Annotated in this window: 48 protein-coding genes, 2 tRNA genes and 1 pseudogene (1 of these 51 cut by a window edge); 20 read left to right on the plus strand and 31 right to left on the minus strand. The window is 66.4% G+C overall.

Features of this window, described 5'->3' with window-relative positions; genetic code table 11:
* Positions 1-135: 135 nt before the first annotated feature.
* Positions 136-1044, minus strand: coding sequence for a diacylglycerol/lipid kinase family protein (locus tag Q8Z05_RS00515; protein ID WP_305941602.1), 909 nt, complete (start codon positions 1042-1044; stop codon positions 136-138).
* Positions 1045-1168: 124 nt separating this feature from the next.
* Between Q8Z05_RS00515 and Q8Z05_RS00520 the strand changes: the two genes are divergently transcribed.
* The 7 genes and pseudogenes from Q8Z05_RS00520 (at position 1169) to Q8Z05_RS00550 (ending at position 5099) form a co-directional block, all read left to right on the plus strand.
* On the plus strand, positions 1169-2116 hold the full coding sequence (locus tag Q8Z05_RS00520; RefSeq protein WP_305941603.1) for a J domain-containing protein: 948 nt from the start codon (positions 1169-1171) through the stop codon (positions 2114-2116).
* Positions 2117-2141: 25 nt separating this feature from the next.
* Complete coding sequence (locus Q8Z05_RS00525; RefSeq protein ID WP_305941604.1) at positions 2142-2609, plus strand: tRNA (cytidine(34)-2'-O)-methyltransferase; 468 nt, start codon at positions 2142-2144, stop codon at positions 2607-2609.
* A gap of 216 nt (positions 2610-2825) precedes the next feature.
* The gene (gene sigK / locus Q8Z05_RS00530; RefSeq protein ID WP_305941605.1) at positions 2826-3431 is read left to right on the plus strand and encodes an ECF RNA polymerase sigma factor SigK; all 606 of its coding nucleotides are present in this window, start codon (positions 2826-2828) and stop codon (positions 3429-3431) included.
* 1 nt (position 3432) lies between these two features.
* A complete protein-coding gene (locus Q8Z05_RS00535; RefSeq protein ID WP_305941606.1) occupies positions 3433-4293 on the plus strand; it encodes an anti-sigma factor in 861 nt (286 codons plus the stop codon).
* 44 nt (positions 4294-4337) lie between these two features.
* Positions 4338-4508 (plus strand): annotated as a pseudogene (locus Q8Z05_RS00540) (MerR family DNA-binding transcriptional regulator); the annotation flags it as partial.
* Between the two features lie 155 nt (positions 4509-4663).
* Complete coding sequence (locus Q8Z05_RS00545; protein ID WP_305943663.1) at positions 4664-4852, plus strand: TipAS antibiotic-recognition domain-containing protein; 189 nt, start codon at positions 4664-4666, stop codon at positions 4850-4852.
* The gene (locus Q8Z05_RS00550; RefSeq protein ID WP_305941607.1) at positions 4830-5099 is read left to right on the plus strand and encodes a TipAS antibiotic-recognition domain-containing protein; all 270 of its coding nucleotides are present in this window, start codon (positions 4830-4832) and stop codon (positions 5097-5099) included. Before Q8Z05_RS00545 ends, Q8Z05_RS00550 begins: the two co-directional genes overlap by 23 nt.
* 18 nt (positions 5100-5117) lie before the next feature.
* Here the strand turns inward: Q8Z05_RS00550 and Q8Z05_RS00555 are convergent, their stop codons facing one another.
* The 4 genes from Q8Z05_RS00555 to Q8Z05_RS00570 form a co-directional block, all read right to left on the minus strand.
* Entirely contained in the window at positions 5118-5894 is a 777-nt protein-coding gene (locus tag Q8Z05_RS00555) for a PIG-L deacetylase family protein (protein ID WP_305941608.1), read from the minus strand.
* 4 nt (positions 5895-5898) lie between these two features.
* Positions 5899-6852 carry an electron transfer flavoprotein subunit alpha/FixB family protein gene (locus Q8Z05_RS00560; RefSeq protein WP_305941609.1) on the minus strand — a complete coding sequence of 318 codons (954 nt, stop codon included), beginning with the start codon at positions 6850-6852 and terminating at the stop codon, positions 5899-5901.
* 13 nt (positions 6853-6865) lie between these two features.
* The gene (locus Q8Z05_RS00565) at positions 6866-7666 is read right to left on the minus strand and encodes an electron transfer flavoprotein subunit beta/FixA family protein (RefSeq protein WP_305941610.1); all 801 of its coding nucleotides are present in this window, start codon (positions 7664-7666) and stop codon (positions 6866-6868) included.
* A gap of 262 nt (positions 7667-7928) precedes the next feature.
* Entirely contained in the window at positions 7929-9590 is a 1662-nt protein-coding gene (locus Q8Z05_RS00570; RefSeq protein ID WP_305941611.1) for a trypsin-like peptidase domain-containing protein, read from the minus strand.
* A gap of 300 nt (positions 9591-9890) precedes the next feature.
* On the opposite strand from Q8Z05_RS00570, the gene Q8Z05_RS00575 reads away from it, so the two are divergent.
* Together Q8Z05_RS00575 and Q8Z05_RS00580 are read left to right on the plus strand one after the other, a co-directional pair.
* A complete protein-coding gene (locus Q8Z05_RS00575) occupies positions 9891-11933 on the plus strand; it encodes a TPM domain-containing protein (protein WP_305941612.1) in 2043 nt (680 codons plus the stop codon).
* A 111-nt stretch (positions 11934-12044) separates the two neighbouring features.
* Entirely contained in the window at positions 12045-12836 is a 792-nt protein-coding gene (locus Q8Z05_RS00580; protein WP_305941613.1) for a PspA/IM30 family protein, read from the plus strand.
* Between the two features lie 110 nt (positions 12837-12946).
* On the opposite strand, the gene Q8Z05_RS00585 is transcribed toward Q8Z05_RS00580, so the two are convergent.
* Complete coding sequence (locus Q8Z05_RS00585; protein WP_305941614.1) at positions 12947-14188, minus strand: hypothetical protein; 1242 nt, start codon at positions 14186-14188, stop codon at positions 12947-12949.
* Positions 14189-14396: 208 nt separating this feature from the next.
* Here Q8Z05_RS00585 and Q8Z05_RS00590 point away from each other — a divergent pair, with 208 nt between their 5' ends.
* Complete coding sequence (locus Q8Z05_RS00590; protein WP_305941615.1) at positions 14397-15821, plus strand: cryptochrome/photolyase family protein; 1425 nt, start codon at positions 14397-14399, stop codon at positions 15819-15821.
* A gap of 36 nt (positions 15822-15857) precedes the next feature.
* On the opposite strand, the gene Q8Z05_RS00595 is transcribed toward Q8Z05_RS00590, so the two are convergent.
* The 5 genes from Q8Z05_RS00595 to Q8Z05_RS00615 all read right to left on the minus strand — a co-directional run bounded on the left by Q8Z05_RS00595 (position 15858) and on the right by Q8Z05_RS00615 (position 21970).
* Positions 15858-16796 (minus strand): cytochrome b/b6 domain-containing protein, encoded by a 939-nt coding sequence (locus Q8Z05_RS00595; protein ID WP_305941616.1) that lies wholly within the window; start codon positions 16794-16796, stop codon positions 15858-15860.
* 345 nt (positions 16797-17141) lie between these two features.
* Positions 17142-17218: transfer RNA gene (locus tag Q8Z05_RS00600), tRNA-Met, on the minus strand.
* A 124-nt stretch (positions 17219-17342) separates the two neighbouring features.
* Positions 17343-17416, minus strand: a tRNA-Met gene (locus tag Q8Z05_RS00605).
* A gap of 215 nt (positions 17417-17631) precedes the next feature.
* Complete coding sequence (locus tag Q8Z05_RS00610) at positions 17632-20649, minus strand: UPF0182 family membrane protein (protein WP_305941617.1); 3018 nt, start codon at positions 20647-20649, stop codon at positions 17632-17634.
* Positions 20650-20806: 157 nt separating this feature from the next.
* On the minus strand, positions 20807-21970 hold the full coding sequence (locus Q8Z05_RS00615; protein WP_305941618.1) for a YlbL family protein: 1164 nt from the start codon (positions 21968-21970) through the stop codon (positions 20807-20809).
* A gap of 220 nt (positions 21971-22190) precedes the next feature.
* Here Q8Z05_RS00615 and Q8Z05_RS00620 point away from each other — a divergent pair, with 220 nt between their 5' ends.
* Positions 22191-23621, plus strand: coding sequence for a zinc-dependent metalloprotease (locus Q8Z05_RS00620; RefSeq protein WP_305941619.1), 1431 nt, complete (start codon positions 22191-22193; stop codon positions 23619-23621).
* Between the two features lie 20 nt (positions 23622-23641).
* Here the strand turns inward: Q8Z05_RS00620 and Q8Z05_RS21430 are convergent, their stop codons facing one another.
* The 3 genes from Q8Z05_RS21430 to nudC form a co-directional block, all read right to left on the minus strand.
* A complete protein-coding gene (locus Q8Z05_RS21430; RefSeq protein ID WP_371745901.1) occupies positions 23642-24277 on the minus strand; it encodes a M48 metallopeptidase family protein in 636 nt (211 codons plus the stop codon).
* A complete protein-coding gene (locus Q8Z05_RS00635; protein WP_371745902.1) occupies positions 24277-26454 on the minus strand; it encodes an ATP-dependent DNA helicase UvrD2 in 2178 nt (725 codons plus the stop codon). Before Q8Z05_RS00635 ends, Q8Z05_RS21430 begins: the two co-directional genes overlap by 1 nt.
* Before the next feature lie 79 nt (positions 26455-26533).
* Positions 26534-27610, minus strand: coding sequence for an NAD(+) diphosphatase (gene nudC / locus Q8Z05_RS00640; protein WP_305941620.1), 1077 nt, complete (start codon positions 27608-27610; stop codon positions 26534-26536).
* 211 nt (positions 27611-27821) lie between these two features.
* Between nudC and Q8Z05_RS00645 the strand changes: the two genes are divergently transcribed.
* On the plus strand, positions 27822-29033 hold the full coding sequence (locus Q8Z05_RS00645) for a macrolide 2'-phosphotransferase (RefSeq protein WP_305941621.1): 1212 nt from the start codon (positions 27822-27824) through the stop codon (positions 29031-29033).
* On the opposite strand, the gene Q8Z05_RS00650 is transcribed toward Q8Z05_RS00645, so the two are convergent.
* The 3 genes from Q8Z05_RS00650 to Q8Z05_RS00660 all read right to left on the minus strand — a co-directional run bounded on the left by Q8Z05_RS00650 (position 29005) and on the right by Q8Z05_RS00660 (position 36484).
* The gene (locus Q8Z05_RS00650; RefSeq protein WP_305941622.1) at positions 29005-32565 is read right to left on the minus strand and encodes an ATP-dependent helicase; all 3561 of its coding nucleotides are present in this window, start codon (positions 32563-32565) and stop codon (positions 29005-29007) included. The genes Q8Z05_RS00645 and Q8Z05_RS00650 overlap by 29 nt on opposite strands.
* Positions 32562-35957 (minus strand): ATP-dependent helicase, encoded by a 3396-nt coding sequence (locus tag Q8Z05_RS00655; protein ID WP_305943443.1) that lies wholly within the window; start codon positions 35955-35957, stop codon positions 32562-32564. The genes Q8Z05_RS00650 and Q8Z05_RS00655 overlap by 4 nt, the downstream gene beginning before the upstream one ends.
* A gap of 110 nt (positions 35958-36067) precedes the next feature.
* Positions 36068-36484 carry an MGMT family protein gene (locus Q8Z05_RS00660; RefSeq protein WP_305941623.1) on the minus strand — a complete coding sequence of 139 codons (417 nt, stop codon included), beginning with the start codon at positions 36482-36484 and terminating at the stop codon, positions 36068-36070.
* A 114-nt stretch (positions 36485-36598) separates the two neighbouring features.
* On the opposite strand from Q8Z05_RS00660, the gene Q8Z05_RS00665 reads away from it, so the two are divergent.
* The 4 genes from Q8Z05_RS00665 to Q8Z05_RS00680 all read left to right on the plus strand — a co-directional run bounded on the left by Q8Z05_RS00665 (position 36599) and on the right by Q8Z05_RS00680 (position 40441).
* Complete coding sequence (locus tag Q8Z05_RS00665) at positions 36599-37351, plus strand: 3'-5' exonuclease (RefSeq protein ID WP_305941624.1); 753 nt, start codon at positions 36599-36601, stop codon at positions 37349-37351.
* Positions 37352-37676: 325 nt separating this feature from the next.
* A complete protein-coding gene (locus Q8Z05_RS00670; protein ID WP_305941625.1) occupies positions 37677-38756 on the plus strand; it encodes a methionine ABC transporter ATP-binding protein in 1080 nt (359 codons plus the stop codon).
* The gene (locus tag Q8Z05_RS00675; protein WP_305941626.1) at positions 38753-39424 is read left to right on the plus strand and encodes a methionine ABC transporter permease; all 672 of its coding nucleotides are present in this window, start codon (positions 38753-38755) and stop codon (positions 39422-39424) included. The genes Q8Z05_RS00670 and Q8Z05_RS00675 overlap by 4 nt, the downstream gene beginning before the upstream one ends.
* 174 nt (positions 39425-39598) lie before the next feature.
* Positions 39599-40441, plus strand: a complete 843-nt coding sequence (locus Q8Z05_RS00680) for a MetQ/NlpA family ABC transporter substrate-binding protein (protein WP_305941627.1) — start codon at positions 39599-39601, stop codon at positions 40439-40441.
* Between the two features lie 107 nt (positions 40442-40548).
* Here Q8Z05_RS00680 and hemL read toward each other — a convergent pair whose 3' ends face one another.
* From hemL to hemE, 10 genes are all read right to left on the minus strand, one after another.
* Positions 40549-41892: a glutamate-1-semialdehyde 2,1-aminomutase gene (hemL, locus tag Q8Z05_RS00685; protein WP_305941628.1), complete on the minus strand. Its 1344-nt coding sequence runs from the start codon at positions 41890-41892 to the stop codon at positions 40549-40551.
* A gap of 12 nt (positions 41893-41904) precedes the next feature.
* Positions 41905-42999 (minus strand): LLM class flavin-dependent oxidoreductase, encoded by a 1095-nt coding sequence (locus Q8Z05_RS00690; RefSeq protein ID WP_305941629.1) that lies wholly within the window; start codon positions 42997-42999, stop codon positions 41905-41907.
* Positions 42996-43979, minus strand: a complete 984-nt coding sequence (gene hemB / locus Q8Z05_RS00695; RefSeq protein WP_305941630.1) for a porphobilinogen synthase — start codon at positions 43977-43979, stop codon at positions 42996-42998. Before hemB ends, Q8Z05_RS00690 begins: the two co-directional genes overlap by 4 nt.
* Entirely contained in the window at positions 43976-44947 is a 972-nt protein-coding gene (locus Q8Z05_RS00700; protein WP_305941631.1) for a uroporphyrinogen-III synthase, read from the minus strand. Before Q8Z05_RS00700 ends, hemB begins: the two co-directional genes overlap by 4 nt.
* Positions 44948-44965: 18 nt before the next feature.
* On the minus strand, positions 44966-45964 hold the full coding sequence (gene hemC, locus Q8Z05_RS00705) for a hydroxymethylbilane synthase (RefSeq protein ID WP_305941632.1): 999 nt from the start codon (positions 45962-45964) through the stop codon (positions 44966-44968).
* A complete protein-coding gene (locus tag Q8Z05_RS00710) occupies positions 45961-47241 on the minus strand; it encodes a ferrochelatase (protein ID WP_305941633.1) in 1281 nt (426 codons plus the stop codon). The genes hemC and Q8Z05_RS00710 overlap by 4 nt, the downstream gene beginning before the upstream one ends.
* Positions 47238-47963: a hydrogen peroxide-dependent heme synthase gene (hemQ, locus tag Q8Z05_RS00715; RefSeq protein ID WP_305941634.1), complete on the minus strand. Its 726-nt coding sequence runs from the start codon at positions 47961-47963 to the stop codon at positions 47238-47240. Before hemQ ends, Q8Z05_RS00710 begins: the two co-directional genes overlap by 4 nt.
* A 145-nt stretch (positions 47964-48108) precedes the next feature.
* The gene (locus Q8Z05_RS00720; protein ID WP_305941635.1) at positions 48109-48906 is read right to left on the minus strand and encodes a hypothetical protein; all 798 of its coding nucleotides are present in this window, start codon (positions 48904-48906) and stop codon (positions 48109-48111) included.
* Positions 48907-49089: 183 nt separating this feature from the next.
* Positions 49090-50568, minus strand: a complete 1479-nt coding sequence (gene hemG, locus Q8Z05_RS00725; RefSeq protein WP_305941636.1) for a protoporphyrinogen oxidase — start codon at positions 50566-50568, stop codon at positions 49090-49092.
* Between the two features lie 3 nt (positions 50569-50571).
* Positions 50572-51693: a uroporphyrinogen decarboxylase gene (gene hemE, locus Q8Z05_RS00730; protein ID WP_305941637.1), complete on the minus strand. Its 1122-nt coding sequence runs from the start codon at positions 51691-51693 to the stop codon at positions 50572-50574.
* Positions 51694-51851: 158 nt separating this feature from the next.
* Between hemE and Q8Z05_RS00735 the strand changes: the two genes are divergently transcribed.
* Positions 51852-53183 carry a glutamyl-tRNA reductase gene (locus Q8Z05_RS00735; RefSeq protein WP_305941638.1) on the plus strand — a complete coding sequence of 444 codons (1332 nt, stop codon included), beginning with the start codon at positions 51852-51854 and terminating at the stop codon, positions 53181-53183.
* Positions 53184-53249: 66 nt separating this feature from the next.
* On the opposite strand, the gene moeB is transcribed toward Q8Z05_RS00735, so the two are convergent.
* The gene (gene moeB / locus Q8Z05_RS00740) at positions 53250-54449 is read right to left on the minus strand and encodes a molybdopterin-synthase adenylyltransferase MoeB (protein ID WP_305941639.1); all 1200 of its coding nucleotides are present in this window, start codon (positions 54447-54449) and stop codon (positions 53250-53252) included.
* A gap of 66 nt (positions 54450-54515) precedes the next feature.
* On the opposite strand from moeB, the gene Q8Z05_RS00745 reads away from it, so the two are divergent.
* The 3 genes from Q8Z05_RS00745 (at position 54516) to Q8Z05_RS00755 (ending at position 55844) form a co-directional block, all read left to right on the plus strand.
* On the plus strand, positions 54516-55202 hold the full coding sequence (locus Q8Z05_RS00745; RefSeq protein WP_371745903.1) for a TetR/AcrR family transcriptional regulator: 687 nt from the start codon (positions 54516-54518) through the stop codon (positions 55200-55202).
* A 51-nt stretch (positions 55203-55253) separates the two neighbouring features.
* Complete coding sequence (locus tag Q8Z05_RS00750) at positions 55254-55478, plus strand: DUF3107 domain-containing protein (RefSeq protein ID WP_305941641.1); 225 nt, start codon at positions 55254-55256, stop codon at positions 55476-55478.
* 63 nt (positions 55479-55541) lie between these two features.
* Positions 55542-55844, plus strand: a complete 303-nt coding sequence (locus Q8Z05_RS00755) for a hypothetical protein (RefSeq protein WP_305941642.1) — start codon at positions 55542-55544, stop codon at positions 55842-55844.
* A 36-nt stretch (positions 55845-55880) separates the two neighbouring features.
* Here Q8Z05_RS00755 and Q8Z05_RS00760 read toward each other — a convergent pair whose 3' ends face one another.
* The 3 genes in view from Q8Z05_RS00760 to thiS are tightly spaced (at most 37 nt apart) and all read right to left on the minus strand, a layout consistent with a single transcriptional unit that may run on beyond the window.
* Entirely contained in the window at positions 55881-56249 is a 369-nt protein-coding gene (locus Q8Z05_RS00760; RefSeq protein WP_305941643.1) for a 4a-hydroxytetrahydrobiopterin dehydratase, read from the minus strand.
* Between the two features lie 37 nt (positions 56250-56286).
* Positions 56287-57108 carry a thiazole synthase gene (locus Q8Z05_RS00765; protein WP_371745904.1) on the minus strand — a complete coding sequence of 274 codons (822 nt, stop codon included), beginning with the start codon at positions 57106-57108 and terminating at the stop codon, positions 56287-56289.
* A gap of 5 nt (positions 57109-57113) precedes the next feature.
* Positions 57114-57149, minus strand: partial view of a sulfur carrier protein ThiS gene (gene thiS, locus Q8Z05_RS00770; protein WP_055796656.1) — the 3' end only. The gene runs 201 nt beyond the window's last position; only the last 36 of its 237 coding nucleotides appear in the window; its start codon lies beyond the right edge, outside the window — the gene reads right to left on this strand; its stop codon occupies positions 57114-57116.

The raw sequence follows: 57149 nt of genomic DNA on the forward strand, positions 1-57149 counted from the left end.
CCGATACGAATCCTGCACCGCCCGCAACGGGTCCCCTGCCTGTCGACTGCACATTGCCCCCAAAAATACCTTCTGCCGGCGGCACTGCTCCGGCCGGTCCTCCGCAAGAGTTTAGACGCTTCGGCGGTCGCGCCGTCAGGGCACCGCCAGAACCCTGATCGCGCCAGGCACCACCTCCACAATCAGCGGCAGCGGGCCTATCCTCTCGCCGTCGGCATAGGCAACAACGCTCACGGCAGAGAGCTCAACCCGGCGCACCTGCCTGATGTGCACTGCCTGGTGCCCGGTATGGCGGCCGGAAAAAACCTTCGGGAAGACGGCGAGGAACCGCGCGCGGGTGAGGGGCCCGACGATGAACAGATCCAGGAATCCGTCGTCGAGCAGGGCGTCGGGGGTGACCTTCATGCCACCCCCAATGGACTGGCCGTTCGCCACGGAGATGAGCATGGCCCCCTGATGCCAGGTCTCGCCGTCGGCCGTCACGGTGTAGTCGATGGGCTTGAAAGTGGCCAGTTCACGGAGCATGGCCAGGTTGTACCTGCTCTTTCCGCGGGGCCAGCGCCAGGCGTTGGCCCGTTCATTGACGGCGGCATCAAAACCGGCGGAAACTACTCCGGCAAACCAGCGGGTGGTGCCGTTACCCGTGACCCGTCCCGCGTCAATGAGGCGCCCGCCGGTCTTCAATGCCTCTTGGATCCGTTCACAGGCGGCAACCGCATCGTTCAACGGAAGCCCGAGCGCACGGGCCATGTCGTTCCCCGTGCCGCTGGGAACGATCCCCAGCGGCACCGCTCCGTAGGGGGCACCTGGTCCGGCGAGCGCATTGATGCCCAGGTGGACCATGCCGTCACCGCCCACCACAACCAAAGCATCGCAGCCTGCGGCCAGCGCCTCACGCACTGCGGTTTCAAGCCGGTCATAGCTGGCCTTCCTCAGCACCACGACACGCGCCCCGGCGGCGCGGAAAAAGGCCACCACCGTGTCGCCCATGTGCCGGGTACCGCCGAACGAAGCCCGGGGGTTGATGGCAACAGCGATGATCATGCGCTGAATTATGCCAGTGGCAGGGAACCAGAGCCGCAGGCGCGGACGTTGAGCCTGTACACGGTTAAACTGGGCGGACCGGACTGCCTGAGTGGACTGGAACCGACAAGATAAGGATCAGTGCTTGACCCAGGGCAGCAGCTCCCATTACCAGGTCCTTCGCCTTCCCGTCACGGCGACAGACAAAGAAATCAAAGTGGCTTACCGCAAGGCCGCGAGGCGGGCGCATCCCGACCACGGCGGGGACGCCGCCGTCTTCCGGCAGGTGACCCTGGCCTACGAGACACTGATAGATCCGAAGCGTCGGGCTGCCTACGACCGCTCCTACGCCCACGGCGCCACAGGCACGGCAACGGCGGAAGGCGCCCACTTCGACGCACCCGCCGCAGGCAGCCGCGCGTCCGCAACCGTCCATCGGCCCAACACCCCGCGCAACACCGCAGGGGACCCGCCGGTTTATGTGCCGCCATTCGAGCCCCCGGAGTCCGGCGCCGTCCCGCTGATTCCGGAAGTGCTCGCCGCCAGGCAGGTCCACGGCATGCCGCGGAAGCGGGGCATCTTCGGAGCCGAAGCCCGGATCCAGCGGGAGATGCGGACCGTCCAGCTGATCACCAGGCAGATCCTGCCCGCCATTCCCGCGGCCAGGTTGATCAACGGGCTGCAGTCCCCCGCAGACAACAGCCACATCGACCACGCGGTATTGTCCGGCTACCGGCTGGCGCTCATCGGCTCCATGCTTTTGCCGAAGGGCGCCTACGCCTGGAACGGCAGCACCCTGACGCACGGCGGCCGTGCCATTGCACCGCCGCAGCTGGCTCATATAGTCCGGCGCATGCAGGACATCTTTCCGGAGCTCAACGTGACCGGCTGGACCGTCATTCACAGTCCCGACGGCAACCTGCATGAACCTGTCATTGACCACCACCGGCGTTCACAGCGCGGCCATGAAACCGTCCAGGTGGTCAACGGGGCGGGGCTGGTCCGCGGCCTCAAGGAGTTCCTGAGCTCCGGCCCCGCCCCGAATACTGTCAACGTCCCCGCGCTGGCCAGGCTGCTGCGAGGAATGCACTAGGTTCCGGGGTGGCTAGGATGGAACGGTGTTCCGCATCCTCTTCCACACCCCTGAAATCCCCGGCAATACGGGCAACGCCATCCGGCTGGCTGCCATCACCGGCGCCGAACTGCACCTGGTGGAGCCGCTGGGCTTTGATTTTTCCGACGCCAAGCTTCGCCGTGCCGGGCTGGACTACCACGACCTCGCCGTCGTGACGGTGCATAAAACCATTGAGGCCGCCTGGGAAGCGTTGCAGCCCGAGCACGTTTACGCGTTCACGTCCGACGGCGAGGCCTCCTATACGGACATCAGTTACGTCCCCGGCGATGTCCTCCTTTTCGGTCCGGAGTCCGTGGGCCTTCCGGAAGCGCTCAAGCACGACCCGCATGTGACATCCCGGGTACGGCTGCCGATGCTGCCGTCCCTGCGGTCCCTGAACCTTGCGAATGCGGCGTCTATTGCCGTCTTTGAAGCCTGGCGCCAGAACGGCTTCGCCGGCGCAATGCTCTAGGGGGCACCCATCCCTCCGGACATCCGCTCCGAATCACCTGTGAAGGCCAACCCGGGCCAATGACAGGATCGCGAGGAGCGGCAGGTGACTACATTGCAGGCCCGCAGGTCCCCGGTCCGGAAAAGTGATGCCCACGGGGACATTCCGGGCGCTTCTGCTGCCGCGGGACGCGCTGCTGCTAAAAGTACGGCCCGAGTCGACTTATGCTTGGGAGTGATGGAAACTCCCAACGCCCCGAACCCGGAGGCCACTGCTTCTCCTGGCACTTCAGCCGACGTAAACCGGCGGCTCGGTGACCTGCTGGCGCGCATCGCCAACGGAGACCAGGGGGCCTTCGCGGAGTTCTACGAACTGACGTCCCGGCGCGTCTTCGGCATGGCCCGCCGCGTCCTGATCGATCCCGAACTCAGCGAGGACACCACGCAGGAAGTCTTCCTCCAGGTCTGGCAGAACGCTGCAAAGTTCAACGCCGAGGCCGGCAGTCCCCTGGCGTGGCTGATGACCATTTCCCATCGCCGGGCAGTGGACAAGGTCCGGTCCTCCCAGTCGTCCACCGACAGGGAGGCCAAGTACGGGGCCAGCAGCCAGGAAATCGACCACGACTCCGTCTCGGACGAGGTGGGGAGCAGGCTGGAAGCCGAGGCTGTCGTCAGATGCCTGGACACCCTTACCGAGACGCAGCAGCAATCCGTCCGGCTGGCGTACTACGGCGGCCTGACGTACCGCGAAGTCGCCGAGAAGCTGAACGCCGCCGTGCCCACTATCAAGTCCCGCATCCGCGACGGACTGATCCGCTTGAAGACCTGTCTGGGGGTGAGTTGAGATGACCGACATGAACCAGCCGAACAGCAGCAGTTCCTTCGGGACGTTTGCCCACGATATCGCTGCGGACCTGGCCGCCGGCCGAGCCGTGGAGCTGGCGGAAGTGTACGCCCTCGACGCCGTGAGCCCAGCCGAGCGGACTGCCATAGAAGATTACATCCTGTCCGCGCCCCAGCCGGAACGCGATGCTTTCGATGAGCGCGTCCGGCAGGCACGCGAAACGCTCGCCGTTATCTTTACCGCGGAGGAGGAACCGCCCGCCGGGCTCTTCGACCGCATTGTGGCCCAGCTCCCGGCGCAGCCTGGCACGCTGCCCCTTGCCGCTCCCCCGGTCCACGGACATGCCTCGGAGCCGGGCGGAGCTGCCGGCACCGACGACCTGGCCGCAGCCCGCCTGCGCCGTGAAGAACGACGCCGGGCCCCCGGGTTCCGCAACTGGCTGGTGGGCGTGGCCGCCGCAGCTGTCATCGCCCTGGGCGGAGTTGGAGTGGGTGCTTATGTGGCCAACCAGAACGATCCGCTTAATCAGGTGATGCAGGCGCAGGATGTCAGGCAGGCGACTGTCGACGTCAGCGGCGGAGGTACGGCTACCGTCTCCATTTCGTCGTCCAAGGACGCAGTCGTCGTCAAGATGAACGGCGTCCCGGCTCCCCCTGCCGGCAAGGTGTACCAGATGTGGCTTATTCCCAAGGACGGCTCTGCTCCGGTGTCGCAGGGACTCATGGATGCCGAGGCGCTGTCCAAACCGGCAGTGGTGAAGGGAATTCATTCGGCGGCATCGCTGGGTATCACCGTTGAGCCGGTGGGCGGTTCCGCTTCGCCCACTCTGCCAACGGTTGCGGCCGCCCCTCTCGGAGCCTAGCCGCCCGTTGACTTTGACGTTGCGTCAACTTCTACGATGAAGGCATGAAGCAGGAGCCGCCCCGCAGCTGGTCCATTGCCGAAGTGTCCCGGGAGAGCAATGTCTCCTCCCGGACCCTTCGGCACTACCACCAGAAGGGCCTCCTCGCTCCTGCCTACACGGGGCACAACGGCTACCGGTACTACGGCCAGGCGGAACTGCTCAAACTCCAGCGGATCCTGCTGCTGCGGGAACTGGGCCTCGGGCTCGAGGCCATCGCCGAGGTACTGCCGGGCAAACCAGCCAGCTGGAGGCCCTCGGCGAGCACCGCAGGTGGCTGCTGGCTGAACGTGACCGCCTCGACCGGATGGCCGCCACCGTGGACGCCACCATGTCAGCGCTCACAAAAGGAGACACCATGTCCGCCGAGGACATCTTCAAGGATTTCGATAACAACCTGTATGAGCAGGAGGCCCGGCAACGGTGGGGCAACCAGGCAGTTGACGAGAGCAAGGAACGCCACGCGGCCATGACGGACGCCGCCAAAAAGGGCGTTCATGCAGGAAGCCCAGGACATTAACCAGGAGCTGGCCCGCTGCCTCGACGCCGGCCTCAGGGCTGATGCGCCGGAGGTACAGGACGCCGTCGACCGCCATTACAAGTGGGTATGTGCCAGCTGGACTCCGGACGCAGGCAGCTACGTCGGCCTCGGCCGGATGTACGTGGAGGACGCGCGCTTCACAGCCTTCTACGACAAGAACCGCGCGGGCCTGGCCCGCTTCCTGTTCGAAGGGATCCAGGCTTACGCGGCATATCGGCTCACGTGAACGGGGGCAGCGCGGCCCCTAGAAACCGGCAATCGTCGTTGGACCGTTCACCGCAACCACGTGGAAGGCCTCGGCACTGTGCCCCTGGGGCAACCCGGCCCGTTCGCCCGTGGTGAGCATAAGGCTGCGGACTGTCCGGTCCATGGCTTCAAGGTCCGGATGCTGGCTGACATGCACGTGGATGGCCTCGAGTTTGGTGTCCACATGGCCGGTGACATCCACAAAGTGGTTTTCCCGTTCCTCGGGCCCGGCAAACAACCACAGCCACGGGAGCTTGTACGCTGCCAGGCCCGCCTCGGCCAGGTCCGGGTAGGCGAAAGGGTTCTCCAGCGCCGGATATACCGCCCGGGTCACGGCTTCCCCCACGGCCAGGTGGTCCGGGTGGCTCTTCTGCAGACGCTTCCAGTTGCGTTCCGGATGCATGGAAAGAACGACGTCGGGGCGGAGCTCCCGGATCAGCTTCACCACTCCCCGCATCACCTCGTGGGTGGGTTCCAGATAGCCGTCACGCTCGTGCAGGTAGTGGATGTCCGTGACGCCCACCATCGCAGCGGCCCGGCGCTGCTCTTCCGCCCTCATGGCCACAATCTCCGCGCGCTGCGCGGGATCGAAACCGCCGGCATCGCCGTCGGTCATTATGCAGTAGCTGACCTGGACCCCTGCCTCGGTCCAGGCGGCGATGGTGCCGGCGGCTCCGAAGTCGATGTCGTCCGGATGGGCGGTAAAACAAAGGACCCGCTCAACCCGGTGATGGTCCGGGTTGAACGGGCTTTGCGCCGTAGCGTTGCTGCTCAATTCATCAGCCCTTGCGCTTTTTGATCTCTTCGGTCGCCTGCGGGAGGACCTCGAAGAGGTCCCCGATGATCCCGAAATCGGCGATTTCGAAGACCGGCGATTCGGCATCCTTGTTGACGGCAACGATGACCTTGGCGGTCTGCATGCCGGCCTTCTGCTGGATGGCTCCGGAAATGCCGGCGGAAATGTACAGCTGCGGGGAAACCGTCTTGCCTGTTTGCCCGACCTGCGCATCGTGGCCGATCCAGCCGGCGTCCGTCGCTGCACGTGACGCACCGACAGCGGCACCGAGGGCGTCTGCGAGTTCCTCGACCGGGCCGAAGTCGCCGTCGACGCCGCGGCCGCCGGCCACCACGATCCTGGCCTCGGTGAGGTCCGGACGGCCGCTGGCAGGCTTATCCGTGCGGCCAGTGATGCGGGCCGCGCCGGCCGTGGCCGATGCCGGAACGTCAACAGTGACGATTTCCGGGTTCACTGCAGCCGCTGCGGGTTCCGGGGTGACGCTGTTCGGCTTGACCGTCAGCACGGACACCGCCGTGGTGGCCCTGGCCGTGGTGGTGTAGGACCCTGCCAGCACGGATTTGTGGGCGGTGCCGTCTGCTTCCACGCCGACGACGTCCGTGATCACGCCCGCGCCGAGCTTGATGCCCAGGCGGGCTGCGATCTCCTTGCCGTCGAACGAGTTCTCCAGGAGCACGGTGGTGGCACCCGAAGCCGCAACGGCCTCGGCAAGGAAAGCCGCCTTGGGACCGACCAGGTACGCGTCCAGGTCGTCGGACGAGGCCCGGAAGATGGCCGTGGCTCCGTTGGCGCCGAGGGCGCCGGCGGCGTCGTCGGTCAAGGGGCCGTTGACGGCCGCGACCGTTTCGCCCAGCGAGCGGGCGATCGTCAGCAGCTCCAGGCTGCTCTTCTTGAGCGCAGCGCCGGGGTTGTCAATGAATACAAGTACTTTTGCCATGTCGGGGATCCTCTTAGAGCAGCTTCTGGGCGGCCAGGAAGTCCACCAGCTTGATGCCGGCGTCGCCTTCGTCGGTGATGATGGTGCCGGCGGTGCGCGGCGGACGGGCCGCTGCCGTCTGGACTTCAGTCCAGGAACCGGCTTTGCCCACCTGCGCAGGGTCTACGCCGATCTCCGCGAGGCTAAGGGTGGTGATGGTCTTTCGTTTGGCCGCGATGATTCCCTTGAAGTTGGGGAACCGGGGCTCGTTGATCTGGTCCGTCACGGACACGACGGCGGGCAGCGCCGCCTCCACCGTGTCGTAGTGGGTGTCGCTGTCGCGGCGGGCGATGACGCGGCCGCCGTCGACCTCAAGTTCGGAGGCGAACGTGACCTGCGGGAGACCGAGCCGCTCTGCAAGCTGCGCGGGAACCAGGGAGGTCTCGCCGTCGGTGGACGCCATGCCGGTCAGGACCAGGTCCACGGGGCTGTCCGCCCCGAGGTGGCGAACGGCTGCTGCCAGCGCCAGGGAGGTGGCGGCGGCGTCGGATCCGGCCAGGGCGTCGTCCCGGAGGTGGACGCCCTCGGTGGCGCCGATCTGCAGGGACTTCTTGATGGCATTGACGGCGCCGGCGGGACCCATGCTCAGGGCGATGACCTGGTTGCCGGCTTTCGCTCCGCCGCGGGCCTCGATCAGCTGCAGCGCAGCCTCCAGGGCGTACTCGTCCAGCTCGGACAGGATGCTATCGGCGCGGTCCGTGGTGTTGTCCTCGCCGCTGAGGTGACGGTCCAATTGCGCGTCTGGTACATGCTTGACCAGAACGATGATCTTCAATGTCTCTTCCACTTTCTGTACAGCAGCCTTCCATGCTTGTGGATAGCCAGCCGGGTGAGGTTATGGCCGCGGATCTCCCCGGGGTGCGGGTAGATCCAAGCTAACCATATAGCGGGGTGCCCGCGCCGTCCCGTTAACGCCTGTGTCAGGCCGTGCGATGAGGCGGGGCGCGGCGCCCCGGTTAACGCCGCGGAGGCGGGCCCACCGTCCGGTGGTCCCGCCTCCGCTGCCTGATGTGCCGATGGTACCGGGGGCAGCCCGTTTACTGTTCGGCCGCGGCGCCGAGCGTCACGTCCACCTGCTGTTCCTGGCCGTTGCGAAGAATGGTGACCTTCACGGAGGCACCCGCCGGCTGTTCCCGGACCGCTGCGGTCAGCTGGTTGGGATCACTGATGGCAAGGTCGTTGAACCTGGTGACGACGTCACCCACTTTGATTCCGGCCTTGGCGGCGGCCGACCCGGACTCCACTGTGGCCACTTCGGCACCTACCGAGAAGGACGAGTTCGACGACGTGGATGACTTGGCCTTGACGCTAACGCCGAACTGGCCGTGCGTAGCCTTGCCGGTATCGATGATCTCCTGTGCCACCCGCTTGGCATGGTTGATGGGAACGCTGAAGCCCACGCCGATGTTGCCGCTGGTGCTGGAGCTCGAATCGCCGCCGGCGGAGGCGATGGCCACGTTCACGCCGATGATCTCACCCTTGCTGTTAACCAGGGCGCCACCGGAGTTGCCGGGGTTGATGGCGGCATCGGTCTGGATCACGTTGATGGCGATGGAGCCCTGGTTCGACGTGCTCTGGCTCTGGCCGCCGTCCGGCGGTGCAAACTGGAAGCCGCCCTCGTCGTCGCTCTGGGAATCATCCGCACCTTCCTTCGGCGCCGCCGAAGAAGCAACGCTGATGGTCCGGTTCAGGGTGGAGACAATGCCGTCGGTGACGGTGCCCGTCAGGCCCAGGGGCGAACCGATGGCAATGGCGGTGTCGCCCACGTTGAGTTTGCTGGAGTCGCCGAGCGTTGCCGGCGTCAGCCCGGAAGCGTTGTCCACCTTGATGACGGCCAGGTCGCTCAGCGGGTCGGTGCCGACGATTTTGGCGGTGAGCACCCTGCCGTCACTGGTCCGTACTTCGATGACGGCGTTGGCCGTTTTACCGTCAAGGGTCACCACATGGGTGTTTGTGAGGATGTGGCCGTCGTCGTCCAGGATGATTCCCGATCCGGTGCCGCCGTCGCTTCCGCTGGTCGCCTTGATGGTCACAACACTCGGCGAGGCTTTCACCGACGCGGCGGTGATGACGTTTACGTCGTCCTTGTTGTTGACGATGACGGTGCTCGGCTGGCTGCCGGTACTGCTGACGGATGAGGTGGAGCCGTCGTTGAGGAAGGCGTCACTGGCGGCCACAACGCCCCCGCCGACCAGGCCGGCGGCGAGGATGCTGGCCACGAGGGTACCCACGCCGAAGGCCGCTTTCCGCTTCGGCGTGCTTGCAGGGTCCGAGGCGTACATGCTTCCGGGGTGCTGGCCGCCTTGACCTGCATAGGGAGCGGTCCCCTGGTAGCCGCCGTGGGGCTGGGCTGCGTATGACTGGGCTGAAGTGGACTGGGGTGCGCCGGCACCGGAGTAGCTGCTGTCCCCCGGGTGGGTGCCGGCCTGGCCGTGCGGACCTGCCTGCTGGCCGTAGAAAGGCTGGTGCTGGGGGTAAACGGGTCGGGGGGCATCGTTTTCGCCGGCCCGCTGCTGTTCGGCTCCGGAGGGGCCCTGCGCGTCTCCGGAGGGGGTCTGGTCGAGCCGGATGGTCGGGTTGTCCTGAACTGTCGGTTCCTGATGGGCTGAGTCTCCGGGAGGCTGCGCCTGCCAGCCTTCCCGGGGCTTTTCAGGACCCGTATTCTCAGGCGATCCACCCTGTGCTGGGTTCTCAGTCATTAGACTTCCTTTCATCCTTGTCTGCCTTTAACTATGGACCCTCAGACTGAAGCTAAAGCGAACGTTGACTGGGAGGTTCCTGAACGCCGTCGGAATCGGTTTTTGGGGCGCCCCGTTCCGTGCGGGAAGCGCTTTTCGCTGGTGGCATATTCCCCGTTGTGGACGGGCAAATTGGTGCACCATAGAATCAATTGGAATTGCCACAGCGACCTGCGGCTTTACACATGCGTGGGGGCGCTGCTGCATTCTGTGACGACTGGCTCGGCCCGAATCAGTCGCAGAAGTGCTGAAGGGTTGCACATGCGGTCTAAGTTCAAACGTCTCCTCGCCGTGATCGGCCTTGCCGGGTTGCTGGCGGTTCCCGCCACCTCAGCCTGGGCCGAGCCACCGGTGACCATTCCGTCCGGCACGAACATCGTGGATAATGCCAAGGTCCTGGGCGGCCGCACACCTGAAGTCCAGGAAGCCATTCGGACGCTCCTGAAGGATCATAAGTACAACCTGTACGTGGTTACCGTGAAGTCGTTTGAGAACCCGACAGATCCCGCGGAATGGGGCCAAGCAGTTGCGAAACAAAAGGGTATGGGCCCGGCAGACGTCATCCTGACGATAGCCACCGATGACGGCAAGTACTACTTCTCACCGAACAGCTCGAGTTCCATCTATCCCAAGCGCACAGCCATCACCCAGAATGCCATTGCCGCCAACCTCGGCGCAGGCAAAAAGGACTACGCACAGGCAGCTATCGACACCGCGGGGGCCATCGGAAACGCCGCAGGCGGAGGCAGCGGCACCGTCCCGTCGGGTGACGGCGCCGGCGCTGCTGTTCTGGTCGGCACGGGCGTCGTCGTAGCCGGTGGTGCGGGCGCGTACCTTTACTTCCGCAACAAGCGCAAGAAAGCAGCGCTGGCATCGAGCGCCAGCTATGGACCACAAGGCGCAGAACTCGACCCGCTTGCCTCCCTCAGCGTGGACGAGCTGCGGAAGAAGAGCGGTTCACTGCTCATCGAAGCGGATAACGCCATCAACTCGAGCGAGCAGGAACTCGGCTTCGCGCAGGCCCAGTACGGCGATGCCGCCGTCGGAAACTTCACGAAAGCCCTGCAGGAAGCCAAGGGACACATGTCCGAGTCGTTCAAACTGCAGCAGCAGCTTGACGACCATATCCCCGACACTGAGGAACAGCAGCGCAGCTGGCTCGGTGAGATCATCCGCCGCTCGGAAGCCGCCATGGCGTCCCTCCAGGAACAAAAGGCCGACTTCGATTCACTCCGTGAACTGGAGAAGAACGCGCCCCAGGCCCTCGCCGCGGTGAACGCGGGCGCCCAGGAAGCCGACTCCCGGATCGCCACTGCGGAGCAGACCCTTGCTTCGCTTCGGGCCAAGTACGCCGACAGCGCCCTGGTCCAGGTCTCGGACAACATCGGCCAGGCCAAGGAGCGGCTGGCCTTCGTGCAGAATGCCACCGCAACGGCCCAGGACAAGCTCGCATCCGGCGAGGGAAGCCTGGCCGCCGTCGCCGTTCGCGCCGCGGAAGAAAGCCTGCACCAGACCAAGGTGTTGCTCGACGCCATCACCAAAGTCTCCGGAAGCCTGGACGAAGCACGCAACAGCCTTGAGGCGGCAGTTGTTGACACGTCCCAGGACCTGGCGCAGGCCAAGGCGATGATCCAGTCCGGAGCCCACCCCGAATTGGCCGGACCGGTGGCCAAGGTGGAGGCTGCCCTGGCGCAGGTCAAGACCGAGATCCAGGGCGGCAAGATCGATCCGATTGCCACCCTAGAGCGGGTGGAGACAGCCCATCAGGCGCTGGACCAGTCCCTGACCGGCATCCGGGACCAGCAGGAACAGGCCCGCCGGGCGCAGGCGTCACTGCAGCAGACCATCATGTCGGCCCAGGCGCAGATCAGCGCCACCTCGGACTACATCACGGCACGCCGTGGCGGAGTGGGGACTGAAGCGCGTACCCGTTTGGCCGAAGCCCAGCGGAACCTGGATTATGCCTTGTCCATCTCCCGCAATGATCCGGTCACTGCGTTGACCTATGCCCAGCAGGCGCACGCCCTTGCAGCCCAGGCTGCGCAGCTCGCCCAGGGGGACGTGGACAGCTTCGGTTACGCCAACCAGGGCTACGGCCGCGGCGGCATGTTCGGCGGCGGCGGTGGCGGCGGCCTTGGCGGCGCCATCCTGGGCGGCATCCTCATCAACTCCATCCTCAACGGCGGAAGCGGCGGCGGCTGGGGCGGCGGCCACAGTGACGGCGGCGGCTGGGGCGGCGGAGATTTCGGCGGCGGGGACTTTGGCGGCGGCGATTTCGGCGGCGGAGACTCCGGCAGCTTCTAGCCGAACCACAGACTAGGCGGCGGCCGGCCCGGCCGGCCGCCGGATAGAAGCGGTACATCAACTGTTCACTGAATTCAGTGGCGACCACTGAGCAGGATGAAAGGCAACACCATGGTTAAGCAGTCCATTTTCGGCCGTATGGCGCAGCTGGCAAAGGCGAATATCAACTCCCTGCTGGACCAGGCCGAAGACCCGCAGAAGATGCTGGACCAGATGGTCCGGGATTACACCAACAACATTGCCGAAGCTGAATCTGCTGTGGCGCAGACCATCGGCAATCTGCGGATGCTCCAGGACGACTACAACGAGGACATCAAGAACGCCCAGGACTGGGGCAACAAGGCCCTCGCGGCCTCCCGCAAGGCCGACGAGTACCGTAGCAGCGGCGACGCAGTGGACGCCCAGAAGTTCGACAACCTGGCCAAGGTGGCCATCCAGCGCCAGATGGCAGCCGAGAACGAAGCCAAGGCAGCCGAGCCCAGCATCGCCTCGCAGACCGAGGTTGTGGACAAGCTCAAGACCGGCCTGGACCAGATGAAGGGCAAGCTGAATGAGCTGACCAGCAAGCGCAACGAACTGGTGGCCCGGTCCAAGACGGCCGCGGCGCAGTCGCAGGTCCACGATGCCCTCAAGAGCATCGACTTCATGGACCCCACCAGCGAGGTGGGCCGTTTCGAAGAGAAGATCCGCCGCGAAGAGGCCAAAGTCCGCGGCCAGCAGGAGCTCGCTGCTTCCAGCCTGGACGCGCAGTTCAACCAACTCGAAGACCTCGGCGAGCAGACCGAGATCGAAGCACGGCTCGCAGCACTGAAGTCCGGCGGCGCGAAGCCGGCCCTTGGCGCCTCGACGAACTCATCGGACGCCGGCTCCACTGTCGAAGAGGCAGATTTCGACAAGCTCTAGGCAGCGCTCCGGTTTCCGGACCGGGCGACAGAATGGCCGGGGTCCCCTCAGGGGACCCCGGCCTTTTCGTTTCTTGGACTATCGCGGGTCTAGGACTGTCGCTGGCCCGGCTAGGCCAGGCTCACCGCCGGCTCCCCCGCTGACGTCAGCCCGGCCCCTGCCGTGCAACTCCCGGAACGAACCTCGCCGTCGTTATAGACCTGGCGCAGGCAGTTACGGAGGGCCAACTGGCCCCAGTAGTTGGGGTGCAGCGATTCCTGGATGTAGTAATCGCTGAAGGCCGTGCTGGCAGTCCGGACCTCGTTGATCCATTCGCTGATGTCCGCGGCGCCGGGGCTCCTCCAGTCCGCCAGTGCGGTGTTGTTCAGCTTCTGTGTAGTGTCCGCGCACAGATCATGCCCGCTGAACAGTGAGGCCACATTGAGCGTGTGAACACCGGCCACCCCGGAAGCAGCGATTCCGGCTGAAATAGTGGAGTTGATTGCGGGAACGGCGGTGCCGGTAGCCCAGTCCAGGTCCGCGTTCCAGAAACCGCAGCCGTAAGTGCTCTGCCTGCTGAATCCGGCTTCGGAGTATGAAATATCCGAACTCCGCGGCAGGGGCGAGACGTAGTTCTGCACCACCAGGCTGTACTGCCCGGGCGCATACCCGGCCCCTCCCATGGCCTTGGCCACGTTTGCGAGGGAGGCACCTATCCGGGAGGCCACCGCCGCGCGGTTGGAGGCCGAGAAGTTCGTGGCCACCGTGGCGGAGTCCTTGCAGTAACTCGGCGCCCACGACGGACTGGTCATGAACTTCGAGACGCACGTGGCGATGATGCCGGCAAACCCCAGGTCGTTGCCGCCGACCGAGACCACCACCATGCTGACCCGGTGGGTTGATGCGAAGTTCTGCAGCGCCAGCGACTGGCCCGTGTTGCCGGCCGCGTCCTTGTAGAAGTCCAGCCCCGGTTTGAACTCACCGGACGAGTTCCAGGACGTGCCCGTCTTGGCGCCGGAACATGCCAGGTTGAGTGCCTGCGCCTGCCCGATCCTGATCTCCGCCGAGGAGGAACGGTGGCAGCCCGCCGTACTTTCCGATTGCCCGGCGTCAATGTAGGCGGCGTCGCCCAGTGCATCGGTCTGGGCGGGGTCGCTCGAGTTGCCCGCCCAGCGCCCCGCTTCCCCTGAAATGTACGAATCGCCCACGCTGACCACCCACTCATCGCCACCAATGGGCCCGGCGTGGGCGGTCGGGGCAATCACCGCGGACACTGAGACGGCTGTGGCGAGTCCGGCCAGGAGCGCCCGCGTGACCGGCACGCTGCGGCGTTCTGTTCGCGGCCGTTGGTTCGATGGAAGGAATAGCTTCATTGGTCATCCTTTTTCTGCACGCGGCAGCATCGCGGCGGGCAGGTGGACGGCATCCGGCCGCCTCCAGCCGTGTGCCGTTGTCGACAGGAAAGGCCTGATCCGAACGGAACCGCCGCTGCGGAAGAGTGCGAGCAACGGACGGCTGGAGCGAGTCTACGGCTAAGTTACCGGCCGGTAAACAGCAGAGGCTGCCGTGTACCGTGGAACCATGCCTTCCACCATTGTCTGGCTCCGTGATGACCTCCGCCTGGATGACAATCCGGCCCTTGCCGAAGCCGCAACCCTGGGCCACCCCGTGACCGTCGTCTACATCCTGGACGAAGAGTCGCCAGGAGTGCGCGGGCTGGGCGGTGCGGCCAAGTGGTGGCTGCACCATTCGCTGGCGTCCCTGGCCGCCGGATTGGAGTCCGCGGGCTCCCGGTTGGTCCTTCGACGGGGAAGCGCGGCAGGAATCATCCAGGAACTCGCGGCCGAAACAGAGGCCACGCACCTGAGGTGGAACCGCAGGTACGGCGGCCCCGAACGTCACATCGACGCCGGCATCAAGGCCTGGGCCGGGGACCATGACCTTGACGCCGCAAGTTTCCAAGCGAGCCTCATGTTTGAGCCCTGGACCGTGCGGACCGGAGCAGGCGGACCGTACAAGGTGTTCACCCCCTTCTGGCGCGCGTGCCTGGAAAGCGGTGAGCCGCGGATGCCCTCAGATGCACCCCACAAGCTGCCCTCTCCTGCCAAGGGCGCCCACGGCGCGGTGCCACACAGCGATGAACTGGACAGTTGGGAGCTGCTCCCCCGCACTCCGGACTGGAGCGCCGGGCTTGCGGAAGAGTGGACGCCCGGCGAGGCCGGCGCCCACAGCCGCCTGCAGGACTTCCTGGACGGCCCTGTCGAGGACTATGGAACCGGCCGGGACCGGCCGGGGGTCGAGGGCACCAGCCGCCTCTCCCCCCACCTTCGCTTCGGCGAAATCAGTCCCTTCCGTGTCTGGCACGCGCTCCGGGAGCGCTTCCCGCAGAAGGCGCCCGCCGACGTCGGGATCTTCCGTTCAGAACTGGGCTGGCGCGAGTTCTGCTGGCAGCTGCTGTATGAGAACCCTGAGCTGGCCACCCGGAACTACCGCCCGGACTTCGACCGCTTCGAGTGGCAAACGCCGTCGAACGCTGAACTGGAAGCCTGGCAGCAGGGCCGGACGGGATATCCGCTGGTGGACGCCGGAATGCGTCAGCTGTGGCAGACAGGCTGGATGCACAACCGCGTCCGCATGGCGGCAGCGTCATTCCTGGTGAAGAACCTGCTGGCTGACTGGAGGCTGGGCGAGGCCTGGTTCTGGGACACCCTGGTGGACGCCGATTCAGCCAGCAATCCGGCAAACTGGCAGTGGGTGGCCGGATCCGGAGCGGACGCTTCCCCCTATTTCCGGATCTTCAACCCTGTGACGCAAAGCAAGAAGTTCGACGCCGCGGGCCGCTACCTGCGGCAGTACATCCCGGAAATCGCCGGCATGGATGACAAGAGCATCCACGAACCATGGAAAGCGCTGCAGGACGCTGGCGGATACCCGGAACCGGTGGTGGGCCTGCCGGAGTCGCGTGAGCGGGCCCTGGAGACCTACCAGAAGCTCAAGGACAGCTGAACCGGGGCCCCGCCGGGCAGCGGCCGCCGCCCGCGGTCAGCGGCTGCTGACCTTGCCCATCAAAGAGGCAAGGGGACTGAGGAAGACCGGCCGTGCCAGGAACCACGCGGCGACCATCACGGCGACGGACGCAGCGAAGATGCCGAACCCAACCCAGCTGACTTCGTCACTGCCGCCGTACATATGGTTCAGGTTGCGGAGCGCGCCGGTGGCCAGGACCAGGAACACGTGGACCACGATGAAGGCAACGAAGTAGATCATCACCGGGAAGTGCACGGCGCGGGCGGCCTCGATCGGGTAAGCCTTGTTCAGGGCCTTGGCGTTCTTGGGCCACGCCGAGGACATCCTCAGACCCGTGATGAACGCCAGCGGCGCTGCGATGAAGACGGTGATGAAGTAGGTCAGCAACTGGAGGGCGTTGTAGTTCACCCAGCCGTTCTCCGTGGGCCAGTTCAGTGAGGCGTACTGCAGCGCAGCCGAGAGCGCGTTGGGGAAGACATCCCAGCTGGTGGGTACGATCCGCGCCCATTGGCCGGTGGCAAAAATCAGGACAGCAAATACGATGCCGTTGAGGATCCAGAGTGCGTCCAGCACCAGGTGGAACCACAGTGCCAGGCTGATCTTGGTCGGAGCATTCCGGGTGCGGATCAGGCCCTTGTTGTTCCGGGTCCAGTAGGCGGCCGGACGGGTCTGCGTGCGCACCTGCCAGCCGGAACGGATGATCAGCAGCAGGAAGAAGCCATTGAGGAAGTGCTGCCACGCCAGCCACGCCGGGAAACCCACCGGAGTACCCTCAGGCAACTCCGAGTGGCCCGGGTAGGCCGCCAGGAAGTCCTTGACGCCGGCAAGCCCGGTAGCCCATCTAGCGGCCAGCACCACGAGAACCAGGGCAACCAGCACGGCGGGCACCGCCCAGTACAGTCTGGCCCACTTGCCCTTTGCGCTTCCAGGCTTCTTCTTGGTAGGTAGTGACATCGAACAGCATTCCTCTCGAGAATGATCGACTAGTGACGTGGGCGGATCCACCACCCCCGGCCGGTCCGCACCGGCAGGAGCGCCGACTTGGTTAACTGCGCCTTAATAGCTTGGATCATGAACAGCGGAAGAGCGAACCCGTCCGGGGCCGTGGTCATCCCCCGCAATATACGATCCGGTTCCGGGAGGCTACGGCCTGCCAGTCCGGCGTTCGTCATTGAACGCTACCTGGCCGCGCGGTACGCTGCCCCCGCGAATGAGAATACTAGGAAATGCTAGTAGTTAGGGACGTTCGGACAAAAAAGAGGCCCTGACCGGGGTGTTCCCGGTCAGGGCCTCTCTTGGTGGTTGCGGGGACAGGATTTGAACCTGTGACCTCTGGGTTATGAGCCCAGCGAGCTACCGAACTGCTCCACCCCGCGTCGCTTGATCAACAATACCCTACTTTTGCGGCGGCCCCGACCACTGTCCGACACCGGGCCCCAAGTACCGCGACAAAGCAAAAGGCCCGGAATCCCTTTCGGGAATTCCGGGCCTTTTCCTCAGTTGCGGGGACAGGATTTGAACCTGTGACCTCTGGGTTATGAGCCCAGCGAGCTACCGAACTGCTCCACCCCGCGTCGCAAGAACAACATTACCCGCCGGTGAACTTCAGACCAAATTGAGGGAACGTGATCTGCGTCTCCGCAGTCAAGAGTGCCGTTCCGAAGCGGCACCTGTCCCGCAACCGGCTCTTCCCGCGGGAGACGGCAAAGGCCGGCTTCCCCGCCCTTGCGGAAGGGAAAACCGGCCTGATCCGGCCGGGCAGGCTGCCGGGGGCAGCCTGCCCGCCTGACTAGCTACTCGGTGACGGCGACGGCGTGGCGGCAGCCGACGGGTCTCCCGTGGGCGCCGGGGTGGCCGCCGGGGTCGGCGATGCACTTTCAGTGGCGAGCTTCGCTTCGGCGTCGATCGCCTTCTGCAGTGCAGCGGACAGCTTCTTCTGCTGCTCGCCGTAGGCGGCGAAATCACCCTTCGCGAGGGCTTCCTGGCCGGCCCGGATGGCCGCGTTTGCTTCCTCCAGCGCCGCCCTCAGTTCCGCCTTGGCGTCGGTGGTACCGGTAGGCGGCGGAGTGCTGCCCCCAGTGGGCGGAGGAGTCTGCCCGTTGTTGTCCGAGTCCCCGGCCGAAGCGCCCGAGTCACCGCCGAACAGCTGGTTCAACGCCTGGTCCAGCGTTGGCGCAAAGCCGATCTTGTCACCGAACGCCACCAGGACGCGCTGCAGCGTGGGGTAGGACGTTTCGCCCGTGGACCGCAGGTAGACAGGCTGCACGTACAGGAGGCCACCGCCCACGGGGAGGGTCAGGAGGTTGCCATTGAGGACGTCAGAGGCGCCTTGGCGCAGCAGGTTCAGCGCCTGGGACACCGTGGGATCCGAGTTGAACTTGTTCTGGGCCTGGCCCGGACCGGGAACCTGCGCCTCCGGCGGAATCTGCAGGAGCCTGAGCTGACCGTAGCTTTCAGCCTTCACGCCCTTTTGGTTGCCGGCGTCGGAATCCGCGGCGAGGAATCCGTAAAGCACGTTACGGGCGGTGCCGTTGACCACCTGCGGGATGAACGATGAGGTGAGCTGGAACGCGGGCTTATCCTGGTCCGGCATCTGCAGCGACATGTAGAACGGCGGCTGCTTGACCGGCTCGCTGACCGTGGGATCGTTCGGCACGGACCAGGCGTCGTTGTTCGTGTAGAAGTTGTCAGGCTGGGTGACGTGGTAACGGCCCAGCAGCTCACGCTGGACCTTGAACAGGTCCTCGGGGTAGCGGACGTGGCTCATGAGGGCGCCGGACATCTCCGAGTATGGCTTCAGGGAGCTGGGGAAGACCTTCTGCCAGGCTTTCAGCACCGGATCCTGGTCGTCCCAGGCGTACAGCGTTACCGAGCCGTCGTAGGCGTCAACCGTTGCCTTGACGGAGTTGCGGATGTAGTTCACCGAACTGTTGGGCAGGGCAACGGTGCGTCCCGCGGTCGTCTGTGAGTCGGCGGTGGCCGACGACAGCTGTTCCTGCTGGGAATACGGGTAGTACTGACTCGTGGTGTAGCCGTCCACGATCCATTTCACCCGGCCGTCCACCACCGCCGGGTAGGCGTTTCCGTCGACCGTCAGGTACGGGGCGACTTTTTCGACGCGGTCGCGCGGGTTGCGGTCGTAAAGAATCTGCGACTCGGCATTCACGCCGTCGGACAGCAGGAGGTCGGACGACTGGAACTTGATCGAATAGAGAACCTTGTTGAAGAAGCTGCCGACGTTCGGCCCGCCGTTGCCGGTGAAGGTGTACTGGGTTTCGCCGTCGCCTTCCTTGCCGGCGGGACGGTCCTGTTCACGGTTCGGTGCGCCGTCCGGTGCGCCGACAATCGAGTACTCGGGAGAGTTCTCGCCGAAGTAGATCCGCGGCTGGTAGCTCGTATCGTTGCCGAGGACACCGGTGGACGGAATGCCGGACTGCAGGAACTCAGGCTTGCCGTCCGCGGTGAACTTGTTGCCCTTCGCGGCCACGACGCCGTAGCCGTGGGTGTAGACCACGTGCCGGTTCAGCCAGGACTGCTGGTTGGCACTAAGGCCGTCCGGGTTCAGCTCACGGACCGCTATCACGGTGTCTTGGACTTTGCCGTCAACCTCGTAGCGGTCAACGTTGAGCGCGCTGGGGAACTGATAGTAGGGCCGGTACTGCTCAAGCTGGGAGAAGGCGTCCGAAATCAGGTTCGGGTCCAGGAGCCGGATATTGGCGGTCGTCTGCGCGTCCGGGGCCAGGGCACCGGTGGTGGCGGTGGTGGTGGCGTTGTACCGCTCCTCCTGGATCTTATCCAGGCCGTAGGCTGCGCGGGTCATGCTGATGTTCCGTTCGATGAACGGCTTCTCAAGGGTCTGTTCGGACGGGCGCACCTGGAACTGCTGGATGACCCAGGGGTAGACACCGCCGGCAAGGATGGACGTAATGACCAGCATGGCGGTGCCGATAACCGGCAGGCGCCATTTGCCGATCACGGCAGCGACGATGAACAGGATTGCCACCAGCGCGGCGGCGACAGCCAGGATCGACTTGGTGGGGATGACGGCGTTGACATCCGTGTAGAGGGCGCCGGACCAGCGTCCGTTGCTGTTCTGCACCGCGGAGTAGCGGTCCAGCCAGAAGTTCACGCCCAGCAGCAGCAGGAATGCCGCCCCCGTCACAGCAAGGTGGATCTGGGCGGCACGGCTGGTGAAGATGCCGCGTTCCATGATCCGGATGCTGCCGTAGAGGTAGTGCGTCAGGATTCCGGCGATGCCGGCAACCACCACCACGCTGATGAGGAAGCCCGTGACAAAACCGAGGAACGGGAGGGTCATCAGGTAGAAGCTGATGTCCAGGTTGAACTGCGGATCGTTCTGCCCGAATGCTTCCTGGTTCAGGAAGAGCAGCACTTTCTGCCACTGGCTGGCGGCGGCGCTCCCGGCGAACAGGCCGAAAAGTATGGGCAGGCCGATCATCACTACCCGGCGGACCGGCTCCAGCTGCGCCTGGTAGCGGTTCAGGTTGTCCCTGATTTCCGAATCCGGGGCGTACACGGGACGCGCGTGATAGGCGATGCGGATGGCATAGAACATCGCCGCGAACATGAGGGCGAACGCGATCAGGAAGATGACGATCCGGGCCAGGTTCTCCGTCAGGAAGACTTCAAAGAACCCAAGCTGCTGGTACCAGAGGACATCTGTCCAAACGTTGGCGAAGAAGATGAATCCGACCACAACCAGTGCAACGACGATCAACGTCGGCGTCAAGGCACCTCGCCTTGGCTGGGGTCTTCCGGGCGGAGTGGAGCTGGCGGGACGGGACAAACTCGGTACCTCATAGCTGGTTGTCAGTTACTGGTCTTGTCATAAATCAGGTGCGCGTGGTGATGTGATGCTGCGACAGCCGTGCCACCCCTAATGAGGGCTCGACGTCAGTCACTATTGCCACGAGTGGCGGTGGTGCTTAGTTCCTGCAATTAGTCTAGTTGCTGGTGCACGCCGGAAGGCCGGATGTGTCGCCCCCTGAAGCGACCACTTCGACGGCTTCCCGCGCCTCAGCCAGGCTTTCGACCTTGACTACCTGCAGTCCGTCCGGGATGTGCCCCACCACTTCCGCGCAGTTGGCGGCCGGGGCCAGGAACACCTCAGCACCGTCCCCCCGGGCCCCGTACATCTTCTGTCCGATGCCGCCGATGGATCCGACCACGCCGTCGGGCGTGATGGTGCCGGTCCCGGCAATGTGTTTGCCGCCGGTGAGGTCCCCCGGGGTGACGGTGTCGATGATGCCGAGCGCGAACATCATGCCCGCGCTGGGGCCGCCCACTTTCTCGAGGGAAATCCTTACGTCAAACGGGAACGTGAAGTCGTACTGCAGCAGCACGCCGAGGATAAACTTGCCGGCCGCGTTCTCGGTGGGGGTGATGGTCTCAGTGACTGCGGCGCCGTCACGCGTCACGACGACGACGGCGGGCTTTCCCTGCCCCGCGGCAAGTTCCTCCTGCACCACGCGGAGCGACGTCACGGGCTTGCCGTTCACAGTGGCGAACACGTCGCCGGCCTGGAGCTTGCCGGCGGAAGCCGACTGGTCGGCAAGGTCAGCCACCAGGAGCTTCTGTTCAAAGGGGATGTCGAGTTCCTTGAGCGCGGATGCCGTGGCGTTCTCCTGGGAAGTGGTCATCGCCACCGCGCTCTCCTGCTGGGACTCCTCCTTCGTGACCCCGGTGGGAAAGATCAGCTCTTCCGGATAGACGGCTTTGGACTTGTCCAGCCAGGCCGAGAAAGCTTCGAAAACGCTGACCGGACCGTTGGGACCGCCGTCAACATAGACAGTGGTGAGGTCCAGGTTCCCCTTGGCCGGAAACGTCTCTCGGCCGGTCACGCTGATCACGGGTTTCCCGTTGTCGCTTGCCAGGGTATTAAAGGTGGGCCCGGGCGATTCCACCACATACGGCACGGGAAGGCTGCCGGCGGTTATTCCCAGCGCGAGCGCCATCAATCCGGACGCCACCATCGCGGGGTAGCGGTTATCGCGCGCTTTGGCCCGGCGGGACGTCGGCCGCCGTGAAAGCCTGCCACGGGTGGTTCCGCCGCCGCTTCCGGAATCCGCGGGATCCCCCGGAACGTGGTCACCCTGAATGATTGTCAATGAAGGACCTCTTCTGTACCTGCGCCCGCGGACGAGGCAGTGTGGCCGAACCCGATCGTGATGACGGCAGCCTGCAAATATTCCGATTACTAACACTACGCGGTGAGCAGGCGTGGACGCTCTTTGCCTACAGCGAACGGGGCCGGATTCGGCAGACAGCCGCCAACGCCCCGGGGTACCGTGAAGGTGATCAACAGTCACACCGACGATCGGCGGGATCATGACCTCCAACCCACTCAATCCGTCCAATGGCGACGACGACACCCCCAAGGATCCGCTTGCGGAAATGCTTCAAAACCTCATGGGCGGCAAGGGCATGGGTGACATAGACCCCGCTGAACTGGCCAAGGCGGCAGGGCTTCCTGACGACCCGAACCTCCTGGCCCAGATGTTCTCGCAGGTGCAGGCCATGATGAGCGCGACCTCCGAAGGGCCCGTCAACTGGCAGCTTGCCCATGACAACGCGCGGCGGGTGGCTGCAAGTGGCTCCGACCCCTCTGTCACGGCGCAGCAGTCGCGTGAAATAGACGAGGCCCTGCGCTTGGCTGAGCTGTGGCTGGACCAGGTCACGGAGCTCCCCGCCACCGGCCTGATCGGCCGGGCCTGGTCCCGGGCCGAATGGGTCGAGGAAACGCTCGGCACCTGGAAGCGGCTCACCGAACCGGTGGCAAACAGCATTGCCAATGCACTGTCCACCGCCATGACGGAGCAGATGCCCGAGGAAATGAAGTCCATGATGGGCGGCGCCTCCTCGATGCTGCAGAACATGGGCGGTGCCATTTTCGGCATGCAGCTGGGCCAGGCAATTGGTGCCCTGTCGGCGGAAGTGGTCAGTTCAACGGACATCGGCGTCCCGCTGGCCGACCTTGAGATGGCGCTCCTCCCGGCCAACGTGGCCAAGTTCGGTGAAGGCCTGAGCCTGCCCGAAAACGACATCCGGCTCTTCCTGGCTGTGCGCGAAGCGGCCCACGCCCGCCTCTTTGTGCAGGTACCCTGGCTCCGCGGCCACCTCCTCGGTGCTATCGAGGCCTATGCCCGGGGCATCCACATCGACACCTCCAAGATCGAGGAACTGGCCCGGGAAATCGACCCGAGCAATCCCGAAGGCATCCAGGAAGCACTGTCCCAGGGCGTTTTCATGCCGCAGCGGACTCCTGCCCAGGAACAGGCACTGGAAAAACTTGAAACAGCGCTGGCCCTGGTCGAAGGCTGGGTGGACGAGCTGACGGCAGCAGCCACGGAAAAGTTCCTGCCCTCGGCGTCCGCGCTGCGCGAGACTGTCCGGCGGCGCCGTGCCACCGGCGGTCCGGCCGAGCATGCCTTCTCATCCCTGGTGGGACTGGAACTTCGTCCCCGCCGCCTCCGCGAAGCTGCCGCTTTGTGGGCATCCCTCAAGGAAGAACGCGGCACCGCCGGCCGAGACGCCATCTGGCAGCACCCCGATCTCCTGCCCACCGGCGAGGACCTGGATGATCCGCAGGGATTCAGTGCACGGCGCAAGCTCGCCGAAGCGAGCGACACTGAGGTGGATGACGCACTGCAGAAACTGTTGAGCGGCGGATTCGATGAACCGGCCAAAGACGAAAAAGACTCCGGGAAAGACGAGGACGGATCGGGCAAGGACGACGACGGCGGGGCACCGAAGGCCTGACCCTCCGGTTTTGCGGTCAGCTAGAAGAGCACTGACGGGACTTCGGTTCCGTCGGTGCTCTCGCCTTCTCCGTCAGCGTCAGGTGCCAGTCCGCGGGACGTGGCGAACGCGACGCCCTCAAGGAACGCCTTGGCCCGCTGCGTCTCGGGGTACGCCTCCAGAAGGCGCCAGAACGCGGCGTTGTGCCCGGCGACGAGCAGATGGGCCAGCTCGTGGAGCAGCACGTAGTCAATGACCCATTGCGGCATGCTGCGCAGCTTGTCGGAGAGCCTGATGGTTCCATCGGCGGGAGTAGCCGATCCCCAGCGGGAATTCTGGTTGCTGACCCAGCGCACTGACGACGGCACGGAGCGCCCGCCAAGGTACTTCGCCGACAGTTCGGCTGCGTGCGCCGCCAGGGCGGCATCCGTGGCCGGCCGGCGCCGTCCTTCACCCCGCGACCGCCGCACTCCTTGGAGCCGGAGCTTCTCGAGCATCCGGTGCACCCATTCGCTTTCCTGGGCCTTGCTGAAGTGCGCCGGAATGGCCACCACCGCAGTGCCGTTCTCCCAGAACGCGGCCACCGTCCGGCGTCGGCGGGCCGAGCGGCGGACGACCACCGGCGCACCGTCGGGGGTCGTCAGCGGAATCGCCCGAGGCGTGGCGCCGCCGGCCATCAGGCGCTGCCGCTTTCCGTGAGGACCTCAAGCACTGCTTCACCGTATTTCTCCAGCTTGGAGGGGCCGACTCCGGCCAGCCGGGCCAGTTCCTCCAGGGAAGCGGGCCGTGCCTCAGCGATCGCCGTCAGCGTCGCGTCGGTAAACACCACAAATGCCGGGACTTCGGCGGCAAGGGCAACATCCTTCCGCCACTGGCGCAGCGCGTCGAAAGTCTGTTCCTCGTAGCTCGGCGGGCACTGGCTGCAGCGGCCCACCTTGCGTTCAGCGCCGGTGGACAGCATGCTTCCGCAGACCCTGCACATCGCTGGGGCTGCTGCCTTCCGCCGCGGCGCAGGGCCTTTGCCGCGCGCCGTGGAGCTGGCCACCGAATCCGGCCGAAGGCCGTCCAGGAAGCGTGAAGGCTTACGGTTGGCCCTGCCCCCCGGGGTCCGGGCCAGGGACCAGGAGAGCGACAGGTGCTCGCGAGCCCGGGTGATGCCCACATAGAGCAGCCGGCGTTCCTCATCCACGTCTTCCGGGGAATCCGCAAAAGAGATCGGCATGAGGCCCTCGCAGAGTCCCACGAGGAAGACCGCGTCCCACTCGAGGCCCTTGGCAGCGTGCAGCGACGCCAGCGTGACGCCTTGGACAGTGGGTGCATGCTGGGCCAGTGAACGCTCCTGCAGTTCATTGACAAAGTCCGCGAGGGTGAACTGTGGACCCCGGCTCAAGACCAGCTCATCGGCAAGCGCAACCAGAGCGGCCAGCGATTCCCAGCGTTCCCTAAGGGCTCCGCCGTTGTGCGGGGCGGACTCCGTATAGCCAAGGGACGCCACGATGTCCCGGACCAGCTGGCCGAGGGGTTCGGGCTCCGAGGTTTCCGCGGCGGCCCGGGTGGCCGCCCTGAGCTGGAGGATGGCGTCCCGGACTTCCTTGCGGGCGAAGAACCGCTCTCCCCCGCGCAGCTGATAGCCGATGCCGGCTGAAGCCAATGCCTGTTCGTAGGCCTCAGACTGCCCGTTGGTGCGGAACAGCACGGCGATCTCGCTGGCCGGTGTGCCGGCGTCGAGCAGTTCGCGGATCTTGATTGCCACGGTGGCGGCCTCGGCTTCATCGTCCGCGCACTCGGTGAACTGCGGCGGCGGCCCGGGCGGCCGCTGTGCAACCAGTTTCAGCGGCGCCGCCCAGGCGGCGTCCGCTACGGGGCCTCCGCTGCGCCGGCCTGCGAGCAGGTCGTTGGCCAGCTTGACCACCTGCGGAGTGGACCGGTAATCCCGGATCAGCTTCACGACGTTGGCGCCGGGGTACATGGCCTTGAAACCGAGCAGGTGCCTGGGTGAAGCACCGGTGAACGAATAAATGGTCTGGCTGGCGTCGCCCACGACGCAGAGTTCGTCGCGTCCCCCCAGCCAGAGTTCCAGGAGCCGCTGCTGCAACGGCGAAACGTCCTGGTATTCGTCCACCACGAAGTGCCGGTACTGTTCGCGGACGGTGGCTGCCACCTTCGGGTCCTCCTGCAGGATCCCGACGGTAATCAGGAGGACGTCCTCGAAGTCGATGACGTTGCGGTCGGTCTTGACGTCCTCGTAGGCCTGGAACACACGGGCGACAGCGGTGAGGTCGAAGCCGCCGGGATTGCCCCGGCCCTGCGCATTCTCAAGGTAGTTCGCCGGCGTCAGCATGGACACCTTGGCCCACTCGATCTCCGAGGCCAGATCCCTGATGGATGCGCGGTCCGTGCTGAGCCTCAGGCGACGGGCAGCTTCGGCGATCATCTGTGCCTTGTGGTCGAGCAGGTTCGGGAGCGCACCGCCAACCGCCTGCGGCCAGAAGAACTGCAGCTGCCGGAGGGCTGCGGCGTGAAAGGTGCGTGCCTGGACGTTGCCGACGCCGAGATCGCGGAGCCGGCTTCGCATCTCCGCCGCGGCGCGTGCGGTGAAGGTCACTGCCAGCAGCCGCTGCGGGCTGTAGACGCCCGAGTGCACGCCGTAGGCAATCCGGTGGGTGATGGCGCGCGTTTTGCCCGTGCCTGCGCCCGCGAGCACGCACAGCGGTCCGTTCAGCGTGCTCGCGACTTCCCGCTGCTCGTCGTCCAGTCCGCCGAGAATGCGGTCTTCCAGGGACCGGTTGTCCAGTAGAGCCCTGGGGGATGCCGTGTCGCCGGAGGCGCTTCGTTCAAAATTGTCAGTTGTCACTTGCTGCTCAGTCAGTTGGTGCTCGGTAACTTGTGATGGGTGGCTCGGTGGTGCCGGGTGGAGGTTCACTGCACGGACGTCAGGCGTCGGCGGGACGGTCCTGGATGACGCCGCCGTACCAGTGTTCAATCAGGGACCGAGCGATGGACAGCCGGCTGGAGATGACGATCTCCCCGCTCAGCACTGCGGCCTGGAGTTCTGAACGGCTGAACCAGCGCGCCCGGGTGACCTCCACGCCGTCGGGCGTTGCCTCGGTGTCCAGCGTCCGGGCCGTGAACCCCAGCATCAGGGATGCAGGGAATGGCCAGGACTGGGAACCCAGGTACTGGGCGGCGGTAACCCTGACGCCCACTTCCTCCTGGATCTCGCGGACCACGGCCTGCTCCAGGGACTCACCCGGCTCCACGAACCCGGCCAGGGTGGAAAAGTTTTTCGCATCGAGCGGTCCGCCGCCACCGAGGAGGAGCCGGTCATCCGGGCCAACCACCGTCACGATGATGGCGGGGTCGGTCCGGGGGTAGTGCTCGGAGTTGTCTGCGGGACACCGGCGGACCCAGCCTCCTGCCTCCACCACGGTCGCGGCACCGCACCGCGGACAGTGAACGTGCGTGGCATGCCAGTTCGCAATTGCACTGGCCTCGATGAAGAGGGCGGTATCCGTGGCATTCAAGAGGGCAGCCACGTCCCGGAACCCCGTCCACACGGCATCCGACGGGATTCCCGCGATGCCGCGTTCGAACTGTTCCGCCCGGACCTCGAACGGTTCCGCCAGGACAAAAAGAACGATTTCCGTGCCCTCGTCCAGCTGTGAACCGGCCATGGCAGCGCCAAGGTAAATGGTCATTGCCGGCGGCGACCCTGCCTCGGCAAGGCTCTCCGCAAGTCCGGCGGCGTCCGTCAGCAGGAGGCCGCCGCCGCGGACCAACGCCTGCCGATGCGAAAGGACCATGGCCAACGCCCGTCCCGAGCTGACCACGGAGTCAACCATGCCCGGCTTCATCCTGGCGCCGGATCCCCTGTCAATGAGGGCGGGCCTGACAGGAAGGACCGTGTCCATCAGGTGGTTCGCCGGCAGCCGCTGCAACGTTGCTGTACTGTCTTGGGCCACATTTGCAGGTGCCTGATTTTTGGATGCCGGGGACTCCGCAAGACTCATGTACCCACCGTACTGACTCCGGCAGACAATTGACATTTGCTCCGGCGGCGGCCGCCTTGCCAAAAGCCCGGCGGCAAGCCTGCCAGTAAGCCTTCCGGTCAGTCCTGCGTGGGCATGATCACGTGCCGGATCAGCGGGGGAAATCGTCCCGATCTCAAGACTCGCCGTAGTACATCGCCATCTTGGGCGCCAGTCAATCTACCGTGGATGGGTGAGAAGAAAACCGATCGAACTGGCAGCTGTAGCAACTGCGGCAGTCCCCGGACTGACGCCGACCGCCGTGAGTTCCGCCCCGGACGATCCGGCGGACTTCGATTCGGCACTCCTCCTGGACTCCGAGGGGAAGCAGTGGCGGGTACGATCGCCTCGCCACGCGGAGGCCAGCGCCCGCTTGGAAACTGAGTTCATGGTCCTCCGCGCATTCGCCCCGGGAATCAGGGCCGAACTGCCCTTCCTGATGCCCACGGTGGCAGGCACCGTGCGCCAGGGGGCCCTGAGCACTTTCGTATATTCGCACCTGGCGGGCACCACCCGCAGCGTCGAAGAGCTGACCGCCGGTCCGGAAGGACTCGCGAGGGAAGTTGGAGCGGCGCTGGCCGCGATCCACGACCTGCCCCGGGCTTTGGTCAGCAACGCCGACCTCCCCAGCTATACACCCAACGAGTTCCGGCAGCGCAGGCTCAACGAACTCGACCAGGCCGCAACCACCGGGAAGATCCCGCCCGTGCTGCTGCGCCGCTGGGAACACGCCTTGGAGGATGTGTCGCTGTGGCGCTTCAATCCGTGCGTAGTGCACGGCGACCTGCACGAGGACAACATCCTGGTTGACGGAGAACGTGTGACTGCCGTGACCGGATGGACTGATTTGCGCATCGGCGATCCCGCCGACGACATGGCGTGGCTGGTGGCCTCCAACGAACAAGGCTTCGTGGACGCCGTCCTGCGCCATTACACGACGAGCCGGCGTGACGCCCCGGACGCCCACCTGCTCCGCCGTGCGGCGCTCTCTGCCGAGTTTGCGCTGGCCCAGTACCTGGTCAAGGGCCTGGCCGCCGGCGACCAGACCATGATCGGTGAAGCTGAAGAAATGCTTGCCTCGCTGGCCGACGACATCGCCGAGCACGGCGGCCAGCCCATCAGCGTGGAACCTTTGCCGCAGGCCGTCCCGGCCGTCCACGTGGAACCTGTGCCGCAGGTCGAACCGGCCAGCGCCGCCGCCATGCCTTCCGTGCACGTGACCCCGATCCCGGTCGAAAAGTCCGACGCCGGGGCGGCCGCTCCGGAAGGAAGCGCTCCGGCAGCGGGAGGCAGTGAAGCGGACCCCGCCACCGGCCTTGCCGGGGAAGCCACTCCCCCGGCCCCGCCGGCAGCGGACGACACCTCCACAGCCGCCCTCAAGATTGTGGACGCAAAGTCCCACTAACCGGGCTGGCAGCCTTGGCCAGTGCGGTGGTTCCGCCGAGGGCAGCTGTCACGATATCTTCCAGTTGCTCCGCCGTGCCGAGGTCGTGGGGCCGGACCACCTGGTCTTCCCCCACGTAGTAGAAGGCCGCCCGGACACTGTCCAGCGGGACTCCTTTGAGTCTGGCCCAGGCAAGACGGTAGACGGCCAGCTGGACAGCTTTGACCTTCAGCTGCCCGCCGGCGGGACGGCGGCCCGTCTTCCAGTCCACGAGGTCCCAGCCGCCGTCGGCATCCCGGAACACGGCATCGATCCGGCCACGCACCACAACATCGCCGATGCGTGTTTCAACGGGAACCTCGACATGGGCGGGGGCACGGTGCGCCCACTCTGAGTTCCGGAATGTCTCCACCATGGAGTCCAGCCCGTAAGCCTCGTCTATATGGTTGTCCGAACCGGGTGCCTCGTCCAGCTCCAGCATGCCCGCCTTGCCGAAGTATTCCTCCACCCAGGCGTGGAAAGCCGTGCCCTTGCGGGCCGACATGCCTGGCTCCCTGGGAACAGGCCGCCGCAGCCGTGCAAGCACGGATCCGGGGTCGTCACCCAGGTCCACGAAAGTTGACGCCGAGATGTGGCCGGGCAGGTGGACATCCTGCACCGTTGCCCTGCGGAACCGGCGCTCCAGCAGCAGGTCCGCCTCCTGCGCCCAGCTGGCGGCGACGCCCCGGAGCGGACGCGAGCCCTCCGCGGCAGCAGGAACCAGCGCCGCGTCCCCGGTTGCGCCGCCGGCCATGGCTTCGCGGACCCGTCCGGCAGCCGTTTCCATTGCGGCGCGTCGCCCGGGTACCAGCCTGAGCCTGGCTCCGGTGCGCGGATCGGCGGGTCCTTCCAGCGGATCATACGGCCACAGAGCCAGTTCCAGGTCCTGGGTCAAGGGACTTTCGGCGGGCAGGGATGACTCCTCCACCGAGGCGGGATGTACGACGGCGGCAGGCTCCTCCGCCCCTCCCCTCGCCATCGCAGGCTCATCGGCCCGCTCGACGGCCGGCTCAGGTCCGCCGGCCTCCGTCCCGATTCCTGCAAGGTGCGCCAGTTCCGACAGGAACGGCGACATCTCCGCCATGCCGGCCCGGGAACCGACCCAGGCGGCGCTGGAAACCCACAGCACGAATTTCGCCCGGGTATAGGCGACGTAGGCCAGCCTGCGTTCTTCTGCTTCACCGTGCGCCTGGACCTCCGCCTTGAAATCCTTTTCGGCATTCAGCCAGCCCTTTTGGTCCGGCTGGTCCGTGTCCCACTGGGGCAGGTCGCCACGGTCTCCCCGCAACGGCCAGGGCAGGGCTGCACTGCCGCTGCTCCAGCGGGAATCCCGGCTGCTGGGAAACGCGCCGGCGTTCAGGCCGGGAACGAACACAACGTCCCACTCCAGGCCCTTGGACGCGTGCACGGTCAAAAGCTGCACGGCTTCATGGTTGACGTCCGGCGCGGCGACGTCCAGGCCGCCCTCCTCCGTGGCTGCGGCTTCCAGCCACGCCAGGAAAGCCAGCACGTCGACGCGCTGCGAGGTATGGAGGAACCCTGCGGCCGCATCGTGGAATGCGTCCAGGTTCCTCCGGGCCTGGTGAATGCTGATGCCAGGACGGGCCGCTACCTCGATATCCAGGAGCATGGCCCGTTCCACTTCACCCAGCAACGTGGTGAGGTCATCGCCCATGAATCCCCGGAGCTGACGGAGTTCGGCCGAGAAGGCGTGCAGCCGGTCGAGGGCTTCAGTGCTGAGGGACCTGCCGTGGGCCGACGTCCAGCCTTCCCGCGGCAGCCAGTCCAGCGCTTCCACCAGGCTGGACGAATCGGTGATGTCGCTCTCGATAACGGCGGCCCCGGCGTCATCACTTTCATCCGCGTCCCGTCCCGGGTGTTCCCGGCGGCGGGCGAGGAATGACGACCAGTCCCGGAAGGCCATCAGATCTGCCGGACCTATGCGCCAGCGTGCTCCCGCCAGGAGCCGCATGAGTGAGTCCGACCGGCCCGGATCTGCGAGGACGCGCAAGGTTGCGACCAGATCCACGATCTCCGGCGTGTCCAGGAGTCCGCCGAGGCCCACGATCTCGTAGGGGATTGCGCGAACTTCGAACTCACGCCGGATGCACTCCATCTGTGCGCGCCGGCGGCACAGGACCGCCATGGCCGGAGGTACCCGCTCTGTTCCGGCACTGTCTTCAAAGTCGGTGACGCGGTAGCGCAAAACGTCCCCCGCTATTGCCCGGGCCTCGTCTTCGTCCGTGGCAAAGCGCCCGATGACAACCTTTCCCTGGGCCGCCGCGGGACTGGGCTGCAGCGGCGGGACCTCCACTGAGTCCGCAGATTCCCGTTCCCCCGCGGGGCCGCTCTGAGCGGCAGCTGCACTGAGCGGAGCCGAAATGACGTTGGCCGCGGAAAGGATGTTCCGCCCGTTGCGCCACGCGGTTGTCAGGTAGGAAGTGGGTGCCACCGCGAACGAATCACGGACCATGACCGGGAATTCCCGGACAAAATGGAAGAGCTGGCCGGCGGACGCGCCGCGGAAGCCGTAGATCGATTGGTTGGGATCGCCCACGGCCGTCACCGCGTGGCCGCCGCCGAAGAGCCTGGAAAACAGCACGAGCTGGGCATGCGACGTGTCCTGGAATTCATCCAGCAGCACCACTTTGAACCGTTGGCGCTCCACTTCGGCGGCGAGCGGAATCTCGCTGGCGACCCGCGCGGCCAGCGCTACGAGGTCGCCGAAGTCAAGGGCGCCGCGGACCCGCTTCGCTTCGGAGTACCTGCCCACCATTTCGGCAACGCTGGCCCGCGTGCGGAGCATGGCACCAAGTTCTCCCGCGGCCTGGGTCGGATTCTTCTTGGCTCCGGCCACATAGGGCAGTGCTTCAAATTCGGCGACGCGGTGCATCAGCCATTCCTGCACTTCGTCGGGATCACGGAGGTGTTCAGCGCACTCGCCCGCGAGCTGGATGACGGCCTTCACAAGCGTGGATTTGGCAGCACGGAAGTGCTCGTATTCGCCGTCGAACGCCTCGACGACTTCGCTGGCCAGCTGCCATGCCTGCGCTCCGCCCAGGAGCACAACGTCACGTTCGACGCCGAGCCGGAGACCGTAGTCGGACACGATGCCGCTGGCGTAGGAATGGTAGGTGGACACCTTGGGTTCCAGGGCGTCCTCGCTGAGCAGGCCCGCGGGAAAAATCCGGTGGGCGCTGTCTTCCGCCGCGATCCGTTGCAGGGCAGCCAGCTTGGCCCCGATACGGCTGGCCAGCTCGCCTGCTGCCTTGCGCGTGAACGTTACACCGAGGACTTCCTCGGGCCTCACCCAGCCGTTGGCAACGAGCCACACGACGCGGTCCGCCATCGTGGCGGTCTTGCCCGATCCTGCACCGGCAATCACCAGCCGCGGCGTGAGCGGCGAGGAAATGATGGCGGATTGCTCCGCGGTGGGGCTGTTGCGTTCGCCCAGCATGGCGGTCAGCTCCTCCGGGGAGAACCGGGGTGCCGGGACGTCGTGCGGCGTCGTCATTCAGTAACCTGCTTTCCGCGCGGACAAAGGGGACAGACCTCGGGCAGACGGCAGCCGTAGCCGCCGTGTCCCGTTTTTGCCGGATCGTGGCGCGCCTCGAAGACGCTGCCGGACATCAGCCGTGCGGCCTCGTTCACCATGTCGAGCGCCCAGTTGCCATCGGAGCCGTCCAGCGGCGCCTGGACCTGGATGCCCGGGCTTTTGTTGCTTGTGCCGAGCTGTGCCAGTACTGCCCCGCCCGGCTGAACGTCCCCGGGCTCAGCGTCACCGGGCTGAACGTCGCCGGCAGTTACGCCGGGTTCTGTGAACCCTCCGGCGAGGACCGCAGCCTGGTAGGCACCCAGCTGCGGGTAGCGGGCAAGATCGGCCTTCGACGGCTGGCGTTTGCCGGTTTTGAGGTCCACGACCACCAGCCGCCCGTCGGAATCGATCTCCAGCCGGTCCACCTGGCCGCGGAGGACGGCGGACCTGACCTCCGGCTCCGGTTCAGACACCGACGCCGGAATTTCCGGGGGCTGCGGTACGTCCGTGATGTCCGGCAGCCTCACTTCGAAGTCCTGCTCGACGCCGACGAGGCTCCTGCCTTCACTGCGCATGACCAGGATGTACTGCGCAAGCTTCCGGACCATGCCTTCGGCGCGCTGGAAGTCCAGTTTGCCTTCCCAGTTATCCTTCATGCCGAGCGCCGGCCATCGCCGGACCAGTTCCGCCACGTACTCCCCGCCCGACGCATCAGGCATGTCCTGCGCGATGGCGTGGACCAGTGTTCCGAGGCTCCTGGCAAAGTCGGTGGCGGCTTCTCCGCCCGCAGCCTGGATGAACCAGTCGAGCGGTGACTTGTGGACCGTCTCCACCTTGGACGGGGAGACGAAAACTGTTCCGCCAACCGGGACAATCCGTTCACCGGAAGACAACGGCGCGAGACCCCACCAGGAGTCGGGACGGGCCCCCGGGACGGGCGGTTCTGCAACGGCCAGCCGGGCCAGGACCCTGGCGGCTTCGACAGATTCCGCGGCGGACCTGCCGTCAAGTTGCGCATGCTGCCGGAGTTCAGCCACGAGGGCCCGGAGGGTCATTGGCCGTTCCACCGGAGTGAACGTCCGCCGATCCTGCCCGGGACGCAGCGGTGCCACGTAGTCGAGGAAGGAGGAGGGCTGTTCGTCCTCTGATGAAACAGCGGTGCAGATCAACACGTCGCGGGCTCTGGACACGGCTGTGGAGAAGCTGCGGAGTTCGTCATACCGGATTTCCCGCAACCTGCTGAGGGGCCCCAGCTGCAGTGCATGTTCAACCCCGTGCTCGACGGCGTCGGCGAACAGTGTGCTGCCGAGGAGCTCCCCGCGGAGCCGGGTGTTGGGCCACACGCCTTCCTGCAGGCCGGCAATAATGACGACGGGCCATTCACGGCCGGCGGCACTCGCCGGGGTCATGAGTTCCACAGCGTCCTCCAGCTGTGCCCGGGCTGCCAGCGTGTCCATGGGCAGCTCCTGGCTGAGCAGGTATTCCAGGAACTGGTCCGGTCCTGACCCCGGCAGCTGGTCCACATAGCGCTCGGCGGTGTGGAACAGGGCCATCATGGCGTCCAGGTCGCGGTCTGCCCGGGCTCCAGCCGCCCCGCCGGCCAATGCTGCGTCAGTCCAGCGGGCGGAAAGACCCGTGGAGTTCCAGAGAGCCCACAGCACTGTCTCCGCGTTGGCCCCCGGTTCACGCGCTGCCACGCGCCCGGCCTCAATCATGCGGGCGACCCGGCGGGCCGAGCGGCCTTCGATGCCCGTGGTGGCCAAGGCTCCCGGTTCAAGCAGCGACTCGACGAGCAGCGCATCACTGGTGCGGCCTCCTCCGCCGAGGATTTCTTCGCGACGCAGTGACTGGCGAAGCCGCCGCAACTCGATGGAGGTCGCTCCGCCAATCCGGGACGTCAGCAGCGCGACTGCTGACTCCGGGGTCAGTACGGCGGGATCCAGCGCCACGGCATAGGCATCAAGCAGGGGCCGCACTGCGACTTCGTCCCGGACCGCAGATTCGGCCACTGGAACGCGCACGGGAATACCGTGGCCGGCCAGGTGGCGCTGCAGCTGGTTGAGCTGGCCGCCGTTCCGCACGATCACTGCGATGTCGCCGAGCTCGCGTCCGTGGTTCAGGTGCGCATCCAGGATGCGCTGCGCCACATAGCGCAGCTCCTGGACCGGCGACGGAAGGACATGGCCCTCAACCGCGCCGCGGTGGTGGCTACGGGAGGAAGGGGGACAGTCCGTCGGATCGCCGGGAGCCGGCACGGCACTCTCCAGCCGTCGGGCCGACTGGCCGCCTGCCCGTTGCGAGATACGCCCCGCCACCGAAAGCCATGCGTCGGCGACAGCGGCGGTGTGGCGGTGTGTCACTCGAAGCGGGCGTTCCAATATCGTGTGCCTGGCTGCAGCTTCCCTGGGACCGTTTTCGGCGGCCCCTTCAGGAGCCAGCAGATGCGGCAGCTCGGCCGTGAGGTCAGGCCTGGCGCCGCGGAAACCCTGGACCACGGTGTCCGGGGACAACGTCACGTAGGCGTCCTTGCCTGCCGCGATGTCCGCCAGCAGTTCGAACACCGCAGGATTGGCTTCCTGGATGTCGTCCACAAGGATCAGCTGGAGCCGCTCCCGCTCAGCCGCCAGGAAGTCAGGGGCATCCTGGAAGATCTGTCGGGCCGCGGTGATGATTCCCGCGGGGTCGAAAGCCTCGGGCATCCGCAGGTCCAGGACGTCGCGGTACTCGGCGTACAGTGCGGCGGCGGGGATCCAGTCCGGACGGTTGCACTGCCCGGCCAGGACCACCAGGTCATCGGGTGTCCGGCCGGATTCGATGATCCGGTCAAAGAGCTGGCGCACTTCGTGGCGGAACCCGCGGGTTTCCAGGGCGGCACCCAGGTCATCCGGCCAGGGCAGCTCGAGGCCCGGCAGGGCGTGGCCTTCAAGGAGTTCCTTAATGATCAGGTCCTGCTCAGGCCCGGACAGTAGCCGCGGCGGCCGCGCCAGCGGGAGGATGCCTTCCGCCTTGGCGCGGCGGATCAGATCAAAGGCATACGACGCCCAGGTGCGCGCCGGCGTCGTGCTGAGGCTTCTGTTGAGCCGGGCCGTGAAGCGATCCCTCAGGGAATCGGCGGCAAGCCGGCTGGGCGCGAGCACCAGCATTCTTTCCGGATCCACGCCGTCCCGCTCGGCCCTGCGAACCGCCGCTTCAATGAGGACAGTGGATTTTCCCGTACCCGGTGCTCCCGGAATAAGGACGGGGCCCGACCCGTGCGGTACATCCACTGCCGCCTGCTGGTCCGGTGACAGCACCGGAATAACGCTGAGGACCTGACGGGGAGGGAGGAGCTTGAGCCCGGAGGCCGTGCCGGCGGGTTTGGCTACCGTCAGCTGGCCAGGTTGCCCGTCTGATCGCTGCCCGGACCGGGTCCGCTGGTCCGACGTGCGCTGGTCCGACGTGCGCTGGTCCGATTGGGCCTCGGGGGTGTCGCTGGTAAGTGTCACACAGTCATTTCATCATCGGGGGCGGACATTTTATGGAGCCGCCGCTCCAACCGCTCGGCAATCAGGTCTATGAGGTCAAAGTCACGGTCTGTGGGGGCCCACCGCGCCTCCGTCAGGTCGACGCGCCAACGTCCCTCGCCGGTCCGGAGGAAGTCCAGGTAGCGGCCCAGAAGCGGGGTCCCTTCCTGGAGGTAGAAAGCCAGGGCTTCGGCTTCCAGGCCCTGGGGTGCTTCGCCGTTTGCCCTCAGGACCCGCCACCAGGGAACAGAGCTGCCGTGGTGGCTCATGACGGACCCCACCTGCCGCGCACCACCGGAACCGAGCAGCTCGGCAACGTCCCCGTAGGCTACGGCTGCACCGGGAGGGACGAGCCGGACCAGGGACAGCACCGCCTCTACATACTCCGTGCGCATGCATCCAGCGTAGCGGTTTCCGAGTTGCCCGAATTTGTCGATCCGAGCTGCCGTCCGGGCGGCACGCCCGCTGCCTGTCACAAAACCGTCAGTGGCAGCAGGTAGTTTTGAGGCATGAGCACCAGGAACACCGGCACCACCAGTACCAATACCAGCACCAGCACGTGGGACACCCGGCCCCGGGCCGCCTTCGACCTGGAGACCACCGGCCGCAATTCGCGCGCCGCCCGGATCGTTACTGCGTCGGTCACAGTGGTGGATGCCGATGGAAGTGTCATCAAGGAACATGAGTGGCTCGCGGATCCTGGTGTCGAGATCCCCGCCGAAGCCAGCGAAGTCCACGGCGTGACCACGGAACGTGCCCGCCAGGAGGGCCGTCCGGCGGCAGAGGTAACGCGAGAACTCGCGTCCGTGTTGCAGGGATTGTTCGACGACGGTGTCCCCGTTATTGCGTTCAACGCCAGCTATGACTTCACGGTGCTGGCTGCCGAGTCAGCCCGCTACGGCATTCCGCAGCTGCACCGCTTCCCCGTTCTGGACCCCTACGTCATGAACAAGCAGGTGGACCGGTACCGCAAGGGCAAGCGGACCCTGACCGCACTGTGCGAAGAATACGACGTCAACCTCGACAACGCCCACACCTCCGCGGCGGATGCCCTCGCAACGCTCCGGATGCTGGACGCCATGGCCGGCAAGTTCCCCAAGCTTCGAATGGCTGCCGGCCAGCTCCATCAGCTCCAGGTCGGCTGGGCGGCCAGCCAGGCCGCGGACTTCCAGACCTATCTCCGCAAGACCAAGCCCGCCGCCGTGATCGAAGGTGAATGGCCCGTCCTCCCGCCTGAAGACGCCAGCAGGGGCGACTTCTAGCCCGCCCGGACACAGTGCCAGGGCCGGAGCCGGGGCCGGGGCACGGGCTCAGGGTCCGGCAGCCGGGCACGGCCCGGGCTCTGGGACGAGGATCACACGGAGCGGCACGTCCGGGAGCGGCCAGCCTGGCCGGGTGCAATTTGGCAGGCCGTGGTGAGGCTGCATGAGCAACGCGACAAATACTCTGTCGCCTAACGGCATGCAGGAAAAATGGTGCTGCGCCGAACATTATGCGGAAGTGACTCGCCGATGGGTCCGCTGACATAATTAAGTTCAAAAGCGTGCTTGTGCTATGCCCTGCCCGAGGCCAACCTCCTGAGGATAAATGATCACAGTTACCGACCTTCGAAAGGTCTACCGCCAGGGGAAAAAGGAAGTGGTGGCCCTCGACGGCGTCACACTTTCCGTTCCCAAAGGTTCCATCCACGGGATCATTGGCCATTCCGGCGCCGGAAAATCGACCCTGGTGCGGTGCCTCACGCTGCTGGATCGTCCCACGTCCGGGGCTGTCAGCATTGACGGCACGGAACTGAGCGCCGTCAAAGAGTCCGAAATACGTGCGGCCCGGCGACGTATCGGCATGGTCTTCCAGCACGCCAACCTTATGGACTCGCGCACCGCGGCAGGCAATGTGGCGCACCCCCTGGAGCTCGTCAAGACGCCGAAGGACACGATCCGGACCAAGGTCGCGGAGCTGTTGTCCCTCGTGGGCCTCGAAGGCTTCGAAAACGCTTACCCCTCCCAGCTCTCCGGTGGCCAGCGCCAGCGCGTAGGCATCGCCCGGGCACTTGCCGCCGACCCCGACGTCCTGCTGTGCGATGAGCCCACGTCAGCCCTGGACCCTGCGACCACGGACGAAATCCTCGACCTGATCCAGGACCTCACCAGGCGGTTGCAGCTCACCGTGCTCATCATCACACACGAAATGAACGTCGTGAAGCGGGTCTGTGATTCGGTATCGCTCCTGTCGAAGGGCCGCATCGTCGAACACGGCGCCCTCAAGGACGTGGCCGGTGACCTAGAGAGCAAACTGGCTAAGGCGCTGCTGCCGCTGCCTGCGTCCGAACCCCTGAAGGGCGCACTCCAAGGCGGGCCGGTCCTCGAAATCCTGTTCGCCGGGGACAATGCCAAGGAACCGGTACTCACCGGCGTTGCCCGGCATTTCGACATCGACCTGAATGTCCTGGCCGGCAGCGTCGAAACACTGGGCGGCCAGCAGTTCGGGCACCTCCGCGTGCAGCTCGCCGAGAATGCTGATTACGACGCCGTCCTCGGCTACCTCCACCAGCGCGGAATAGGCGCAAAGCTGGCCGCGACCAACGCGGCATCCGATGACGCCCTGGAATTTGGTGCCGCGGAACCGGACGCTGCTGAATTGAACGACGCGACGGGAAGGAACTCATGAACGACATCTTCAGCAACCCCGTCCTTGCCAAGGCACTGCCCGAAGCAATCGTTGAAACCCTGCAGATGGTCGGAATTTCGGCCTTCTTTACGGTGCTGGTGGGCCTGCCCCTGGGAGTCTTCCTGCACGTCACGGCGCCGGGCGGCCTGCGTCCGATGCCGGTCACGAACCGGATCATGAGCGACGTCATCGTCAACATCACCCGGTCCATCCCGTTCGCCATCCTGATGGTGGCGCTCATTCCCTTGGCCCGGTTCCTGACCGGCACGAGCCTTGGCCCTGTTGCGGCCTCGGTTTCGCTGTCCATCGGCACCATTCCCTTCTTTGCCCGCCTGGTGGAGACGTGCCTCCGGGACGTCCACCATGGCAAGATCGACGCCGCCCAGGTCATGGGTTCCACCAAAATGCAGGTCATCAACAAGGTGATGCTGCGCGAATCGCTCCCGGCCCTCGTAGCAGCCACAACAACCACCGTGGTCACGCTGGTGGGATACTCGGCCATGGCCGGCCTGGTGGGCGGCGGAGGACTCGGAAAGCTGGCCTACAACTACGGCTTCCAGCGGTTCGACGTCACGGTCATGATCGTGACCATCGTCCTGATCATCGTCCTCGTGCAGGTCATCCAGCTCGTCGGCGAGCAGATCGCCCGCAGCCTCGACCACCGCTAACCCCGGGGCCCATAGCTACCCCCGGACCTCTGCTACACCGCCACTGACCAGCCGTCGTCCAACGGGCACGGCAATCTTCACCGCAGCAGGTAGCCGCCCGCTGCATCTGTGCCGGAGCGGCGCCGGGCGCAAGCCCGCCGTCGAACTCCATGCAATTCGAAAGGAACGCACCCGATGCGTAAATCACTCTCCCTCCTGGCCACCGGTATTGTCACCGCGCTGGCCCTGACGGCCTGCGGCGGTTCCTCCAGCCCCAGCGCCGAAACCACCGCCCTTGACCCCGCAAAGCCCGCCACCCTCACCGTCGGCGCAAGCCCGGTCCCGCAGGCCAAGATCCTGGAATTCCTCAACGAGGACCTCGCGCCCAAGGCCGGCCTGAAGCTGGACATCAAGGAGATCGAGGACTACCAGACTCCGAACACCGCCCTGAGCGATGGCTCGCTGGACGCCAACTACTACCAGCACCTTCCCTGGTACGAAGACCAGGTCAAGACCAAGGGCTACAAGTTCGGCCACGGCGAAGGTGTCCACATTGAGCCGTACGCCGCGTTCTCCGAGAAGGTCAAGGACATCCAGGAGATCCAGGACGGCGCCAAGGTTGCCATCACCAACGACCCCTCCAACCAGGTCCGGGCCCTCAAGGTCCTCCAGGTTGCCGGCCTCGTGAAGGACATCAAGGATGATTCCTCGGTGCTGACCCTCACCGACGAGCAGAACCCCAAGAAGCTGAAGTTCTCCGAGAACCAGCCCGAACTCCTGATCAACGACCTCAAGGACCCGTCTGTGGACCTGGCCCTGATCAATGGCAACTTCATCCTGAAGGCCGGCCTGAGCACCAAGGACGCCCTCGCAGTGGAGGCCGTGGAGAACAACCCCTACGCCAACTTCCTGGCCTGGCGCGAAGACTCCAAGGATGACGTCCGGATCAAGAAGCTGGACGAGCTCCTGCACTCCCCCGAGGTCAAGGCCTTCATCGAAAAGGAATGGCCCAACGGTGACGTGACGGTGGCCTTCTAGGCATTCCGCTACTCAGCCTTAGCGCAAAAAATCCCCGTCACCCGGACAATTCCCCTTCGCATTCAGCGGGGATTCGTCCGGGAGGCGGGGATTTCTGTTGTGAGCCGTTACAGGCCGGCGGGCACCGCCGCCGACGCCGCGGCCCGTGCTGCAGCCGGGAGCGCCTCGAAGATCCGGTTCATGGCGGCGTCGTCGTGCGCCGCGGACAGGAACCAGGCTTCGAAGACGGACGGCGGCAGGTATACCCCGGAGTCCAGCATGGAGTGGAAGAACGGCGCGTAGCGGAACACTTCCTGGCCTTGGGCGTCGTCGTAGTTGTGGACGCCGCGGGCCGAGGTGCCGAAGGCCACCGAGAAGAGGTTGCCGGCGCGCTGGATGGAGTGGTCCACCCCGGCAGCGTCCAGTGCCGAGGACAGTGCCGAGGAGAGCTCCAGCGAGCGTGCGTCGATGAACGAGTAGACCTCGGGGGTGGCGTGGGTCAGGGTGGCCACGCCGGCAGCCATGGCCACCGGGTTTCCGGACAGCGTCCCGGCCTGGTATACGGGTCCGAGCGGCGCCAGGTAGTCCATGATGTCCGCCCGGCCGCCGAGCGCCGCCGTGGGCATCCCGCCGCCGATCACCTTTCCGAAGGTCAGCAGGTCCGGGCTCCACGGCTCGGCAGCGTCCGCCGCTCCGCCGGTGAGGCCCCAGTAGCCGGAGTAGCCGGTGCGGAACCCGGTGAGGACTTCGTCCACGATGAGCAGGGCGCCGTGTTCGCGGGTAATACGGGAAAGTCCGGCGTTGAATCCCTCGCCCGGCGTGACCACGCCCATGTTTGCCGGAGCCGCCTCCGTGATGACGGCGGCGATGTTGCTGCCGTGCGCGGCGAAGGCGGCCTCCACGGCGGCAAGGTCGTTGTACGGCAGCACCAGGGTCTCTGCAGCGGTGGCAGCAGTAACGCCGGCGGAGCCGGGAAGCGCCAGGGTGGCCACGCCGGATCCGGCGGCGGCCAGGAGCCCGTCGAGGTGGCCGTGGTAGCAACCGGCGAACTTGATGACCAGGTCGCGGCCGGTGAAGCCGCGGGCCAGGCGGATGGCGGTCATGGTGGCTTCGGTGCCGGTGGACACCATCCGGACGCGTTCTGCGGCGGGAACGCGTTCCTTGACGATGGCTGCCAGGTTGGCTTCGTCCGGTGTGGAGGCGCCGAAGGAGAGCCCGCGGTCGACGGCGGCGTGGACGGCTTCGAGCACCGCGGGGTGGGCGTGGCCAAGCAGGGCGGGGCCCCAGGAGCACACGAGGTCCACGTACTCGGCACCGTCGGCGTCTGTCAGGTACGCGCCCTTGGCGGACACCATGAACCTCGGGGTGCCGCCTACCGAACCGAAAGCCCGGACGGGAGAGTTGACGCCGCCCGGCATGAGTTGGCGTGCACGGTCGAAGAGTTCCTCATTACGGGGAGAGCTGGAAGTCATGTTCCTATTCTTTCAGTTTTCGGGTGCGTGCCCGGACAGGAGCTCGGCCACCCGGGGTGCCACTACGGTGCCCAGCAGTTCGATGGACCTCATCATGGCGGTGTGCGGCAGGGAGCCGCTGCTGTACTTGAGGTCGAAGCGGTCCACGCCCAGGTTGCGCTTGAGCAGGGCGATTTTTTGCGCGACCGTTTCCGGCGACCCCACGTAGAGCGCGCCTTCGGGGGTGCACATGGCGTCGAATTCGCGCCGGCTTCCGGGGCCCCAGCCGCGTTCGGCTCCGAGCCTGTTGCGCAGGCCCAGCCAGTGCGGGAAAAACTCCTCCCGGGCCTCCTCATCCGTCTCGCCGACATGTCCGGGCGAATGCGTGGCCACCTGCTGCATCGGATGCCCGTACTTGGCCATGGCCTCGCGGTACAGGTTGGCCAGCGGAGCGAACGACCGGGGCTCTCCGCCGATGATCGCAAAAATGACGGGGTAGCCGTACTCCGCGCAGCGCAGCACGGACTCAGGGGTTCCGCCCACGCCGATCCAGGTGGGCAGCAGGTGGTGCTCCAGCGGCGGGTAGACGCTCAGCCCGTTGAGGGGCGGGCGGGTGCGCCCTTCCCAGTGGACGGGTTTCTGGGCCCGGACCTTGTCGAAGAGCTCCAGCTTTTCCTCGAACAGGACCTCGTAGTCGGCGAGGTCCAGGCCGAACAGCGGGAACGATTCGATGAAGGACCCGCGGCCCAGCATGACTTCGGCGCGTCCGCTCGAAATGGCATCCACCGTGGAGAAACGCTGGAAGACGCGGATGGGGTCATCGGAGCTCAGGACGGTCACGGCGGAACCAAGCCGGATGTGCCTGGTCCGTGCTGCGGCGGCGGCCAGGAACACCTCGGGGGCCGAAACGGCGTAGTCCTGCCGGTGGTGCTCCCCCACGCCAAAGGCGTGGAGTCCGACGTCGTCCGCCAGCTCCGCCTGTTCCAGCAGCTGGCGCAGGACCTGCGCATGCGGCACCGGGTGCCCGTCGGGATATACCCCGACGTCGCCGAACGTGTTCAGCCCGAGCAGGACCTTTCCGGGTCCGACGGGGGCAGTGGCGCTCTCCGCGACGGCTGCGTTGCTCATCGGGTTTCCTTCAGCCAGCCGGCCAGCTCGGACGCCCAGTACGTCAGGACCATGTTGGCCCCGGCGCGCTTGATGCCGAGCACGGATTCGGTAATGGCCGCGCGGCGGTCGATCCAGCCGTTGGCGGCGGCCGCCTCGATCATGGAGTACTCCCCCGAGATCTGGTAGGCCGCCACGGGCACGGAGCTCATGGACGCGACGTCGGCGAGGATGTCGAGGTAGCTCATGGCGGGCTTGACCATCACCAGGTCCGCGCCTTCGGCCAGGTCCAGCTCCACCTCGAGGATGGCTTCGCGGCGGTTGGCGGCGTCCATCTGGTACGTGCGCCGGTCCCCCTTGAGCTGCGAATCCACGGCTTCCCGGAACGGGCCGTAGAAGGCAGAGGCATACTTGGCGGCATATGCCACCACGGCAGTATTGACGTGCCCGGCATCCTCGAGCGCCTGCCGGATCACGCCGATCTGCCCGTCCATCATTCCCGACGGGCCCAGCATGTGCGCCCCGGCGTCAGCCTGCGCCACCGCCATCGCCGCGTAGATTTCCAGGGTGGCGTCGTTGTCCACGTACCCGTCGGCGTCGAGGACGCCGCAGTGGCCGTGGTCGGTGAATTCGTCCAGGCACACGTCGCTCATGACCACCAGGTCATCGCCCACCTCCGCCCGGACGTCCCGGATGGCCTTGTTGAGCACACCGTCGGGATCCAGCGACGCGGTTCCCCGGGCATCACGCTCGGCGGGGATGCCAAAGAGCATGATCCCTCCGACGCCCAGCTCCACGGCCTCGGCCGCAGCCCTCTTCAGGGAATCGGTGGTGTGCTGCACCACCCCGGGCATGGAGGCGATGGGGTTCGGTTCCGTCAGGCCCTCGCGGATGAAAGCGGGAAGGATCAGCTCGGGCGCCGCCAGCCGGTTTTCTGCCGTCATCCGGCGCATGGCCGGAGTGGTGCGGAGCCGGCGGGGGCGGTGGGTCGGGAAGCTCATGGTCTGTCCTTCTCGTGGGTCTCGGGGGCGGGCGGGGATGGGGTTGAATGTTCCGGTGCAAGCGCCCGGATGACAGCCGACACCAGGCCGGATGCCGTTGGTTCCTCTGCGACGGCGGCCACGGTCAGCCCGAGCAATTCGGCCTCTGCCGCAGTGGAGCGGCCGATCGCCACGAAGCGGCAGTCCCCCAGCGGCGACAGCCCGGCATGGATGCGGCGGGCGGCGCTGGGTGAAGCGGCGACGACGGCGTGCAGCCGTCCTGCGGCAAGCTCGGCTGTCGCTTCGGCTGGGCTGAGCACGGCCGTTCCCGGCTCCCCGTTGGCGGACGGCGGTCCCGACGGCGGATCGGCCGCACCCCCCGGTGCCAAGCTGTATGCCGGTGCGAAGCTGCGTGCCGGGTCAGCCGGATAGTCCACGGTGTGGTAGGCGGTGACCGCCTGGACACTGGCACCGAGCGCTTCCAGCCCGTCGGCCAGCCTGCTGTCGGCGATGTCGGCCTGCGGTAGGAACACGCTGCCCTGGCCGCGAGGCCAGATGTCGAGGAGGCCGACGCCGGACTGGAGCCGGGACGGAGCCAGGTCCACGGCGATCCCCCGCGATTCCAGTTCACGCTGTGTGGCTGGCCCGATGGTGGCCACCTGAAGGGAGCCGGGCAGCCATCGGCTCAGCGTCGTGCCCCGTTCCCGGGCAAGTTCCTCGAGGGCCTGGATAGTGGTGGCGCTGCTGATGACCAGCCAGCTGTAGGCACCCGCACCCAGGGCGTCGAAGGCGACTTCCAGCGAATGCAGGTCCCGGGCGCGCTCAAAGTCGATCAGCGGAAGCAACAACGGCTCGGCACCGGTTTCCCGCAGGGCGGCGAGGAGCGGCGCGGCCCGGTCAGGGCTGCGCGTTACCAGGACGCGGGCGCCCTCAAGCACACGCAGCCCGCGTTGGTCGCCACCCCGGCGGGCACTGCGCCGTCCCATCATCTGCCCGGCTCCGCCGGTTCAGGAAGCGGCAAGGTCCGCGATGTCGGCTGCTCCGGCCGCCAGCAGCACCTCGGCCAGTTCGATGCCAAGGAGCGTGGCGCCCACTTCGGTGAGTCCGTCCGTTGCCCGCTTGTCACGGACAGAGGCTTTCCCGTCGACGGCGCAGACCGCGGCTTCCAGGTAGAGCATGCTTCCCTTGCGGTAGGCGTAGGCGCCGACGGGGGCCGCGCAGCCGGCCTCCAGCCGGGCCAGGAGCGCCCGCTCGGCCGTCACCGCAAGCCGGGTGTCCATGTCATCCAGTGCTGCCAGCGCCTGGGCCAGCGGCGCCTGTGAGCCCTCGGTGGATCCGGCTTTCCGGGGTGCATCGGCGGTACGGCATTCGATGGCCAGTGAGCCCTGCCCGGCGGCGGGCAGCATCACGTCGGTTTCGAGGTATTCGCTGACGGTGTCCAGCCGGTTGATGCGCCCGAGGCCGGCGGCCGCAAGGACCACGGCGTCGAGGTCGCAGGATTTCCCTTCCACCACCGCGTCGGTCACATTGCCCGGCAAACCGGGGACGCGGCCCAGGCGGGTGTCCACGTTGCCGCGGATATCCACAACGTCCAGGTCGGGCCGTGCTGCGCGGAGCTGCGCTGCACGGCGCGGGGAGCCGGTCCCCACCCGGGCGCCCTGCGGGAGGTCAGCCAGTTTGAAACCGTCGCGCGCGCAGAGCACGTCGCGTACGTCGACTCGTTTTGGCGTTGCCGCCAGGGACAGGCCGGGAGCGGCTCCCGTGGGCAGGTCCTTGAGCGAATGCACGGCAACGTCGCACTGGTCCCGCAGGAGCGCGTCGCGCAGGGCCGCCACGAACACTCCCGTGCCGCCCATCTGCGAGAGGGAACCGGTCAGGACGTCCCCTTCGGTCCGGATGTGGACCAGTTCCACGGGGAAGCCGCCGATGGCGGCCAGCTGGTCGGCTGTTTGTTGGGTCTGGGTCAGCGCCAGCTTGCTGGCGCGCGTCCCGATGCGGACTGTCACAGGGATCCCTGTCCCTCCGCCGGCGATGCCGGTGCGGCGGCCGGATCCGAAGGGTAGGGGTCATGACCCGTGCCCACGGTGGTGTCCGCCCCTGCAATGGTGGGCTTCTCACCGCGGAAGTTGGCGCAGCAGCCCGGGCGGCAGACGTCGTACCAGGGGCCCAGGTCGGTCAGGTGGGGCCGGTCGGCGATGTTGTTCGCCGCAGTGCGCTCACAGATCAGGTCCACGATGCCGCCCACGAACTTCCGGTGGGTGCCGGGGGTGGGGACCCGGGTGGCCAGGACGCCGAGGTTGCGGCAGGTCTCCAGGGCTTCGGTGTCAAGGTCCCAAACGACTTCCATATGGTCGCTGACGAAACCCAGGGGCACAATCACGATGCCCTTGACACCCTGGCCGGCGAGTTCTTCGATGGCGTCGTTGATATCCGGCTCCAGCCACGGAACGTGCGGAGCGCCGGAGCGGGACTGGTAGACGAGGGACCAGGGGGCACTGTCGCCGGTTTCCGCCTCGACCCGGCGGATGACCTCGGAGCCGGATGCCAGATGCTGGGCCACATAGGCCGAGTCTTCAGCGAACTGGCGCGGTTCAGCGTCGGACCGGCCCGCGGCTTCGGCGTCCCGTGTGGGGATGGAGTGCGTGGCGAACAGGATGTGGACGGGGGCGTCCGGGGTGCCCGCTGCAGCCAGCTGGGCCCGGACGTCCGTCAGACCCGCAGCGGTGCCTTCCACAAAAGGCTCCACGAAACCCGGGTGGTCAAAGTACTGGCGCACCTTGTCTACTTCCAGCTTTCCGTCCAGGCCTGTCTCGGTCAGCGCCATGCCGATGTCTTCGCGGTACTGGCGGCAGCTGGAGTAGCAGGAGTAGGCGCTCGTGGTGACCATCAGGACCTTGCGGTGGCCGGCGTCGTAGACGTCCTGCAGCGTCTGGGGGATGTACGGATCCCAGTTGCGGTTGCCCCAGAACACGGGGAGGTCAATGCCGCGGGCGGCAAGCTCGGCTTCGATGCCGGCCTTGAGCGCGCGGTTCTGCTGGTTGATCGGGCTGATGCCGCCGTTGGCGCGGTAGTGGTGCGAGACCTCTTCGAGCCGTTCGTCCGGAATTCCGCGCCCCCGGGTCACATTGCGGAGGAACGGGATGACGTCATCCTGGCCTTCGGGGCCGCCGAAGGAGGCAAGGAGGACGGCGTCGTACTCCTTCGGCGCCATCCGGCCTGATTCCGTGACCGGGTTGACGGCGGTCGCGGCTGCGGATGCTTCCTGGGATTCAAGCGGGCTCATGCGAGGACCTCGGCGATCTCGCCGGCAGTGACCCGCCGGCCGGTGTAGAAGGGGATTTCTTCACGGACGTGGTGCCGGGCTTCGGTGGCGCGCAGGTGGCGCATCAGGTCCACGAGGTCCACGAGTTCGGGTGCCTCCAGGCCGAGGATCCATTCCCAGTCGCCCAGGGCGAAGGATGACACGGTGTTGGAGATGACCTGCGGAAAGTCGCGGCCCAGCAGTCCGTGGTCGCGCAGCATGGCCCCGCGCTCCGCATCGGGAAGCAGGTACCACTCGTAGGAGCGGACGAACGGATACACGCAGAGCCATTCAGCGGGCTCGACGCCGCGGGAGAACGCCGGAGTGTGGTTCTTGGCGAACTCAGCCTCGCGGTGCACGCCCATGGCGGACCAGGCGATCTCCGTACCGGCGAAGAGCCGGCTGCGGCGGATGTCGCGGACGGCCTGCTGCAGGGCCTCGGGCTTGGGCCCGTGGAGCCACACCATGATGTCCGCGTCTGCACGCATTCCCGAAACGTCGTAGCTGCCCCGGTGGACCACGCCGGCATCAGCCAGGCGGGCCAGCAGCGCTTCGAAGTCCGCTGCAGCATCGGCGCTGCGCAGGACGTCGGCGGAGCGCTTGAACACCGTCCAGAGAGTGAAGAACTGCTCTGTTTCTTCGGCTGCTGGTTTTTCGGCTACTGATTCGGTTTTAGTGACAGATTCGGCAGAAGTGTGGCTCATAGTTACCAGTCTGCCCCTTCGATGCCGCCTAAGTCGAAACACGCCACTTCTACAACGTGTAGAAGTGCTTAATTTCACAGCATTGCGCCGAATCTGACCGGACCGCCAGCGTAAACCGGCAGCCGGCGGCCAGCCCGAAATGCCCCTAGACCCGCCGCATTCGCACGTAGGCAACCCCTGCGGCGCAGGCCAGTGCGACCAGACCGGCACCCCACCAGACCTGGGGCGACACGTCGCCCACGGGCGAGACGCTCACGGCGGACCTCATGACCGGCGAGCCCGAGACACCATAGCCGGAGCCGGACAGCGGCTCGACGCCATACGACGTGAGGATGGCCATGTTGGCAGGCCCGAACCTGTTCGTAGTGGTCCATGCTGAGGCCGGTGCGGCCGCAGCGGGCCCGGCGGCCGGGCGGCCGGACGCCCGCGATGTTCCGCCCGCTGCAGGCGCCTCCGTGGCCGTGCCGGGCAGGATCACTCCGCTTCGGGGCGCGGCCGGAGCGGCCGTTCCCGGCAGGATTGCCGGCGGCGCCGCAGGATTGCCGGCGGAAGCCCCGCCCGCGGCGGGGGCAGGAGTGCCAGGCACCTGGGCGGCACCGGTGGACGGAGCCGCAGCTCCGCCGGCGGGCGACGGCGCCGGGGTGCCCGACGGCGCGCTGCTTTCGGAGGGGGACGGTGACGGCGACGGCGTCTCCGGGTCGGGCGACGGCGAAGGCGAAGTCCACGCCGGGTCGGTCGTAGGAGACGGTGACGGCGTGGGCTGGGTCCGCTGTCCTGGCGGCGTCTGCTTGCCGGCGCCCGGTGCAGGCGGGCCGGAAGGGTGCGGCTTGGGCCCGAGGACCACTGAGGCCCAGACCTCCAGCGAGGGAACACCCGCGTCTATGGACGCCGTGGCAGCGGAGTCAGCGCTGTCCGTGGCGTCCGGAGCCGGAACGAGGGACACAGCGTTGGATGCAGGGACACCTGCTGAAAGGACTAGTACCGCTCCGAGCGCCGCTGCTGCGGTGCCGCGCCGAAGACCCCCATGGAAACCAGTCAGCGTTCGAGTTTCTTCGGACTTCTGAATGACCATAGTCATCGACCCTAGCCAGAAACACGTGCCATTAGAAACTTGCAAAGTCGCCCTTCACGCGGTACTCGCGGGCTGGTGTAGTACGTCCGCGAGTTGCCTCCTGGTATCGGCCACGACGGCGGCGAGGCCGTTGCCGGCCAGCCACCCGCCCACCATCACCAGGCTGCCCTGGGCGGCGCAGACGCGCCGAACCTCCGCCACGCGCTGGCGGTGGCCAACAGCGGCGAACGGCAGCACACCGCCCCAGCCCACGACGTCCCAGTCGATCACGTCATCAGCCGTGACAGGCACTGTCAGCAGGGCCGACGCATCCCGTAAGGCCGCTTCAAAGAGCACAGTATCCGCCCGGGAGCCGTCTCCCGCGCGCAGGCCGGCATCCGCCCCGCGTGCCTGCTGCGCACCCTCTTCTCCCCTGCCGTACGAGAGCCGGACAACATGCGTGCCCGGTCCCGCCGCTGCGGCGAGCCAGTCCCATTTCGCGGTGGCATGCGTCAGCGCCTTTGCCTGGATGCCAGGCGTCTGCGGAGCCACCAGAATGCCCGTTCCGCGCGGCCGGCGATCCAGTTCGGGAAGGTCAACAACGAGTGTCACAAGCTTTACATCCGGACCGGCGCCCGGCCGGTGTCCGGCCAGATCCGGCACCGCGTCCTGGAGCAGTCCGACGGCGGAGGGGCCGTCAAGGGCCACCACCAGCAGGCCGGCGTCGTACTTCTGCGCCGCCGCCGAGACCCGCCAGCCGTTCGCTGTCCTTTCCACAGCCGCCGCCCGGGTGCCGGCCAGGAGGGTGGCGCCGCGTTGCCGCAGTTGGGCCACGAGGGCGGTGATCAGCGTGTGCAGGCCGCCTTCGAAGCCGGCGACGGCGGATCCCGCTTTGGCGCCCTGTGCGGCGGTCCCACGGCGCTGGGCGGCGACGGCCGCGGCCAGGGAGCCGTGGGCCCGGATGCCGGCCCGGAGTCCGGGTGCCACCATGTCGACGTCGAGCAGCGCGGGGTCGGCTGAATGCACGCCGCCCACCACAGGTTCCACCAGGCGTTCCAGCACACGGCGGCCCATCCGCTGCCGCACGAGGGCCGAGACGCTGGTGATGGCTGGGCGGGTTCCCAGGGATGCCGGCAGGAACTTGTCCAGGGAAGCACGGAGGGAGCCTGCGAGCCCAAGGGTCCTTCGCACTTCGGGATCCCACGGGTTGGCCGGTATGCCGAGGACGCCGGTTTTGGGCAGTTCCCGCGCACCCTCGGGGAGCTGGACCCAGGCGCCGCCCGGATGCGGCGCAACGATGGTTGCCGCGATTCCAAGCTCTGCCGCCAGGTCCGCAACGGCACGTGAGCGCGTAGCGAAGGACTCCGCCCCGCTGTCCAGCGTCAGGCCGCCCACTACATGGCTGCCTACACAGCCGCCCCAGGCCTCGCTGGCTTCCAGGACGGTGACCTGCCGGCCCGCCTTAACAAGCTCCAGGGCGGCAAGCAGGCCGGAAACGCCGCCTCCCACCACCACGGCCGTAGTAACGGACGCTTCCGGCGTGGCTGCGCTCACCCTTTACTCCGGGGAAATCGAGTGAATGAGTTCAACGACGCGCGTCAGGACGTCGGGATCGGTTTCCGGCGGCACGCCGTGGCCCAGGTTCAGGACGTGGCCGGGGGCGGCGGAACCGGCCCGAATGACCTCCCGGACGTGCGCTTCCAGCACGTTCCACGGAGCGGAGAGCAGCGCGGGGTCGATGTTGCCCTGCAACGGCACGGTGCCGCCCAGCCGGCGGTTGGCTTCATCCAGGGGAAGCCGGTAGTCGACGCCCACCACGTCCACTCCGACGTCGCGCATTGCCACCAGCAGCTCGGACGTTCCGGTGCCGAAATGGATCAGCGGAGCGCCCAAATGGCGGACATGGTCAAGGGCCCGGGCAGATGCCGGGGCCACAAAGCGCTCGTAGTCGGCCAGCCCCAGGGAGCCCGCCCAGGAATCGAACAGCTGGCCCGCGGAGGCGCCGGCTTCCAGCTGGGCGCGGAGGAACATCCCTGAGGCGTCCGCTGCCCAGTTGGCCAGTGCATTCCAGGTCTCGGGATCGGCATGCATCATGGTGCGCGGGCCGAGGTGGTCGCGGGAGGGCTTGCCTTCAACCATGTACGCGGCCAGGGTGAACGGTGCACCGGCGAAACCGATCAGCGGCGTCTTGCCAAGCTGGGCAACGGTGAGGCGGACGGCCTCCCGGATGGGCTCCAGCGCTTCCCAGGTCAGCTGCGGGAGCGCCGCGACGTCTTCGGCGGTGCGTACCGGCTTGTCCAGGACCGGGCCCACGCCGGGGACGATATCCACGCCCACGCCCGCGAGTTTCAGCGGGATCACGATGTCGGAGAAGAAGATGGCGGCGTCGACGTCGTGCCGGCGCACGGGCTGCAGCGTGATCTCGGAGGCCAGCTCGGGACGGAGGCAGGAATCCAGCATGGCCACGCCCTCGCGCACCTTCAGGTATTCCGGAAGGGAGCGGCCGGCCTGGCGCATGAACCAGACGGGCCGGCGGGACGGCTTGCCGCCGCGGTAGGCCGTGATGAGCGGCGAATCAGCCGTGCGGCCGTCCATCAGCGGGTGTCCTGCATCCAGGGTGGCCTCGGAGAACGGGACGTCGGATACTGTGCCGTTGGACGTTGCAGCGCTTGAAGTCATGACTCCGATTCTCCCTAAATTCGCCGCCAAAAGATAACGACAGCCTGTCATCCGGCGCCTGCGGCGGCCGTCCGTGGCGGGAATCACAAGGCAGCGTGCGCTTTGCCACTGCGCATTGTTGTTCTACCCCGCGACGAAAAAGCTATGATTGTGATGCTGTGGTTCTTTTTTCATTGGTGGCTACACACGCCGACATCGACCTCGAGACCGTTGCTCAACTGAGCACCGGTGCTTCCGAGCTAGCTACATCCGCACTCTCCGGGTCGCCGGCAGTGACGGGTGCGGTGGTGCTTGCCACCTGCAACCGCTTTGAAATCTACGGGGAAGCGCCACATCCGGATGACGTGGAAGCGGCACGGGCCGCCCTCGTCGCCCAGATCAGCGAACGCACCGGGCTCAACGAGCAGCTGGTCTCCCGGTCCTTCAATACGCGAACCGGCGGCGAAGTCAGCCAGCACCTTTTCGCCGTCAGCTCCGGCCTTGATTCGGCTGTGGTGGGTGAACGTGAAATCGCCGGCCAGGTGCGCCGCGCGCTCATCAACGCCCAGCACGAAGGCACTGCCAGCTCGGGCCTCATCCGTCTTTTCCAGGCCGCATCCAAGACCGCCAAGGACGTCGGCGCCCAGACGGCCCTCGGATCACGCGGGCTGTCCATCGTCTCGGTTGCGCTCGATCTCGCCACCGACCTTTCCGAAAGTGCCGACTGGTCCACCAAGAAGGCAGTGGTCTTCGGCACCGGGGCCTACGCAGGCGCCACCATGTCGCTGCTCCGTGAACGCGGCTGCACGGACATTTCAGTCTTTTCCTCCTCCGGCCGCGCCGAAGGCTTCGTGGCGACACGCGGCGGCACCGCCCTCAACGCTGATTCGCTCCCTGCCGCTGTGGCAGCGGCGGATGTCATGATCGGGTGCAGCGGCTCCGACACTCGCGTGGAAGCGGAGGAACTCGCCCGCGTGCGCGCGGGATCGCCCCAAACGCTGATCGCCATCGACCTGGCGCTCACCCATGATTTCGATCCCGCCGTTGGCGAGCTCGACGGCGTGGAGCTGCTGACGCTTGAGTCCGTGCGGCTCGCGGCTCCCCAGGAGCAGGCCGAGTCCCTGGCACAGGCCAGCGGCATCGTCACCGGCGCGGCCGCAGCTTTTGAGCAGGAGCGCGAGGCCAGGTCCGTTGATACCGCCATCGTCGCGCTGCGCCGCCACACCATGAACGTCCTCGACGCCGAAATGGAGAAGGTCCGGGCACGCCACGGCTGCACGGCTGCCGCCGAGGAAGTGGAGTTCGCCCTGCGCCGGATGGTCAAGCAACTCTTGCACGTCCCCACGGTCCGGGCACGTGAGCTTGCCTCCAACGGTCAGCAGGAGCAGTACATTGCGGCGCTCGATGCGCTCTACGGCATCACTGTTGAGCAGCCCGCCGCCGCACCGGCCGCCGAATGCCCCGTGGACCACGGCCAGGCGTCCACCGACGCCCGGCGCGAAACAGCCTGACCCCGCTACAGCCGGACCCCGGTACCGCCTGACCGCAGTACCGCCTGACCGCAGTACCGCCAGGCTTCAGTAAACCGGCTTCGCCGGTTCCACTTCCCGCACCCAGGCGAGGATGCCGCCGTCGAGGTGGCTGACCCGCTGGTAGCCGGCCCTGTGCGCCGCGGCCAGGACGGCCGCCGAACGGGTGCCTGCCTTGCAATGGAACACGATGTCCTTGTCCTGGGGCAGCTCGGCCCAGGCCTCCCCCGCCAGGATTCTGCCCTGCGGGATGAGGACGGACCCGTCAATGCTGACGATGTCGTGCTCGCCCGGCTCGCGGACGTCCACGAGTTCAAAGTCCTTCAGGCCGGCTTTGCGCGAAGCGAGCATGGTGGCCAGCTGCGTGGCCGTCACCGTGTTCTCCTTGGCGGTGGCAGCCTCAGGTTCAATTCCGCAAAACGCCTCGTAGTCGGTGAGTTCCGTGATGCGCTCCGCCGCCGGGTCCCGGGCCACCTTGATCTCGCGCCAGCTGCCGCCGAGGGCGTCGAACAGCGCCACCCGCCCCAGCAGGGAACGCCCGACGCCGGTAATCAGCTTCACTGCCTCGGTCACCATCAGCGAGCCCACCGCGGCGCACAGCATCCCGAACACGCCGCCTTCACCGCAGGAGGGCACTGAACCGGCCGGCGGCGCCTCCGGGTAGAGGTCCCGGTAGGTGGGGCCGTGCTTCTCCCAGAACACGCTGACCTGGCCGTCGAAGCGGAAGATGGAACCCCAGACGTAAGGCTTGCCGAGGATGGCGGCGGCGTCGTTGACCAGGTACCGCGTGGCGAAATTGTCCGCCCCGTCCAGGATGAGGTCGTAGTCGGCAAACAGCTCCAGTGCGTTGGAGGCATCGAGCCTGACGTTGTGGAGCCGGACATCCACCAGGGGGTTCAGCGCGGCAATGGAGTCACGGGCTGACTCGATCTTGGGCCGGCCCACGTCCGCCACTCCGTGGATGACCTGGCGCTGCAGGTTACTCAGGTCCACGGCGTCGTCGTCGATGATTCCCACGGTTCCCACCCCTGCGGCGGCAAGGTAGAGGAGTGCCGGCGAGCCCAGGCCGCCGGCTCCGATCACAAGCACCCTGGCGTTCTTGAGCCGGCGTTGGCCCAGCGTGCCGATTTCGGGAATGATGAGGTGGCGGGAGTACCGCTCCACCTCTTCGGCGGTCAGAGCATCCGCCGGTTCCACGAGCGGATCCAGGGTTGCAGGGACAGCAGTTGCGGTGAACGTGGAAGCCATACTTCAATGTATGCCCGAAGATGCCGCCAGGTCATATTACCCGCGCGTAAAGTGTAGGTAACTGCAATGGAAAGAAGGCCAACAGTGGTTCATCAGGCACCGGTTGATCGGACGCCGGCCGGGAAGGCAGCCGCGGGACAGGCGCGGGCCGGCGGTGCGCGTTCGGCGCGGCTCCCGCGTGACGAACGGCGCGCCCAGCTGCTGGCCGCCGCCCAGGAAGTCTTTGTCGCCAACGGCTACCATGGCGCCGCCATGGACGAGATCGCCGAAACGGCCCACGTCAGCAAACCGGTGCTGTACCAGCACTTCCCTTCCAAACGCGAGCTCTACCTCGCCCTGCTGGACAGCCATCTCAGCGCGCTGACCGATCTCATGATGGGGGCGTTGAACTCCACTGACGACAACGACGAGCGGGTCCAGGCCGTCATGCGTGCCTATTACCGCTTTATCGCCAGCGACGACCAGGCGCACCGCCTGGTGTTTGAATCGGACCTGATCAACGACAGCGACGTCAGTTCCAGGCTGGAAACCTTCAACAAGGCTTTTGCCGATGCCATTGCCCGGGTCATTGCCGAGGACACCAAGCTCCCCATGCTGGAGGCCCAGCTGCTGGGGCGCGGACTGGCCGGAATGGCCCAGGTCAGCGCGCGTTACTGGCTCGAAACCGACGGGAACCTGGACCTCGATGTGGCCAGTGACCTGATCTATCGTTTAGCTTGGCGCGGAATCTCGCGCTTCCCCAAGGAAACCTAGACTACAAATAGAGAACACCTTTAGAACTTTGATTGGCTGGGAGGCCTCGCTGTGGAAGTAAAGATCGGCATTCAGAACATCGGCCGCGAAATTGTGCTGGAATCGGCTCAGGATGCTGACGCTGTGGCAAAGCTCGTCGAGGAATCCATTGCCAAGGGCGCTGAACTTCGCCTGGCTGACGACAAGGGCCGCGTGGTCATCATTCCCGCCAACGTGCTGGGCTACGTTGAAATTGGGGCAGAGGAAGCCCGCCGCGTCGGTTTCGGCCAGCTTTAGGCCACTCCAGCCCGGTCCACCCGCCCTGACCCGCACCCCGCTCTGCAGCAAGGAGTTCGCCGAATGCTTTCCCTGGTAATCGTGGCCCTGGTCACCGTGGCCGCAGGCTTTGTTGTCTGGGCCAACGACCGGCGGCACGCGAAGTATGGCATCGCCATGCCGGCGGGCGTTTCCCTGACTGTGGGGATGCTGAGCTGGGTCATCTTCATGGCCGCAGGGCTTGGGTACCAGCCCGGCCTGACGTGGATCCCGTGGGTGCTTCCCATGGTCCTGGGCACCGGGGCGGCACTCGCCGCCTCGGTGTACCTCGGCCGCAAGCGCGCCCTCCAGGACACGAAGCAGCTGACGGCCGCACTGCGGCTCTGACGCGCCGGTTCCGGACCCGCTAGTCCGGGTTGGCCGCTAGTCCGGGTTGGCGGTGCCGCCCGCGGTCTCTGCTGACCGGTAGCGGCCAGGTTCCGCAATGGCCGATACAGCAGCGGCTGCCCGGCTGGCGGCCGCCGCGGCGGCGACGTCTCGCTGCGTCACTTCGGTACCGGCGTCGTGCGACGTGAAACGGATGAACACCCGGTTGTAGCGCCAGTCCAGGTCCGGGTGATGGTTCTGTTCTTCAGCCACCTGCCCGACGGCGGCGATCAGCTGGAGCGCTGCAGCCGCCGTCGGGGTCTTGAAGACAGTCACCAGGCCGCCCAGCCGGTATCTCCAGTCGGGAAGGTCCGCCAGTGCGGCGTCAACCTGGGGTCGGGTAAGAACGTCTTCCTTGTCGGTCACCGCTGGCTCCTTGGATCGCAACTGCCGGAATTTCCTGTTACAGGAACTCCGCCCGGCCCTCCATGGCAGACGACGCAAGGGCGTGCTCGCGGCGTGGAATCCGGCCGGCCGATTTCGCCAGCCTACCGGCGATGACGGCGTGTTTGAAGGCCTCTCCCATCATCGCCGGGTTTTGCGCCCGGGTCACTGCCGTTGCGAGCAACACCGCATCGCAGCCCAGCTCCATGGCCAGGGCAGCGTCCGACGCCGTGCCGATGCCTGCGTCCAGCACCACGGGAACGGATGCCCGGGAAACGATGAGTTCGATGTTGTGCGGGTTCAGGATGCCCAGTCCCGTGCCGATGGGTGCCCCGAGGGGCATCACCGCGGTGGCGCCAAGGTTCTCCAGCCGCAACGCCAGCACGGGGTCGTCATTCGTATAGGCGAACACCTTGAATCCGCGGTTCACCAGCTGCTCCGTGGCGTCCACCAGCTCCACGGCGTCCGGGAGGAGGGTGTGTTCATCGGCTATCACTTCGAGCTTCACCCAGTCCGTCTCCAGCGCCTCCCGGGCCAGTTCCGCCGTCATGACGGCGTCCCTTGCCGTGAAGCAGCCGGCGGTGTTGGGGAGGACCCGGATGTTGTGGTCCACCAGGAGCTGGAACAGCGAGCCTGTTTCGGCCGGCGAGTAGCGGCGCATGGCCACGGTGGTGAGCTCCGTCCCCGAGGCGAGCAGCGCCGCGCCCAGCCCGTCCAGGCTGGGAGCACCGCCGGTGCCCATGATCAGCCGCGATCCCAGCGGGACGCCGTCCACGATGAACGGGTCTGCGGCCCCCTGCTGCGCGGTCCCTGCCACTCCGGCAACCGTAGTTCCTGCCATGATGCTCAACCTCCCTGTACCGCGGTAACAAGTTCGACGTC

It is taken from the genome of Arthrobacter oryzae (assembly GCF_030718995.1).
In the GTDB taxonomy this organism is placed as follows: Bacteria; Actinomycetota; Actinomycetes; order Actinomycetales; family Micrococcaceae; genus Arthrobacter; species Arthrobacter oryzae_C.

Bases quoted from the DNA above. Each gene is read 5' to 3' on its own strand.
- Q8Z05_RS00515 (WP_305941602.1), bottom strand. From the start codon at position 1,044: ATGATCATCGCTGTTGCCATCAACCCCCGGGCTTCGTTCGGCGGTACC.
- sigK (WP_305941605.1), top strand. From the start codon at position 2,826: ATGGAAACTCCCAACGCCCCGAACCCGGAGGCCACTGCTTCTCCTGGC.
- Q8Z05_RS00535 (WP_305941606.1), top strand. From the start codon at position 3,433: ATGACCGACATGAACCAGCCGAACAGCAGCAGTTCCTTCGGGACGTTT.
- Q8Z05_RS00545 (WP_305943663.1), top strand. From the start codon at position 4,664: ATGTCAGCGCTCACAAAAGGAGACACCATGTCCGCCGAGGACATCTTC.
- Q8Z05_RS00550 (WP_305941607.1), top strand. From the start codon at position 4,830: ATGCAGGAAGCCCAGGACATTAACCAGGAGCTGGCCCGCTGCCTCGAC.
- Q8Z05_RS00560 (WP_305941609.1), bottom strand. From the start codon at position 6,852: ATGGCAAAAGTACTTGTATTCATTGACAACCCCGGCGCTGCGCTCAAG.
- Q8Z05_RS00570 (WP_305941611.1), bottom strand. From the start codon at position 9,590: ATGACTGAGAACCCAGCACAGGGTGGATCGCCTGAGAATACGGGTCCT.
- Q8Z05_RS00575 (WP_305941612.1), top strand. From the start codon at position 9,891: ATGCGGTCTAAGTTCAAACGTCTCCTCGCCGTGATCGGCCTTGCCGGG.
- Q8Z05_RS00580 (WP_305941613.1), top strand. From the start codon at position 12,045: ATGGTTAAGCAGTCCATTTTCGGCCGTATGGCGCAGCTGGCAAAGGCG.
- Q8Z05_RS00585 (WP_305941614.1), bottom strand. From the start codon at position 14,188: ATGAAGCTATTCCTTCCATCGAACCAACGGCCGCGAACAGAACGCCGC.
- Q8Z05_RS00590 (WP_305941615.1), top strand. From the start codon at position 14,397: ATGCCTTCCACCATTGTCTGGCTCCGTGATGACCTCCGCCTGGATGAC.
- Q8Z05_RS00595 (WP_305941616.1), bottom strand. From the start codon at position 16,796: ATGTCACTACCTACCAAGAAGAAGCCTGGAAGCGCAAAGGGCAAGTGG.
- Q8Z05_RS00620 (WP_305941619.1), top strand. From the start codon at position 22,191: ATGACCTCCAACCCACTCAATCCGTCCAATGGCGACGACGACACCCCC.
- Q8Z05_RS21430 (WP_371745901.1), bottom strand. From the start codon at position 24,277: ATGGCCGGCGGCGCCACGCCTCGGGCGATTCCGCTGACGACCCCCGAC.
- nudC (WP_305941620.1), bottom strand. From the start codon at position 27,610: ATGAGTCTTGCGGAGTCCCCGGCATCCAAAAATCAGGCACCTGCAAAT.
- Q8Z05_RS00650 (WP_305941622.1), bottom strand. From the start codon at position 32,565: ATGACGACGCCGCACGACGTCCCGGCACCCCGGTTCTCCCCGGAGGAG.
- Q8Z05_RS00660 (WP_305941623.1), bottom strand. From the start codon at position 36,484: ATGCGCACGGAGTATGTAGAGGCGGTGCTGTCCCTGGTCCGGCTCGTC.
- Q8Z05_RS00665 (WP_305941624.1), top strand. From the start codon at position 36,599: ATGAGCACCAGGAACACCGGCACCACCAGTACCAATACCAGCACCAGC.
- Q8Z05_RS00670 (WP_305941625.1), top strand. From the start codon at position 37,677: ATGATCACAGTTACCGACCTTCGAAAGGTCTACCGCCAGGGGAAAAAG.
- Q8Z05_RS00675 (WP_305941626.1), top strand. From the start codon at position 38,753: ATGAACGACATCTTCAGCAACCCCGTCCTTGCCAAGGCACTGCCCGAA.
- Q8Z05_RS00680 (WP_305941627.1), top strand. From the start codon at position 39,599: ATGCGTAAATCACTCTCCCTCCTGGCCACCGGTATTGTCACCGCGCTG.
- hemL (WP_305941628.1), bottom strand. From the start codon at position 41,892: ATGACTTCCAGCTCTCCCCGTAATGAGGAACTCTTCGACCGTGCACGC.
- Q8Z05_RS00690 (WP_305941629.1), bottom strand. From the start codon at position 42,999: ATGAGCAACGCAGCCGTCGCGGAGAGCGCCACTGCCCCCGTCGGACCC.
- hemB (WP_305941630.1), bottom strand. From the start codon at position 43,979: ATGAGCTTCCCGACCCACCGCCCCCGCCGGCTCCGCACCACTCCGGCC.
- Q8Z05_RS00700 (WP_305941631.1), bottom strand. From the start codon at position 44,947: ATGATGGGACGGCGCAGTGCCCGCCGGGGTGGCGACCAACGCGGGCTG.
- Q8Z05_RS00710 (WP_305941633.1), bottom strand. From the start codon at position 47,241: ATGAGCCCGCTTGAATCCCAGGAAGCATCCGCAGCCGCGACCGCCGTC.
- hemQ (WP_305941634.1), bottom strand. From the start codon at position 47,963: ATGAGCCACACTTCTGCCGAATCTGTCACTAAAACCGAATCAGTAGCC.
- hemE (WP_305941637.1), bottom strand. From the start codon at position 51,693: ATGACTTCAAGCGCTGCAACGTCCAACGGCACAGTATCCGACGTCCCG.
- moeB (WP_305941639.1), bottom strand. From the start codon at position 54,449: ATGGCTTCCACGTTCACCGCAACTGCTGTCCCTGCAACCCTGGATCCG.
- Q8Z05_RS00745 (WP_371745903.1), top strand. From the start codon at position 54,516: ATGGAAAGAAGGCCAACAGTGGTTCATCAGGCACCGGTTGATCGGACG.
- Q8Z05_RS00755 (WP_305941642.1), top strand. From the start codon at position 55,542: ATGCTTTCCCTGGTAATCGTGGCCCTGGTCACCGTGGCCGCAGGCTTT.
- Q8Z05_RS00765 (WP_371745904.1), bottom strand. From the start codon at position 57,108: ATGGCAGGAACTACGGTTGCCGGAGTGGCAGGGACCGCGCAGCAGGGG.